Annotated in this window: 57 protein-coding genes and 1 tRNA gene; 26 read left to right on the top strand and 32 right to left on the bottom strand. The window is 67.3% G+C overall.

What is annotated here, in order from left to right; translation table 11 throughout:
• On the bottom strand, positions 1–151 hold a 151-nt coding region (locus tag FV230_RS04075), incomplete at its 3' end, for an FAD-dependent oxidoreductase (RefSeq protein ID WP_147841362.1).
• Positions 148–1,170 carry a quinolinate synthase NadA gene (gene nadA, locus FV230_RS04070; protein ID WP_147841361.1) on the bottom strand — a complete coding sequence of 341 codons (1,023 nt, stop codon included), beginning with the start codon at positions 1,168–1,170 and terminating at the stop codon, positions 148–150. The genes nadA and FV230_RS04075, both read right to left, overlap by 4 nt.
• A gap of 396 nt (positions 1,171–1,566) precedes the next feature.
• Here nadA and FV230_RS04065 point away from each other — a divergent pair, with 396 nt between their 5' ends.
• The 8 genes from FV230_RS04065 (at position 1,567) to FV230_RS29370 (ending at position 9,588) form a co-directional block, all read left to right on the top strand.
• Positions 1,567–2,319, top strand: a complete 753-nt coding sequence (locus FV230_RS04065; protein ID WP_147724908.1) for a sigma-70 family RNA polymerase sigma factor — start codon at positions 1,567–1,569, stop codon at positions 2,317–2,319.
• 309 nt (positions 2,320–2,628) lie between these two features.
• Positions 2,629–3,282, top strand: a complete 654-nt coding sequence (gene paoA / locus FV230_RS04060; protein ID WP_147724904.1) for an aldehyde dehydrogenase iron-sulfur subunit PaoA — start codon at positions 2,629–2,631, stop codon at positions 3,280–3,282.
• Between the two features lie 11 nt (positions 3,283–3,293).
• Complete coding sequence (locus FV230_RS04055; RefSeq protein ID WP_147841360.1) at positions 3,294–4,265, top strand: xanthine dehydrogenase family protein subunit M; 972 nt, start codon at positions 3,294–3,296, stop codon at positions 4,263–4,265.
• 26 nt (positions 4,266–4,291) lie between these two features.
• Positions 4,292–6,517, top strand: coding sequence for a xanthine dehydrogenase family protein molybdopterin-binding subunit (locus FV230_RS04050; RefSeq protein ID WP_147841359.1), 2,226 nt, complete (start codon positions 4,292–4,294; stop codon positions 6,515–6,517).
• 71 nt (positions 6,518–6,588) lie between these two features.
• Entirely contained in the window at positions 6,589–8,124 is a 1,536-nt protein-coding gene (locus FV230_RS04045; RefSeq protein WP_147841358.1) for an AMP-binding protein, read from the top strand.
• Positions 8,121–8,969: a glycosyltransferase family 2 protein gene (locus tag FV230_RS04040; RefSeq protein WP_246694724.1), complete on the top strand. Its 849-nt coding sequence runs from the start codon at positions 8,121–8,123 to the stop codon at positions 8,967–8,969. Before FV230_RS04045 ends, FV230_RS04040 begins: the two co-directional genes overlap by 4 nt.
• 13 nt (positions 8,970–8,982) lie before the next feature.
• Positions 8,983–9,074 (top strand) — tRNA-Ser (locus tag FV230_RS04035).
• Positions 9,075–9,414: 340 nt separating this feature from the next.
• The gene (locus FV230_RS29370) at positions 9,415–9,588 is read left to right on the top strand and encodes a hypothetical protein (protein WP_187275377.1); all 174 of its coding nucleotides are present in this window, start codon (positions 9,415–9,417) and stop codon (positions 9,586–9,588) included.
• 28 nt (positions 9,589–9,616) lie between these two features.
• Here FV230_RS29370 and FV230_RS04030 read toward each other — a convergent pair whose 3' ends face one another.
• From FV230_RS04030 to FV230_RS30295, 4 genes are read right to left on the bottom strand one after another with little or no spacing between them, the layout of a single operon-like run.
• Positions 9,617–9,802, bottom strand: a complete 186-nt coding sequence (locus FV230_RS04030; protein ID WP_147841357.1) for a hypothetical protein — start codon at positions 9,800–9,802, stop codon at positions 9,617–9,619.
• Positions 9,799–10,017, bottom strand: coding sequence for a hypothetical protein (locus FV230_RS04025; RefSeq protein WP_147841356.1), 219 nt, complete (start codon positions 10,015–10,017; stop codon positions 9,799–9,801). The genes FV230_RS04030 and FV230_RS04025 overlap by 4 nt, the downstream gene beginning before the upstream one ends.
• The gene (locus FV230_RS04020; protein ID WP_147841355.1) at positions 10,014–10,370 is read right to left on the bottom strand and encodes a hypothetical protein; all 357 of its coding nucleotides are present in this window, start codon (positions 10,368–10,370) and stop codon (positions 10,014–10,016) included. The genes FV230_RS04025 and FV230_RS04020 overlap by 4 nt, the downstream gene beginning before the upstream one ends.
• On the bottom strand, positions 10,367–10,732 hold the full coding sequence (locus tag FV230_RS30295; RefSeq protein ID WP_147841354.1) for a hypothetical protein: 366 nt from the start codon (positions 10,730–10,732) through the stop codon (positions 10,367–10,369). The genes FV230_RS04020 and FV230_RS30295 overlap by 4 nt, the downstream gene beginning before the upstream one ends.
• Before the next feature lie 110 nt (positions 10,733–10,842).
• Between FV230_RS30295 and FV230_RS04010 the strand changes: the two genes are divergently transcribed.
• From FV230_RS04010 to FV230_RS03985, 6 genes are all read left to right on the top strand, one after another.
• Complete coding sequence (locus tag FV230_RS04010) at positions 10,843–11,022, top strand: hypothetical protein (RefSeq protein WP_147841353.1); 180 nt, start codon at positions 10,843–10,845, stop codon at positions 11,020–11,022.
• Between the two features lie 312 nt (positions 11,023–11,334).
• Positions 11,335–12,093 (top strand): hypothetical protein, encoded by a 759-nt coding sequence (locus FV230_RS04005; protein WP_147841352.1) that lies wholly within the window; start codon positions 11,335–11,337, stop codon positions 12,091–12,093.
• 7 nt (positions 12,094–12,100) lie between these two features.
• Complete coding sequence (locus FV230_RS04000) at positions 12,101–12,937, top strand: hypothetical protein (protein ID WP_147841351.1); 837 nt, start codon at positions 12,101–12,103, stop codon at positions 12,935–12,937.
• A complete protein-coding gene (locus FV230_RS03995) occupies positions 12,937–13,929 on the top strand; it encodes a metallophosphoesterase (RefSeq protein WP_187275374.1) in 993 nt (330 codons plus the stop codon). The genes FV230_RS04000 and FV230_RS03995 overlap by 1 nt, the downstream gene beginning before the upstream one ends.
• A 105-nt stretch (positions 13,930–14,034) precedes the next feature.
• Positions 14,035–14,385, top strand: a complete 351-nt coding sequence (locus tag FV230_RS03990) for an SPOR domain-containing protein (protein WP_147841349.1) — start codon at positions 14,035–14,037, stop codon at positions 14,383–14,385.
• A 122-nt stretch (positions 14,386–14,507) separates the two neighbouring features.
• Positions 14,508–14,915, top strand: a complete 408-nt coding sequence (locus tag FV230_RS03985; RefSeq protein ID WP_147841348.1) for a hypothetical protein — start codon at positions 14,508–14,510, stop codon at positions 14,913–14,915.
• A gap of 28 nt (positions 14,916–14,943) precedes the next feature.
• Here the strand turns inward: FV230_RS03985 and FV230_RS03980 are convergent, their stop codons facing one another.
• The 7 genes from FV230_RS03980 to FV230_RS03950 form a co-directional block, all read right to left on the bottom strand.
• Positions 14,944–16,059, bottom strand: coding sequence for a phage baseplate assembly protein (locus tag FV230_RS03980; RefSeq protein ID WP_147841347.1), 1,116 nt, complete (start codon positions 16,057–16,059; stop codon positions 14,944–14,946).
• Entirely contained in the window at positions 16,059–18,167 is a 2,109-nt protein-coding gene (locus FV230_RS03975; RefSeq protein ID WP_147841346.1) for a hypothetical protein, read from the bottom strand. The genes FV230_RS03980 and FV230_RS03975 overlap by 1 nt, the downstream gene beginning before the upstream one ends.
• Positions 18,157–18,714, bottom strand: a complete 558-nt coding sequence (locus FV230_RS03970; protein ID WP_147841345.1) for a hypothetical protein — start codon at positions 18,712–18,714, stop codon at positions 18,157–18,159. The genes FV230_RS03975 and FV230_RS03970 overlap by 11 nt, the downstream gene beginning before the upstream one ends.
• Positions 18,715–19,258: 544 nt before the next feature.
• Positions 19,259–19,609, bottom strand: a complete 351-nt coding sequence (locus FV230_RS03965; RefSeq protein ID WP_147841344.1) for a hypothetical protein — start codon at positions 19,607–19,609, stop codon at positions 19,259–19,261.
• Between the two features lie 235 nt (positions 19,610–19,844).
• On the bottom strand, positions 19,845–20,120 hold the full coding sequence (locus FV230_RS03960) for a hypothetical protein (protein WP_147841343.1): 276 nt from the start codon (positions 20,118–20,120) through the stop codon (positions 19,845–19,847).
• A complete protein-coding gene (locus FV230_RS03955; protein WP_147841342.1) occupies positions 20,117–20,878 on the bottom strand; it encodes a hypothetical protein in 762 nt (253 codons plus the stop codon). Before FV230_RS03955 ends, FV230_RS03960 begins: the two co-directional genes overlap by 4 nt.
• A 14-nt stretch (positions 20,879–20,892) precedes the next feature.
• The gene (locus tag FV230_RS03950) at positions 20,893–21,120 is read right to left on the bottom strand and encodes a CopG family transcriptional regulator (RefSeq protein WP_147841341.1); all 228 of its coding nucleotides are present in this window, start codon (positions 21,118–21,120) and stop codon (positions 20,893–20,895) included.
• A 297-nt stretch (positions 21,121–21,417) separates the two neighbouring features.
• Between FV230_RS03950 and FV230_RS03945 the strand changes: the two genes are divergently transcribed.
• Together FV230_RS03945 and FV230_RS03935 are read left to right on the top strand one after the other, a co-directional pair.
• Positions 21,418–21,864, top strand: a complete 447-nt coding sequence (locus tag FV230_RS03945) for an anaerobic typically selenocysteine-containing protein (protein ID WP_147841340.1) — start codon at positions 21,418–21,420, stop codon at positions 21,862–21,864.
• A 437-nt stretch (positions 21,865–22,301) separates the two neighbouring features.
• Entirely contained in the window at positions 22,302–22,616 is a 315-nt protein-coding gene (locus FV230_RS03935) for a hypothetical protein (protein WP_147841338.1), read from the top strand.
• Here FV230_RS03935 and FV230_RS03930 read toward each other — a convergent pair.
• From FV230_RS03930 to FV230_RS03905, 6 genes are all read right to left on the bottom strand, one after another.
• Positions 22,585–24,360 (bottom strand): DUF3987 domain-containing protein, encoded by a 1,776-nt coding sequence (locus FV230_RS03930; protein ID WP_147841337.1) that lies wholly within the window; start codon positions 24,358–24,360, stop codon positions 22,585–22,587. The genes FV230_RS03935 and FV230_RS03930 overlap by 32 nt on opposite strands.
• Positions 24,357–24,653 carry a hypothetical protein gene (locus FV230_RS03925; RefSeq protein WP_147841336.1) on the bottom strand — a complete coding sequence of 99 codons (297 nt, stop codon included), beginning with the start codon at positions 24,651–24,653 and terminating at the stop codon, positions 24,357–24,359. Before FV230_RS03925 ends, FV230_RS03930 begins: the two co-directional genes overlap by 4 nt.
• Entirely contained in the window at positions 24,650–24,853 is a 204-nt protein-coding gene (locus tag FV230_RS03920; RefSeq protein ID WP_147841335.1) for a hypothetical protein, read from the bottom strand. The genes FV230_RS03925 and FV230_RS03920 overlap by 4 nt, the downstream gene beginning before the upstream one ends.
• Positions 24,854–24,856: 3 nt before the next feature.
• A complete protein-coding gene (locus FV230_RS03915; RefSeq protein WP_147841334.1) occupies positions 24,857–25,084 on the bottom strand; it encodes an excisionase family DNA-binding protein in 228 nt (75 codons plus the stop codon).
• 123 nt (positions 25,085–25,207) lie between these two features.
• Positions 25,208–25,735, bottom strand: a complete 528-nt coding sequence (locus FV230_RS03910; protein ID WP_147841333.1) for a hypothetical protein — start codon at positions 25,733–25,735, stop codon at positions 25,208–25,210.
• Positions 25,735–26,934: an integrase arm-type DNA-binding domain-containing protein gene (locus FV230_RS03905; protein WP_147841365.1), complete on the bottom strand. Its 1,200-nt coding sequence runs from the start codon at positions 26,932–26,934 to the stop codon at positions 25,735–25,737. The genes FV230_RS03910 and FV230_RS03905 overlap by 1 nt, the downstream gene beginning before the upstream one ends.
• Positions 26,935–27,072: 138 nt before the next feature.
• On the opposite strand from FV230_RS03905, the gene FV230_RS03900 reads away from it, so the two are divergent.
• The 3 genes from FV230_RS03900 to FV230_RS03890 all read left to right on the top strand — a co-directional run bounded on the left by FV230_RS03900 (position 27,073) and on the right by FV230_RS03890 (position 29,461).
• On the top strand, positions 27,073–27,249 hold the full coding sequence (locus FV230_RS03900) for a flagellar basal body rod C-terminal domain-containing protein (protein ID WP_147841332.1): 177 nt from the start codon (positions 27,073–27,075) through the stop codon (positions 27,247–27,249).
• A gap of 147 nt (positions 27,250–27,396) precedes the next feature.
• Complete coding sequence (gene fliI / locus FV230_RS03895; RefSeq protein ID WP_147841331.1) at positions 27,397–28,722, top strand: flagellar protein export ATPase FliI; 1,326 nt, start codon at positions 27,397–27,399, stop codon at positions 28,720–28,722.
• Positions 28,723–29,017: 295 nt separating this feature from the next.
• Positions 29,018–29,461, top strand: coding sequence for a DMT family transporter (locus FV230_RS03890; RefSeq protein WP_147841330.1), 444 nt, complete (start codon positions 29,018–29,020; stop codon positions 29,459–29,461).
• 69 nt (positions 29,462–29,530) lie between these two features.
• On the opposite strand, the gene FV230_RS03885 is transcribed toward FV230_RS03890, so the two are convergent.
• The 3 genes from FV230_RS03885 to wrbA form a co-directional block, all read right to left on the bottom strand.
• Positions 29,531–29,713, bottom strand: coding sequence for a hypothetical protein (locus tag FV230_RS03885; RefSeq protein ID WP_147726123.1), 183 nt, complete (start codon positions 29,711–29,713; stop codon positions 29,531–29,533).
• Positions 29,714–29,791: 78 nt separating this feature from the next.
• Positions 29,792–29,986 carry a hypothetical protein gene (locus FV230_RS03880; RefSeq protein ID WP_147841329.1) on the bottom strand — a complete coding sequence of 65 codons (195 nt, stop codon included), beginning with the start codon at positions 29,984–29,986 and terminating at the stop codon, positions 29,792–29,794.
• A gap of 84 nt (positions 29,987–30,070) precedes the next feature.
• Entirely contained in the window at positions 30,071–30,718 is a 648-nt protein-coding gene (wrbA, locus tag FV230_RS03875) for an NAD(P)H:quinone oxidoreductase (RefSeq protein ID WP_246694723.1), read from the bottom strand.
• A gap of 244 nt (positions 30,719–30,962) precedes the next feature.
• On the opposite strand from wrbA, the gene FV230_RS03870 reads away from it, so the two are divergent.
• The 3 genes from FV230_RS03870 (at position 30,963) to FV230_RS03860 (ending at position 32,591) form a co-directional block, all read left to right on the top strand.
• Positions 30,963–31,253, top strand: coding sequence for a hypothetical protein (locus FV230_RS03870; protein WP_147727702.1), 291 nt, complete (start codon positions 30,963–30,965; stop codon positions 31,251–31,253).
• Positions 31,254–31,309: 56 nt separating this feature from the next.
• Positions 31,310–31,666 (top strand): hypothetical protein, encoded by a 357-nt coding sequence (locus FV230_RS03865; protein WP_147727701.1) that lies wholly within the window; start codon positions 31,310–31,312, stop codon positions 31,664–31,666.
• A 550-nt stretch (positions 31,667–32,216) separates the two neighbouring features.
• Entirely contained in the window at positions 32,217–32,591 is a 375-nt protein-coding gene (locus FV230_RS03860; RefSeq protein ID WP_147727700.1) for a response regulator, read from the top strand.
• Positions 32,592–32,723: 132 nt separating this feature from the next.
• Here FV230_RS03860 and FV230_RS03855 read toward each other — a convergent pair whose 3' ends face one another.
• On the bottom strand, positions 32,724–33,131 hold the full coding sequence (locus FV230_RS03855) for a DUF1236 domain-containing protein (RefSeq protein ID WP_147727699.1): 408 nt from the start codon (positions 33,129–33,131) through the stop codon (positions 32,724–32,726).
• 146 nt (positions 33,132–33,277) lie between these two features.
• A complete protein-coding gene (locus tag FV230_RS03850; protein ID WP_147841327.1) occupies positions 33,278–36,613 on the bottom strand; it encodes a helicase-related protein in 3,336 nt (1,111 codons plus the stop codon).
• Between the two features lie 499 nt (positions 36,614–37,112).
• Between FV230_RS03850 and FV230_RS03845 the strand changes: the two genes are divergently transcribed.
• Both FV230_RS03845 and FV230_RS03840 read left to right on the top strand, forming a co-directional pair.
• Positions 37,113–37,400, top strand: coding sequence for a hypothetical protein (locus FV230_RS03845; RefSeq protein WP_147727697.1), 288 nt, complete (start codon positions 37,113–37,115; stop codon positions 37,398–37,400).
• A 4-nt stretch (positions 37,401–37,404) separates the two neighbouring features.
• Entirely contained in the window at positions 37,405–37,587 is a 183-nt protein-coding gene (locus FV230_RS03840) for a DUF2934 domain-containing protein (RefSeq protein WP_147727696.1), read from the top strand.
• A gap of 55 nt (positions 37,588–37,642) precedes the next feature.
• Here the strand turns inward: FV230_RS03840 and FV230_RS03835 are convergent, their stop codons facing one another.
• The 8 genes from FV230_RS03835 to FV230_RS03800 form a co-directional block, all read right to left on the bottom strand.
• Positions 37,643–37,933: a hypothetical protein gene (locus FV230_RS03835; protein WP_147841326.1), complete on the bottom strand. Its 291-nt coding sequence runs from the start codon at positions 37,931–37,933 to the stop codon at positions 37,643–37,645.
• 51 nt (positions 37,934–37,984) lie between these two features.
• Entirely contained in the window at positions 37,985–39,040 is a 1,056-nt protein-coding gene (locus FV230_RS03830) for a serine endopeptidase (protein WP_147841325.1), read from the bottom strand.
• Positions 39,041–39,312: 272 nt separating this feature from the next.
• Entirely contained in the window at positions 39,313–39,597 is a 285-nt protein-coding gene (locus FV230_RS03825) for a hypothetical protein (RefSeq protein ID WP_147841324.1), read from the bottom strand.
• A gap of 200 nt (positions 39,598–39,797) precedes the next feature.
• The gene (locus FV230_RS03820; protein WP_147841323.1) at positions 39,798–40,868 is read right to left on the bottom strand and encodes a glycosyltransferase; all 1,071 of its coding nucleotides are present in this window, start codon (positions 40,866–40,868) and stop codon (positions 39,798–39,800) included.
• Positions 40,865–41,782 (bottom strand): galactosyltransferase-related protein, encoded by a 918-nt coding sequence (locus tag FV230_RS03815; RefSeq protein ID WP_147729707.1) that lies wholly within the window; start codon positions 41,780–41,782, stop codon positions 40,865–40,867. Before FV230_RS03815 ends, FV230_RS03820 begins: the two co-directional genes overlap by 4 nt.
• A 47-nt stretch (positions 41,783–41,829) precedes the next feature.
• Complete coding sequence (locus FV230_RS03810) at positions 41,830–42,963, bottom strand: glycosyltransferase (RefSeq protein ID WP_147841322.1); 1,134 nt, start codon at positions 42,961–42,963, stop codon at positions 41,830–41,832.
• Between the two features lie 21 nt (positions 42,964–42,984).
• Entirely contained in the window at positions 42,985–43,872 is an 888-nt protein-coding gene (locus tag FV230_RS03805; protein WP_187275373.1) for a galactosyltransferase-related protein, read from the bottom strand.
• Positions 43,862–45,916 carry an HAD-IIB family hydrolase gene (locus FV230_RS03800; RefSeq protein ID WP_147841321.1) on the bottom strand — a complete coding sequence of 685 codons (2,055 nt, stop codon included), beginning with the start codon at positions 45,914–45,916 and terminating at the stop codon, positions 43,862–43,864. Before FV230_RS03800 ends, FV230_RS03805 begins: the two co-directional genes overlap by 11 nt.
• 60 nt (positions 45,917–45,976) lie before the next feature.
• Between FV230_RS03800 and FV230_RS03795 the strand changes: the two genes are divergently transcribed.
• Complete coding sequence (locus FV230_RS03795) at positions 45,977–47,017, top strand: glycosyltransferase family 4 protein (RefSeq protein WP_147841363.1); 1,041 nt, start codon at positions 45,977–45,979, stop codon at positions 47,015–47,017.
• Positions 47,017–47,823: glycosyltransferase (locus tag FV230_RS03790; protein WP_147841320.1), on the top strand; the 807-nt coding region annotated here is incomplete at its 3' end. The genes FV230_RS03795 and FV230_RS03790, both read left to right, overlap by 1 nt.

Genomic DNA, 47,823 nt, shown 5'->3' with positions numbered 1-47,823 from the left:
GCGCCCAGCCGGTGGCGGTGCCGAGCCCGAGGGGCGCGGCGCTGACCAGCGTCACCGGCCGCGGCGCGAGACGCAGGGCGACGCTCAGGCCGGCGACGCCGGCACCGACGACGACGACGCGGTCGGCGGGGTTGCGCGAGAACGCGTTCATCGCGCACCCACCGCGAGCATGCGCTCCACCGCGGCGCGCGCCCGGTCGGCCAAAGCCGGGTCGACGACGACCTCGTGGGTCAGGGTCTCCAGGGCGTGCCGGATGTTCGACAGGCTCATCCGCTTCATGTGCGGGCACATGTTGCACGGCTTGATGAACTCGATGTCCGGGTTCGCGGCCGCGATGTTGTCAGCCATCGAGCACTCGGTCACGAGCACGACCTGCGCCGGGCGCTTCTCGGTGACGAAGTTCATCATCATCGCGGTCGAGCCCGAGAAGTCGGATTCGGCGACGACGTCCGGCGGGCATTCCGGGTGGGCGATGACGGTGACGCCGGGATAGCTCTCGCGCACCTCGCGGATGTCGGCGGGCGTGAAGCGCTCGTGCACCTCGCAATGCCCGGCCCAGGTGAGGATCTCGATCTCGGGCAGGACCGCCTGGACGTTCTGCGCCAGGAACTCGTCCGGGATCATCAGCACGCGCTTCACACCGAGCGAGCGGATCACCTCGACGGCGTTGCCGGAGGTGCAGCACAGGTCGGACTCGGCCTTCACCGCCGCGGAGGTGTTGACATAGGTCACGATCGGCACGCCGGGATACTTGGCGCGCAGGCCGCGCACGTCGGCGGCGGTGATCGAGTCGGCGAGCGAGCAGCCGGCGCCGAGGTCCGAGATCAGGACGGTCTTGCCCGGGTTCAGCAGCTTGGCCGTCTCGGCCATGAAGTGCACGCCGGCGAGCACGATCACGTCGGCCTTCACCGTCACCGCCTCGCGGGCGAGCGCCAGGCTGTCGCCGACGATGTCGGCCACCGTGTGGAAGATCTCCGGCGCCTGATAGTTGTGCGCCAGGATCACGGCGTTGCGCTCGCGCTTGAGGCGGAGGATCGCCTCGATGTCGGGGGCGAGCGCCGGCCATTCGATCGCCGGGATGTGGCGGCTGACCCGGGCGTAGATCTCGGGCAGCGGCATCCCTGCCGGAACGGCGCGGGGGGCGGAGACGGGAAACGCGGTCGACGCCATGGCGCCCTCCATTATGCTCAGTTTGAGCATTGTGCCGCCTAAGTTAGGCGCGCCGGATCGCCGTGTCTAGATATGCTGAGACTGAGCATAACGGTTTTGCGACGCACCCTGCCCGATGCGTCGCACAACGCCGTCGCCCCGGTCCGAGGCTCGCGCGCTTCCGGCGTGATGGGCTCGTTCAGGACAGGTTGGTCGTCCTGTCCGGGATGCGGAATTTTTGACCAGGACGCGGGCCGTGGGAGGACCGACGCCTCGCCGCGATGAGGCAGCAATGCCTAGATCGCCGCAGGCCGAAACCGCTCAAAGATAACCTATGTTGCTGCGGCACCCGATCGATTGCGCGACATCGCGAGCCGGTGCCGAGGCGCCATCGGAACTCCAGCTGCGCGGGGCACGATGCTCATCACCACGGAAGACAGCAATGGCTCCTCGGACTCCCTGTCCGTCGCGGCGCCGAAACTGTCCGATGCGATCCGCATCCATCTCGGTGAGCATCTTCGAACCACGTATGCCGCCTCGATGCAGGCCCCGCCGCCGTCCCATCTCGGCGATCTGCTGGCGCGCCTCGAAGTTGTTCTTGCCGACGCGCAGGGGCGCGACGACGCGGCGTTCAAGGCCGGCCTGCTCGAAGCCGCCACCAGCCTGCACAGCTTCGCCATCTCGCTGACCCGCAACCCCTCGGCGGCCGACGACCTCGTGCAGGACACGATGCTGCGCGCCTGGCGCAGCCGCGGCAGCTTCAAGGTCGGGACCAACCTCGGCGCCTGGCTGTTCACCATCATGCGCAACGCCTTCTACAGCGTCCACCGCAAGCACGCCCGCGAGGTCGCCGACAGCGACGGCGATCACGCCGCGCGCCTGACGAGCCTGCCCGAGCAGGGCGGCCACCTCGATCTTCAGGACGTGCAGGCCGCGCTCGGGCGCCTGTCGCCGCCGATGCGCGAGGCGCTGATCCTCGTCGCCGTCGAGAACGTGTCGTACGAAGAGGCGGCGACGATCCTCAAGTGCCGGATCGGCACCGTGAAGAGCCGCGTGTGGCGCGCCCGCGACCAACTCGCGCACATGCTCGGCTATACCGGCGCCGAGGTCGGCGCCGACCACCTCACGCTTTCGGCGATCGGCGAAGGCGGACTCGCCGCCGGCGCCTGAGCGGACCGTCCCTTCGCGGGCGCGACCTGCCCCTTCGCGGGCGCGACCTGCGTCGTCGAGCGCGAGCGGCAGCCCCAAGGTCGAGAGCGATCCCTGAAGCCGGCAGCGCGCTGCGTCCGGGTCGTCGAACCATGCCTCCGCACCGCGCGCCGATCGCGATCACATTCTTTATCCAACCGCGCCGATCCGGCGCAGTCTGGAACGGATCGAATCAATCCGTCTGGCGTTCCCGTTGCGATACCGCCCTGCGGGCACGCACTTCGCCCGCACCACAGCCGCCGGCACCACCGGTCGCACGGGACAGCGAGCATGACGGACAAGACACGAGACGGCGCCTTCGCGCTGACGCGGCGGACGCTGATGGAGAGCTGCGCCGTCGCGGCGGCCGCCACCGGCTTCGGCCTGCCGGCAAAGCCGGCCTTCGCGGACGCACCGGGCGATCCGGCGCCGCAGATGCTGTCGGTCCGCCTGACGGTGAACGGCACCGAGCACGACCTCACCCTCGACACGCGCACCACCCTGCTCGACGCGCTGCGCGAGCATCTCGACCTCAACGGCTCGAAGAAGGGCTGCGACCACGGCCAATGCGGCGCGTGCACGGTGCTGGTGGATGGGCGCCGGATCAATTCCTGCCTGACGCTCGCCGCGATGCACGATGGCGACGCGATCACCACGATCGAAGGCTTGGGCACCGAGGAGCAGCTCCACCCGATACAGGCGGCGTTCCTTCAGCATGACGGGTTCCAGTGCGGCTACTGCACGCCGGGCCAGATCTGCTCCAGCGTCGGCATGCTGGCGGAAGTCAAGGCGGGCTGGCCGAGCCACGTCACCGAAGACCTCGTCGGCAAGGCTGCGTTCACCGATGCCGAGATCCGCGAGCGGATGAGCGGCAACCTGTGCCGCTGCAGCGCCTACCCGAACATCGTCGCGGCGATCCGCGACGTCGCCGGCACCGAACTCTAGAGGCGCACGCGATGAAAGCCTTCACCTACGAGCGGCCTTCCACCGTCCGCGACGCGGCGCGGCTCGCGGCGGACCGGCCGAATGCCAAGTTCATCGCCGGCGGCACCAACCTGCTCGACCTGATGAAGCTCCAGGTCGAGACGCCGGCGACCCTGATCGACGTCAACCGGCTGCCCCTCGACAAGGTCGAGGCCACGCCGGAGGGCGGCCTGCGCATCGGCGCGCTCGTGCGCAACTCCGATCTCGCCGCCGACCCGCGGGTGCGGAAGGATTACGCGGTGCTGAGCAAGGCCCTGCTCGCGGGCGCTTCGGGGCAGCTGCGCAACAAGGCCACGACCGCCGGAAACCTGCTCCAGCGCACGCGGTGCTACTATTTCTACGACACGTCGAAACCCTGCAACAAGCGCGAGCCAGGCTCGGGCTGCTCGGCGATCGGCGGGTTCAACCGCATCATGGCGGTGCTCGGCACCAGCGATGCCTGCATCGCCACCAACCCCTCCGACATGAATGTCGCGATGCGGGTCCTCGATGCCAGCGTCGAGACGCTGTCGCCGAACGGCGCGACCCGCGCGATCCCGATGGCACAGTTCCACCGCCTGCCGGGCGACACCCCGCAGATCGAGACCGCCCTGCAGCCGGGCGAGATCATCACGGCCGTGACGCTGCCGAAGCCCGTCGAGGGCCTGCACGTGTATCGCAAGGTGCGCGACCGCGCCTCCTACGCCTTCGCCACGGTCTCGATCGCGGCCGTCATCGGCAAGGCGGACGGCAAGATTACGCAGGCGCGGATGGCCTTCGGCGGCCTCGCGCACAAGCCGTGGCGGGTCGAGGCGGCCGAGGCCGTGCTCGCCAGGGGCGGTAGCGCCGACGACGCTGCGGATGCGGTCCTGGACGGCGCCCGCGGCTACGGCACCAACGACTTCAAGATCCCGCTGACCCGGCGGACGCTCCGCGCGGTGGTGACTGACGCCACCCGGACCTGACCGTCCACGCTTTCAGGATGAATGCCATGGAGATGAATCAACCGGTCGGGAAGACGCCGCTCGACGACAGGCCCGACGGCCTCGTCGGACGGCCGATCGACCGCATCGACGGCCGCCTCAAGGTGATGGGCCGCGCGCCCTATGCCTACGAGACCCGAGAGGTGAAGAACCCGGCCTACGGCTTCATCGTCGGCGCGACGATCGCCGCCGGCACGATCCGCTCGATCGATACCGCCGCCGCCGCGAAGGCACCCGGCGTCATTCATGTGATGACCCACGAGAACGTGCCCGAGCAAGGGGAGAAGAAGGAGCAGGTCTGGCCGCAGCTCGCCGGGACGAACATCGGGTTCTTCGATCAGCCGGTGGCCTTCGTCGTGGCCGAGACCTTCGAGCAGGCGCGCGCCGCGGCCAAGCTGGTGAAGGTCGCCTACGACGTCCGGGCCCCGAAAGCCTCGCTGCGGGCGGCGCTGCCCCAGGCGGTCGAGCCGAAGAAGCAGCAGACCGACCCGGATTCGAAGCTCGGCGACTTCGACGGCGCCTTCGCCGCGGCCCCGATCAAGCTCGACGTCGAGTACACGACGCCGACGCAGATCCACGCGCAGATGGAGCCGCACGCGACGATCGCCTCGTGGGAGGGCGACAAGGTCGTGCTCTACACCGCCAACCAGATGCTGAACCGCGGGCAGAAGTCGCTCGCTTCGGTGCTGAAGCTGCCGGTCGAGAACGTGCGTCTGGTGAGCCATTACATCGGCGGCGGCTTCGGCTCGAAGCTGCAGCCGATGCCGGAGGCGACGCTCGCCGCGCTGGCTTCCAAGGCGATCCAGCGCCCCGTGAAGGTGGCCCTGACCCGGCAGCAGGAATTCCACGTCGCGACCCACCGCACCGACACGATCCAGCGCATCCGGCTGGCCTCCGACCGCGACGGAAGGCTGACGGCCCTGTCCCACGAATCCTGGTCCGACACGGCACAGGGCGACGAGTTCTACGAGACCTCGGCCAACGTCACGCGCTCGCTCTACGCCGCGCCGAACCGCATCACGCGCCATCGCCTGGCCAAGCTCGACCTGCCGATCGCGTCCTCGATGCGTGCGCCCGGCGAGGCCGTCGGCATGCTCGCCTTCGAATGCGCCATGGACGAGCTCGCCGAGCAGATCGGCCTCGACCCGATCGAGCTGCGAATCCGCAACGAGCCGACGCAGGACCCGGAGAAGCAGGTGCCGTTCACCGTGCGCCAGCTCGTGCCGTGCATGCGCGAGGGTGCCAAGCTGTTCGGATGGGACCGCCGCAAGGCGGCCGGCACGGTGCGTGACGGCAATTGGATGGTCGGCATGGGCATGTCGGCGGCGGCCCGCCTCAACCCGCTGATGCCGTCCTCGGCGTCGGTGAAGCTCGGCGCCGACGGATACCTGACCGTGCGGATGGCGATGACCGACATCGGCACCGGCACCTACACCATCCTCGCCCAGATCGCGGGCGAGATGATGGGGCTCCCAGTCGAGCGCATCCGCGTCGAGATCGGCGACACCGCCTATCCCGCGGCGGCCGGCTCCGGCGGATCGTTCGGCGCGGGCTCGGCCGGCTCGGCGCTCTACGTTGCCTGCGACAACCTGCGCAACAAGCTCGTGGCGGCGACCGACCTCAACCCGGACGGCGTCGTCTTCGCGGACGGGCGCGTCACCTCAGGCAACCGCTCCGAAGCCCTGATCGACCTCGCCGGGTCGGGCGGCGTCGCGGCGGAGGGCGAGATCAAGCCCGGCGCGCTGAAGGAGAAGTTCTCGCACTACTCGTTCGGTGCGCACTTCGCCGAGGTCGGCGTCGACCGCGACACCGGCGAGATCCGCCTGAGGCGCATGCTCGGCGTCTTCACCGGCGGCCGCATCCTCAACGCCAAGACCGCCCGCAGCCAGGCGATCGGCGGGATGACCTTCGGCGTCGGCGCGGCGCTGATGGAGGATGCGGTGATCGACCCGCGCACCGCCACCTACGTCAACCACGATCTCGCCGAGTATCACGTGCCGGTCCACGCCGACATTCCTGCGATGGACGCGGTGTTCCTGCCCGAGCGCGACGACAAGGCCAACCCGCTCAAGAGCAAAGGGCTGGGCGAGCTCGGCATCTGCGGCGCCGGCGCGGCTTTGGCCAACGCCGTCTACAACGCCACCGGCATCCGCATCCGCGACTATCCGCTGACGCTGGACAAGGTGCTGAAGGGCTTCGAGGAGCAGGAAGGCCGCGCGCCGCGCCGGGCATGACGCCAGGGAGTGGTTGACGGCGGCCTCGCCCATGGACATCCCGCGATGTGCCAACATCCGGGAGCCACGCCATGGTGTCCGCCGACCGCCATCCCCCGAGCCGCTTCAACGCGGCGCGCTACTGCCTCGGCAAGAACGTGCGGGCACGGCCGGACAAGACCGCGCTGATCCTCATCGGCGCGGGCGAGGCGGTCGAGACCCTCACCTTCGCCGAGGCCGACCGCGCCGTCCGCGGGATCGCGGCCGGCCTCTTGGCCCGCGGATTGCGCCGCGGCGACCGGGTGATGATCCGCATGGGCAACGAGGCCGACTACGTCCTCGTCTACTTCGCCGCGCTCGCCGCCGGCCTCGTCGCCCTCCCCTCGTCGCCGCAGCTGACGCCGGCCGAGGCAGCCTTCCTGATGGAGAACTCGGGTGCGGCGGCGGTCGCCGTCGGCGGCGGCTGCGTGGTCGATTCGGCGGCTCTCGGCGACTGCATCCTCCTCGATGCTGCGGCCATCGCCGCGATGAAGACCGAAGCGCCGCTCGCCGACTACGCGGACACCTCCGCCGACGACCCGGCGACCCTGGTCTACACCTCCGGCACCACCAGCCGACCGAAGGGCGTGCTGCACGCCCACCGCGCGGTCTACGGCCGCCGGCCGATGCTCGAGCACTGGCTCGGCCTTTCGGAATCCGACACGATGCTGCACGCCGGCACGATGAACTGGACCTACACGCTCGGCGTCGGCATCACCGATACGTGGTCCGTCGGCGCGACCGCCGTGCTGTACAACGGGCCGCGCGACCCGTCCGTCTGGCCCCGGCTGATCGCGCGTCATCGCGCCACGATCTTCGCCGCCGTGCCGAGCCTGTATCGCCAGATCCTCAAGTATGGCGACCCGGGCAGCCACGACCTGTCGAGCCTGCGCCACGGCTGCACCGCCGGCGAGGCGCTTCCCGCGGACGTGCTCGACGCCTGGACCGAGGCGACGGGAAAGCCGCTCTACGAGGCGCTCGGCATGAGCGAGATCTCGACCTACGTCTCGACCGGGCCGACGATCGCGCAGCGCCGCGGCTCGCCGGGCAAGCCCCAGCCGGGACGGCGCGTGGCGATCCTGCCGGTCGAGGGCGCACCCGAGCCGGTGCCGGGCGGCGAGACCGGCCTGCTCGCGGTCCACCGCTCCGAGCCCGGCCTGATGCTCGGCTACTGGAACAGGCCCGACGAGGAGGCGCAGGTGCTGCGCGGCGACTGGTTCGCCGGCGGCGACCTCGCCCGGCTCGATGCCGACGGCTATCTCTGGTTCGAGGGTCGCAACGACGACCTGATGAACGCGATGGGCTACCGCGTCTCCCCGAACGAGGTCGAGGGCGCGCTGATCGCGCATCCGTCCGTCGCCGAAGCCGGGGTCGCCGAGCTGGCCGTGCGCGCCGACGTCTCGGTGATCTGCGGCTTCGTCGTGCTGCAGCCCGGCGCCGAGCCCGACGCGGACGCGCTGATCGCGTGGTGCGGCGAGCGCCTCGCGGCCTACAAGCGCCCGCGGGAGATCCGCTTTCTCGACGCCCTCCCCCGCACCGCCAACGGCAAGGTCCAGCGCAAGCGGCTCGCCGCGGCGCCCGGGGCTTGAGCCGCGTGTCCGCGATCCCGCCGAACGGCACGAGCACCCTGCCGATCTCCGTCTTCATCATCGCCCGCAACGAGGCGGACCGCATCGGCGCGACGATCCGTGCGGTGCGCGACCTGACCGACGACCTGGTGGTGGTCGATTCCGGCTCGACCGACGGGACGCAGGCGCTGGCGGCCTCCCTCGGCGCGCGGGTGATCCACAACGACTGGCCGGGCTACGGCCCGCAGAAGCGCTTCGCCGAGGACCAGTGCCGCCACGCCTGGCTCCTGAACCTCGACGCCGACGAGGTGGTGCCGCCCGACCTCGCCGCCAACATCCGCGCCTTGTTCGCCGCCGGCGAGCCCGAAACGCCCGCCTGGCGCATCGCCATCGCCGAGATCTTCCCCGGCGAGAGCCGCCCGCATCGCTGGGCCTACGCCCTGACGCCGGTGCGGCTCTACCGCAAGGATCGCGGGCGCTACTCGCCCTCCCCGGTCCACGACCGCGTGGCGCTCGACCCCGGCGTCGAGCCCGGACGGCTCAAGGGGGTGATCCATCACTTCTCGGTGCGCTCGCTCGGCGACCAGCTCGACAAGCTCAACCGCTACTCCGACCAGCAGGCCGACGACCTCGAAGCCCGCGGCGTCGCGATCCCGAGCTGGCGCGTGTTCGTGGAGCTGCCCGGCAACTTCCTGAAGGCCTATTTCGGCCGCCGCCACTGCGTCCGCGGCGTCTACGGCTTCCTCACGGCGATGAACTACGCGATCTCGCGCCACCTGCGCATCGCCAAGCACTACGAACGCCGAAGGGCCTCCGCCACGCGCCAAGCCCGCGACCCGCTTGACCGCCCCGGCCCGACCTCTTAGAGCCGACGACGCTGGAGACGTGGCCGAGCGGCTGAAGGCACTCGTTTGCTAAATGAGCATACCCAGAAATGGGTATCGAGGGTTCGAATCCCTCCGTCTCCGCCATTTTGCTTTAATTCCCTATTGCTTCTCAACGACTTAGCTCCTGGGGCTATAGCTCTACCCACGCCTGCACCCGCGTGGGCAACGCAAATCGCGGCGGATGATGGCGAACGGTCGCGGTCGCCGCTGAAGTCGACAGAGGAGGTTGAGCCCACCTCCGGTTTCTCTGACCGCGGCATCTGATCACCGCCTCGAACAAAGGGCCTCAGGCCGGCTTACCCATGCGTCGGTCCGAGGATCGACCGTCCACGCCCCCATGCTCAGGTTCTCCCCCGTTTCTGGGCGGGCGTGGACGACAGGATCAGTGATCGCGACAGGCGATCGGCCTCCGAGGAGGTGCGCGATGACCTCGAAGACAGTCGCGATCGTCTGCGGTGCCGGCTGCGCCTTGATCGGTCCTGCGGTGGCCAGAGCCTTCACCGACGATCCGACGGATCAGCTCACGCTGTCCCTGATCATCGCAGGATCCGTGGTGGTAACGGTCCTGGTGTGCGGGCTTCGATCCTGGGAGGACTGAGGCCGCACGCGAGGCTTGACCGAGCAGGCTAGCGGAGGTCAGCGAACATCGGACCGAGACCTGCGCGGGTCGCCAAGGCATCGGCAACGCGCACGCGCTCCCGAGACTGTAGCAACGCCGCGTCAGCCTCGTCGGCGAGCCTTTCGGATCGTGCAAGGTCAGCGCAAGCCCACCGGATGTTTGCAACGGCGAGGTAGGCGAGGATCAGCCTCATCGCCCCTTCTCCTGCCGCACGGCATCAAAGGCCGCTTCCCACTGAGCTTCCAGCTTCGAGCCCAAGTCCATGATGACACAAGCGATTGTAACCAATGGCTCCGAGCCCTGGGATTGCGCTTCGGCCATGGTGCAGACGACTTGCCCCCAACGAGCCACGTCGCGCACGTCGCCCTCAAGCTTGGCGAGAAGCTCCCATACTGACGGATTGCTCATCGGCGAACCTCCCGCCAATCGCATCCGACCGTCGCCAGAACCACCGGGGCGCGCGCCATGGCCTCGGCGCCGACCCGCTGCCACCATCCCTCGTTCCCGAAGCGATCGTCAAAATGGAACGTCGCGCCGGAATTGGTCTGCGGGATGAAGTAGCCGTCGCCGATGCCCGGATAGAGCGTGTTCTGCAAGGCCCTCTGTTCGTAGTGGAGCCACGCCGCGTAGTTCTCGGCGCAGGGGATAGAGGTTGCTTCAGCCGCCTGTGTCGGCTTGCCAATGAGCGTGACGCCGCCGCCGATGAGCGGGAGCGAGACGAGGCCGCGGAGGAACCCGCGGCGGTCTGACGGGGCGCTCATGCGCAGAGCCCCGCGCGCACCTGATTGTACCACAGAAGGCCATCGGCATCAGCAAGGCCGTCCTCGGCAGGATCGTGCTCGTGGTCGTCTTCTTCGAGGTCCGCGTCGCCCGTCAGCATGTCGAGCAAGGCAAGGTCGGCTGCGATGCGGTCTGCGACGCTTCGGCGAAGCGTCTTGAGGCGCCGATGGTCAGCCTCAGAGAAGTGGCGATCCAGGCCTCGGTGGATCGCCTCGATGGCGTCGTGCGCAGCTTGGTCGGGATCGGCTGTCCGCATGGCACGAAGGGCCAGGGTGACGGGCCCAGGCTGCCTGCCGGCCTGGGGAAATAAGGGCGTGCGTGTGCTATGGGCGTGATTAGCCATGCCGCTCTCCTCAACAGAGTGGTGGGGTGAGGCTCGAGCCGAAGGTTGGCGCTTTCGCTCGGGCCGCCTTTGTGATTAAATGTAGTCAGACCTACTGTCAACTACATTTAATGGACGCCATGGGCCGCCCGCCTCTCGACACTCCTAAATCCCTCCCGGTGTCGTTCCGCCTGCCGCCTGAGGTGAAGGCGGCGGCCGAGCAAGCTGCGAAGGATGACACTCGGTCGATGTCAAGCTTCATGGAGAAGCTCCTCACCGAGCATCTGAAGGCGAAGGGCTACCTGAAATGACCCTCACGCCTGGATCGCAGACCAGCCCGAGGCGACGCCCTCCCGGCCGGAAGTGATCCGGCTCGTCCTGACAGATTGGCTGCCGGGCCAAGGCTATGTGCGCCGTCACGTCGGTTTGGAGGATATGGATTAACCGACGCGGCGCTCAGCAATCGCTGACGGGAAGACCGAAGCGTCGTCACGCGGGGCTTAACGATACCAACCGGTATGCGCCGTGCGGCCAGCCGCGGAATGGACAATCGCCCCATAGTTTGAGTACGCAGATCCCACGCCCCTGTGGATATCTCCGTGACGCGGAATTTACATCTTGACGTGCAAAATAGCCCCGTTGGGGTCGATGCCCTCTCTCGTACCCACCCGTGCCACGAAAAACAACCCGGAAGGTCGATTGTTATGACGACATATGACCCGCTCGGCGGTCCGCAAAGTGTAGGCGAGGCAATATATCCACTTTGCTTAATGGAAGAGGCAAATTTTATTTACCTGCATGACCTTGTTCAGGGAAAGAGATCTTTTTCGCCTGAGAACTCTGAAATCGACCGCGTGACCGAGATGACCGGGTTCGGCCGAGATAGTGTAGAATATCTCCTCGCATCGCTATCTATACTGTATATCCATGTATCAAAACTATTAAAGCGCGGAATGATTTACAATGATGCAGTCCTTAAGACTGTGGAAGATATTATTAGCGATGTTGATTGGGGCGAAGAGCTCAAAGATAAACTAGAAGCGCGGCTCAGCATGATGCTGGCTCCGACAAAGAACCACCATGATTTCATTAAGATCGAACGCCTAAAGGCCGGATTTCAAGATCACGCCATCGCGTTTTCCAGCATAGTAGAATTACGCCCAAAGTATAGCGATGATGAAGATGATAAGTTGGCAATAGAAGGCTATCTACCTTCTATACAGTTTAGGATCACAACAGACTCTGAGGATGGAAGATATCTAATCTTTCAGTTAAGTGAGGATGCGCTGAAGGAACTGAAGAAGTCAGTCGATAGACTATCAAAGAAGATTGAGGTACTAAAAACCTCAGAGTCTTTGTATCAGCGCATTATTGAGGTTTAAAAATTCAATGGAACAGCAGAACCAAAAAATTGAAGAGTCATTTGCCCTCCCAAGTGGCGAATTTATTTCTCTAAATAGTTACGCGCGCGCAATCGAAGATTTTGGTGTTCCCCAAAAACATGAGATTTCACCAGTAAATATCAGGGGCAGAACTTATATTTCAGGAAAAAGATTTCCATCTAAAATAAATAACATGATACGTCCATCGCGAGGAGCGCCTTATATGCGCGCAGTTCTTGCTGCGCATTTACGAGCTTACGGCGGATCTAAGCCGACTGTGATGAGAGGGGCACAACCCCAGGTCGCGACAAACGAAAAGGTTGTTTCTCTTAGTCCCGCCTCCACATCGGCAGACACGAAGCTCCATCAAAAAGAATTTAATCTATTTGGAGAGTTTAGCCCAAGTCAGGCGCTTGCTGCTTACTGGGTTAGGGGAGTCGAGTCGCACCGACCCAAGAACATTAATAGATCGCCACAAATCTCAGTAAATATAAACTCGCAATTTCAGTCTGAATTCGCCAAGGAGTTTAAAGAATACATCTCAATGATTGGGCAGCAAAGAAGATATTCTAAGCTTCGCCAGACCGAAATAACCGTTGCTGGACGAATGATTACGGTTCTTCAGGACGATTTATGTGATAAATTCCAGATTATCCAAGATGAAGCTTCGGAATTTATAAAACTACTAATACAAGAACTATCGCAATCCATAAAAAAGGGGGACTCTTTGATGGGGGCATGGGGAATGCTGTGTGTCGATGAGGCGGACAATATGCACTTCGCGCTCGCTGAGCCCGAGTTCACGCCATCAACGGGGTTCACCAAGTCGAAAAAGCTACGATAGTGAGTGCGCTCTTTCGTTTCGTCCACACGTCGGATTTTCACTTCTGCGTCGAGCCCAGACGTGTAAATATTCTGTCGTTGTACGAGCGGCGAACAATAATGATGATGGATACCGCCATCAAACAAGGTTGGAATTCTGGATTTATTTCTTTAGCAAAACCAGCTAGTTTTTCCGAAGCTATAGTTTCGGCTACGGCGCTTTTTTGTTATAAAAATAAAGATGAGATTGATGGAATAATTATAACAGGCGACCTAGCTACAACGGGATATCAAAGCGATATTAAGGTTGCTCATGATTTCGTCAAAAGTGCTCCAGCTGACGGGTATGTCAATAGCATTAGGCGGCCTACTCTGCAGGCTGCAGATGCAGACATACTCGTCTTACCTGGCAACCATGATAAATATTCAAATCTTTACGCAGCTCCAAGCTCTCGATTTTTCGAATTAAATTTCCATTTAGAAATGCCAAATCTAAAAAACCGGATCTCACATGAGGTTCGCGAAAAAAATGGAAAAGTTATAGCTCTAGTATTTGCCGATTTCTCTTTAAAGCAGAGAAAAGACGCAACCAGTGTTGCGAAGGGCCCATATGGGCAAGGCTGCGTCTATGAAGACGTTTTGAAGGAGCTGGTCGAAGTAACGAGGTCATTGAAACAAGAATTCTCAGGGTGTGTCATAATATGGGGAATACATTTTGCACCTTTTAACTGCGGATCGACACTACAGTTGATTGATTTCGAGGCTGTAAATCGAGAGGCCAAAGACGAAAATGTAAGCTTGATTTTATGCGGGCATACGCACACTCCAGCTGTACTCAAACAAGATGGCCCGACTATATTTTGTGCCGGATCGGCAGGCGCTATAGACAAGGAAGATAGAAGTTATATTCATTTAGTCGAGATAGATATTGGCGTAGAGACTAAAATTTCTAGGAAAAATTTTAAGATTTCGAAGAGCAGGGATGATTTCATATTTTCTGGTGTTGATTTGTAAGGATCATAGCACTGCTATTTGCGTAATTTTGAAAACGATAGTTTTATGATGAATGTGGTTGCGGCTGATATCGACAGCCGTTAACCCGGCGGCTATCTTGCCGAGATGCGGTTTGCAGTTTTCGCTCTCGTTGTCCTATCGGTTAGTCGCGCCTTCGCCCGGGGGCCTCATACGTCCGTTGAGGGGCCGTGGTGGGTCGTCGCCGGCTCGTTCGCCAACGCCGACAACTCAAATTTTCAGGCTACCGCCGTTAGCAAAGCATCGGCCGCAGTGCGCCGTTGCGGCCTTGAACCGTTCAACGACTTCTCGATGAAGTTTTATGGCTTCAGGCCCGGCTACGATGTCGTGGTGGTGGGTGGCTATAATAGCCGTGACGATGCGAACGCAGCCCTAGCGATACTCCGGCCGTGCGTTCCCAGCGCGTTCATAAAAGCAGGACGACACCTCGGCGAGTGACCTGTACTCGACTCCGCGTTGTCTGCTGCTATCCTGCTACGATGCGCATAGCCCTAGCCGCCCTTGCTCTCATCGTTGCTGCTGATGTGGCGCGAGCGGATCCGAAGCCGTCAGATGCTGCGATGATGCAGCGCCTCCTTAGGAGGATCGAGCAGGACAACCGCGAGTGCAACGTTGGGATGTCCTACGCAGGCAGGATCGCAGCGAACGGAGGCGCATCTTCAGCTCGGTTTGATGGAGCGCTCGTCCTTATCTACAGCGTCGATGGCTGCGGCGGTGGTAATAACTGGGGCTCGACGGCTCAAGTTTACGGCGTGAAAGACGACTTGGCGGTTGAGATTGGAAAGCCGCAAAGTTGGTCAATTGTCAAAGGCGCGGACTTCAACGACAAGCGGGCCGTCATCTATGCGGTTTCGCAAGGGCCCAACGACGGCCATTGCTGCCCCACGGAAGGTAAGACGATTGAGGTAACCGTCAGCGACGGGCAAGTGGTGTTTCGCCAAATTAAAGCTTGGCATAACAGCAACTGATTACGCATTGGCTACTTCCCCAGGCCAGTCACGTCGCCGCCTCCGGCTGCGCAGGCGCGTTGCCGAGGTCGTAGAAGCCGTCGTTCTTCGTCGCGTCGCCCTTGCGCTGCTCCCAGGCCAGCGTGTTGATCAGGTCGAGCGTCGTCGTCGTGCCGGCGTTCGCATCCTGGGTGTAGGCGTAGCCAGCGACCTTCAGCGTCTCGGTCGCACTCTCGGTCGGGAACAGCATGGGCGACTTCACCGTCACCCCGTCCGACGGGTCCCAGAGGCCGCCCACGCCCGGCTTTAGCCAACCCTGGTAGGTGAGCTGTAGCTGCAGGGCCATGCTCTGTAGGACGGCCGCTTCCCAATTCGTCCGCAGCTGCGTGCCCTTCTGGTCGAGCGGCATCTCAGCCAGCACCTTGCGCATCGCCCCCGGGGTGCCGCCCTTCACCGTGGCCTTCGCCTGGATCTCGGAGGCCGACCGGCCAAACAGGCTGTCGGAGCCAGGCTGCTGCGAGTTCGAGACCAGCGACTCTACCGCCAGGTGGCGCAGCTGGCAGTTCGCCGAAAGGATGTTCTGCCCTTCGACGAAGGCGACCATGCTGCTGCCGGACTTTGGACCGGCCACCACGTTGCCGGCCGCATCGGCGTAGAAGAACAGGTTGCGCTGCCGGCACAGCCTCGAGATCAGGTCGAAGGGTGTCTCGCCATAGCGGACCACGACGTTCGGGAAGGGCGTGTCCCAACCGTCCGATCCGTTCTGGATGCGGAACTTGATCCCGTAAGGAGCGAGCACGCTGTTCGCGATGGCATCCAGGCGATAGCCACGGAACTGCCCCGTCCCGCCATTGATGCTGGCCTCCGTGATCAGCCCGGCCTTGCCGTAGCCAGTGACCTGCACCGCATGGCGGTTGGCGTCGAACACGGCCTGCCGGTCACGGATGTAGCCTTGCTGGATCACCACCTGACCGGCTAAGGCGATGTCGACCCGGTCGCCTGGCTTCAGCTTCATGCTGGCGACTGCGCTCGGCTCGGCACAGACGAGGCGGAAGGATCGGATCCAGCCCTCGTTCATGAAGTTCTGCTCGACCTGGACCTGCATCCAGTCGCGGTAGGTGCCGCCCTCGGTGCGCACCTCGCAGATAAGATCGGGATCCGGCATCAGATCGCCTCCACCTGGCGGCTCTTCGAGACGGTCGTCTCCTTGAACAGGTCGCCCATCGAGGTCCGGGCCCGGGTGCCGGGCGGGAAGCCGTTGAGGTCGATCGTCATGCGGTGGTCCTGAGGCGGCGCCTTCGCCACCGGAGCCTCGTCGCCGTAGAACCGGCGCATCATGCTGTCGCCAGTGCGCTCGCCCGAGCCGTCCGCTGAGGCCGTTGCCCCGCCGTCGGAGCCATCGGCTCGAAGAAGCGCGACGCCCTTCCGTCGATGCGGCCCCATCTGGTTGTCGACCTTCTCGCGAACCGTGCCAGGCGCTCCACCGGCCGCGGCATCACGCATCTGCAGGTGCGCCTCCGACACGCCGCCGGCATTGATGGCGCCGTAAACCTGGTGGATGCCCATGCCGGGGCGGACGCCGCGGTCGCGTAGGTAGCGCGTGACCGCCTTCATCTGCTCGCCGGGCGACATGTCCTGCGTGACGCCGTACTTTTCGCGCTGCGGCTGGCCCCACTGGATCAGGCCACGGTGCTGGCCCCACTTCGTCGTTGGACCGCGCTTCCACGGATCGAAGGTGCCGGCGGTCTCATAGGAGATGACGGTCGCCAGATCCTCGGCGCTGATGCCGAGATCCTTGGCCGACTGCTTGATCCCGGCAGCGAGTCCATCCGGGTATTTGGCTGCGATGGGGCCTTCCACCGATCGGCCTGCTCCGCCCCGATCCAGCGTCCCGCGATACGGCATCGGGGCACGGGGCGAGATCGCCGCTCCACCGCCACCGCCGGCCAATGGCTGGGGTAGCCCAAGCGGGGGGATGGTGCCGACGCCGCCGTAACCGCCCGGGCTTCCACTGCCGCTCATGCCGCCGTAGCTGGCGCGATGGATGATGGGGTTGCCGCCGCCCGTGACGCCAGAGAAGCCCGAGGGCTGAGCGGTAGCTCCGCCGGAGGTCCGCAGCTTCTCAAGCTCGTCGCCGACCCGACGAAGCTCCTCCGTCATCCGATCGCGCTTGCGGGCGTAGTCTGGCGCGTTCGGGTTGGCGTCGAGAAGCTTGCGCTGCTGCTCGATGGAGTCGCGCTTACCCTCTAGTTCGCCACGGGTCAGCGGCTTGCTGCTGCCGCCGCCTAAGAGCGGCTTGAACTCGACGTTCTTTGACGGGTCGCCGAGCCCGATGAACTCCTTGAACTTCTCGTAGGTGCGGACGATCGCCTCAAACTCCTGCACCGTGGTGCGGGCGAACTTGCCGATCTCCTCAAGCTGCTTGGCAAAGGCCGCCATCGACTCGGCGGAGCCGAACTTCTCGACGAGAGCCGACAGCTGTTCGAGCAGCGGGGCCAGGGCCTCGGTGCGCAGGCCATCCATGTTCTCGCGGACCCGGCTGAGCGCCGTCTCGAACCGCTGGGCAGCCTTCACCTGGGCGTCCGTGGTCTGGCCCTGGGCCTTCAGGATCTCGTCCATCACCGCCCGGTAGCGGCCGGTTAGCTGGCCGGCGACGGCAGCGATCTGGTCAGAGCCAAGCATCATCTCGACGACCTTCCGGCGCTTCACCGGGTCGCCGATCTGGGAGACCGAGTCCATGAAGGTGTCGAGCGCCGCCTTCATGTTCGGCGAGCTGACCATCTTCTCGACCAGCTCGCCGAGGTTCATCTGCTGGAGGTCGGCATAGGTCTGGCCATAGCGCTTCCGCATCTGGCTCATCTCATCGGCGAACTTGCGAACCCCGCCCTGCATGGTCTCAGCAGACACACCGAACCGCTCGCCCAAGGCGCTGAAGGCACGAAGCTGGTCGACGGCAAGGCCCGTCTCCTTCGACATGATGGCAAGCTGCTGCGTGCCTTTCGAGAAGCCGCTGAGTGCTGCCGTGACGGCCCCGAGCGACACACCGGCGCTGAGCCCGACGAGGCCGAGCCCGGAGAGCACCGGCGTCATTCCCTGCAGAGCGGCAGTGGTCTTGCCAAGTGCGCCGTTGAAGCCTTCGAAGTCGCGCTTCAGGTCCTTGCCGGCTTGGGTGCCTGTCTTGGCCGCTCTGCCGAGCGCCGTCTCCAGCTTCGCCAGAGGGCCGGTGAAGCCATCCTGGACTTCTGCGACGAGGCGCAGGCGTTCATCGGCCATGGGAAGCATCCTTGGGCGGGTCGAAGCTCGGGAGGGCGAAGAACCAGGCTTCCAGCGCCTGTAGATCGAGGGGCGCGCCGGCCGCCTGTGCTAGGGCAGGCCAATCGGCCTCGACGATCCCACCGTGTTGCGAGTCTGCGATTTCGACGAGGCTGTAGCCGTTGCTCGCCGGGGCGCCGATGCTGGCGAGGAAGCGCTCACCGATCTCACTGGCATCGAGGCAGGTCGCGACATCGAGAGCGAAGGCCGTCTGAAGCGAGGCGCCGAACTCGACAGCGCGTCGAGCGGCACAAGCCCCGATCTCGCGGACGATGGTGCTGAGCGCAGCGATCACCACGTCGGCGGCATCGGACTGCGGCTGTGCCCCCAAATTTGGGGAGACCTGGCGCACGACCTCAGCAGCAACTGGCCCCTTCGCCGTCCCGCCGCGATAGGCCACCGGCCGCTTGGTCAGCAGGTCGTCGGACGCCTCGACGTTGATCAGGCCATCGACGGTCATCACGAGATGGCCCCGCGCCTCCCACTTGTTCACCGTCGAGCGGTTCACCTTGTGACGCCGTGCGAACGCTGCCTTGGTTGCCGTTGTTGCCACTGCTGCCGTTGCCTGTTGCCGCTGTTGTCGTTGCCGGGTTTTGGAAGCTCAGACCTACGGAGAGCTTGGACTCGCGCGGACCCCCGACCCTCCGCGCCCTGGGGAAGGACCCAGAGAACGCGCATGCTGTCGTGCACACACTAGAAAGCATCTCGAGCGCTGCATTGGCTGTGTTGTTCCGTCGTTAAGGAGCAAGATCCAGTGTGATCTGATGTGAGACGAGAGGGCGTCGGGATGTCTGGCGAACAGCGATCAAGCGTCAGGAAGACGCTGTTCCGTATTGGCGAGATGCAGCTGGATGACTGCTCATATGTGATCGACTGCTTGGTGCGAGATAGCTCTGAGATTGGAGCGCTTATCGAGGTCGGCCATACGAACGGTCTTCCAGATCAGTTCAGGCTGACCATACCGAGTAATGGATTGAACAAGCGATGCCGTGTTGTTCGCCGCACGGCACACATGCTCGGCGTTGCTTTCACAGGGTGATGGACGAAGCACCTCACGCAACTGCTGCGAAGACGATGCGGTCGGTGGCGCCGATCTCGATGGTGAAGGGCTGGATCAGGCCGATGTTAGAGAAGGTGAGCAGGTGGCGCGGTTCCTTGGACGGGTCCGGCGCCTTGCCCACCGAGCACCACAACGCGGGCTCGGAAAACGATGGCGTGACGAACGCTACGCAGGGGCCGCTTAGGCCGCCTGGCACCAAGGACTGCACCGTGGGCAGTGCGTTCGGATCGGTCAGCGTAGTGCCGGAGATGGGCAGCGTGGCGCTGGCGATCGGCGCGGGGCCTCGATGCTGAGGCGTAATGCCAGGCGGATGGAGTTCAACGCGAATGGTACCGGTGGCCATAAGGCTCTCCTGAAGCTCTGAGGGAGGAGACCGCGGCGGGGTGACCCTTCCGCCGCGATCTCCGATAGTCCCGCCGGCTTGGAGAGCGGGGGGGCGGTCTTGCCGGCCTTGGTATCCCTCGCCCCCATGGCTTTGGATCAGGCGGAGGACAGGCTGGCTTGTCGCTATTGGGCTGACCGGATCACCCTCAATGGCGCGGCTGGAGGCCCTCGCGGGTCGGCCGCGCAATCTCGTGTCAGCCGGTGCGGCGCCAGAGCGTGCCGTCGGCCGCGTAGCGCTCAGAGCCGAGCTGATAGGCGGAGCCGGGCGTGTGCAGGTCGCGCTTCGTATAGGCCGGCGCGGAACGTGCCGGGGCTGCTGTCGCCGCTGCCTGCCGCTCGGCCTCGCGTGCCTTGGACCATTCGGCCATGCGCTCGGCCTGCGTCTTCGGGGTCGTGCCAGGCTCGGGCTTGCCGAGGGCGCGACGTGCCATGGCAGCGCCGGCCTCGACCTCTCGCTGATCGAAGTTCATCGGGGTTCTCCGTTGACGTAATACCGGACGCCCCAGAGCGGCGCGGCATCGCGACCGAGACCAGGGAGGTAGACGCGAGCCGAAAGCGGCTTGTGCGGCTCTTCGGGTACGCTGGGGGTGAAAGTCGTGGTCGGGTGCTTCCGGTAGGTCGGCCTCCGGTCGTCACCCATGCCGCTGTAGATCTGCTCCACCGTCGTTTCGTGACGCGACGGCGTGCCGGCCTTGCCATTGAATGGCTCACCGGGCGGCACCGCCTCGGCATCGTGGGGCAGATTGCCGTTGGCCTCAGCGATCAGCCGCTCGCGCTCGCGGATCTGACCGAGCAGCGTCACCAGCTTTCCGGCAGCCGCAAGGTAGTCATTAGCCATCCGGCCGACCTCAGCGCTGGCCTTCATAGCCTGCTTGCGCAGAGCCCTGCGGCGGGTCTGCTCAGCCTCGTGGTCGGCCTTGGCCTTGGCCTCAGCGATCACCGCCGCGGCGTGCTGCATCTCGGCCTGATCGATGCGAACCTTGGCGACAGCGATGCGGTGTTCGAGGTCGGCCACATCGTCGACGGTGCCAGTCAGCATCAGGTCGGTGCGGCCGGCCTCCAGGGCGCTCCGTTCCGCGACGGCGGCATCACGGTCTGCCGCGATCTCAGTTGAGGCGCGAAGCGCGAGACCAGCGCTCCAATCCGGACGCGAAAATTCACGGGGCGACCGCATCGTCACGTGCGACTCGACGTAGTCGCGGGGACGGATGGTGAAGGTCGGGATCATGCTGAGAACCCCCATCAGGCGGCCTGCCGCATCGCGGGGGCAGACGGAGCCGGGCCGGGGCCGTCGTCGGTGCTGGAGGGGCTGAGGCGGACACCGTGCGCGGTGAGCTGGGCCCGGACGGACTGACGGACGAACTCCGACATGGTCTGGCCGCGCTGGCGCGCAGCGGTATCGACGGCATCGGCGAGTTCGGTCTCGACCTTGAGACGAAGCGTGCTGGGACGAGGGATTGCGGTAGGCATCGGGGGCACCACGGCATCTAGGTTGCGTGGTAATGACAATGTTTGTTCAAACCCTACTAAGCAAGACCAGTCGGATACCTGGTTTCGACCGCCGGCACCAATCAGTCGTCCGCCGTTATTCGCTGTTATCTATTGTTGTACAAAGCGGAAGAATTCCGCGTCAACTTGCCACATGACCGTGAATTCTGGCTGCTGGGTCTCTTTCAGTGGGTCCACATGTACGGAACATACTGAACCCGCGCCTCTTCCATCTACGCTCGGCACGTCATCCTGTTGTCGGCATTGGAAATCACCGCCATGCGCATCAGCCTGACCACCTTCGCCGCCTTCAGCACGCTACTGATTGCCGGGCCAGCCTTCGCGCAGACCAAGCCGCTTCCCGCGAGTGACGTGGTGCCGCCCGTCGAGCTGGCCATCTCGATGGAGAATGGGAAGCCAGTGTGCGCGCCTGCCGAGTTGCTGCTGCCGGCCGACACGAACGTCTCGATCAGCATCGTCAGTACGGCAGATACGCCGGTCACGATCACGGCTGCAGGCCAGTTTGAGAACGGCCATGTGCTGCATGCCGACGGCGATCTGACTCATGACGCCAGTGAGAAGGGCTACACGATCAAGCGGAACGGCAAAGGCGTCCTGAAGGTCCGAACCATGAAGGCGGGCGAGTCGGCTTATGGCTGCACCAGCAACCGCAACGTGGACGCGCCCTTCGTTGGCAAGCTGATCTTGTCGCCGCCGGCCGGCTAAGAAGGCGGCCGTTCCTATGTGGGCTGCTGCCTCGCCTCAGCCCATTCTCGATCGCGTTGAGCTTGCGCCTCTCGGATCGTAGTGTGCTCTCGGTCCTGTTCCGCATAGAGCTTGCGCATCCGCTTCTCCTCGCGCGCGGCTGCCTTCCTCTTCCACGCAAGGTCGGCTGCCTTCTGAGCCAAGATCTCCTCAATGGTGATCGGCTTCACCGGCTCTTTCTTGCGAGCCCATGGGAACGGCTGCCGAGGGTATGGTGAGGAGGGGGGCGGTGGTGCCGAACGATCCCTGGCCGGCGCAACGCCCTCGACGAGGGTAGTAGCCTCGACCAGCGTCATGCCGGCAGAGGCAGCCACGCGGGTTGCCGCAGCAAGGCCAGCCGATCTCTCGCCTTCAGTTGCTCCCCGGCGGGAAAGAGCAAGGCACTTCTCGAACCGGTCGTGATCCAGCATCGGCAGCATCGTCCTGATCACGCAGCGGAGTCGCAGGGAAACCACGTCATCTCGGCAGCCTCCAGCGCATTTTCGATGATCTCCCCAAGCGATATCGCCCGCGCCTTCGAGCCAGGATCGCTGCCGTCGATCCTCACCACGTCGGACCAACCGTTGTCGGTACCCATACTCGAAAGTGGCTACGGTCTTGGGCCGCTCGGTCGTTTCCGGCAGTACAACTTGGATGCCGCGGACCTGTGGCCATTCGTGAAGCAGGGCTACGCGCTCGATTTCACCGCCTGCCATTGCTGCGCCTCTCTGTAAAAATCTGAGACGCGGTGGCCCCGTCTGAAAATATCTTACCCCCCTGTGCCGTTTGTGCCTTTGGCGCCAATAGCTCTGTTTTTGGCGCTATTGGCGCCAATGACACTACCGGCACAGGGGTCCCCATCTTTCTACGGATGGGGGTTTCGGCAAAAGGGCGGTCGGCGATTACCTCCGGGTGGACCTCGTAGTTCTGCGCCTTGCGCCCCTTGCGCTCGCCGGCACGGGCGAAGCGCTGCCGGATGAGGTTGGCCTCCAGAAGCTGCTTGCAGGCCGCCTCCATGTCGGCGGCGTCCCGCAACATGCCGCCAACCTGACGCCGGACATCCCGCGCGTTAAACTCGCCGATCCGGTTCTGCCGCAGGTGCCGAGCCAGCAGCATGCCGCGCCGCTCGACGACCGGGATCGACGCGTCGCCGAACACACGCTCGGCCATCGGCAGGAAATAGGCGTTCAAGAGATCTGCAGCTGCCGTGACGGCATCCGGGGAGATCTCCTTCGGCTCCGCCACGCTCGGTGCCCCGCCGCACCACCATAAGTGCTCCAGGACAGCCGAGAGTCGGAGCGCGTGTCCGCGTGCCTTGCCGAGGGTACCGGCGAGCAACCCGCTGGCCTCATGGCAGCGCTCGACCATGTCGCGGGCGAACGCCTCCAGGCGATCCTCCGCTTCCGGCGTCAGGCGCAGCTTCACCGGCTCCAGTTGACCAAACTCGTCGATGCCTTGGGCAAGCTCGGTGAGCCGCGCGAAGGCTGACTGCATTGGCCCGTCGTCCTGAACGCCGCGTGCGAGCGTGAACTCGGGCTTGGTGTCCGGCCATGCCCAGAGCAGGCGCGAGGCCAGGCCGTCGTCGGGGCCGTTAAGGATCATCTCCAGCTTGTCGGGCTGGACGCCGCCGAGCACGCCGATGCTGAGGTGCCGAATATGAAGCGGCTCCGGGTTCTTCATCCGGTCGACGACGTAGGAACGGCCGCCGTACATCTCGATCGCGAAGGCCCGATCCGACCCGCCGCCACCGTACTTGTCGAAGGCACCGAGCCAGCCCGCCAACTCGTCGCGCACGAGCAGCAGGCCACGCGGCAGGCCCGCCGCCAATGCGCCAAGCGCCTCGACGGTGGCATCGGCGACGCGGATGCGAGGTCGAACCGGAGCCGGCGGCTCGCGGGCATTGTCCGGCATCGGGGGCACGTCCGCATCACCGTTCTTTACGGCGGTCTTGACCTCGACTTTCCAGGCCTCGACCCGCGCGTCGCAGGCCTGCTTCAGCGTGGCGTGCTCCTGCTGCACCTCGTCGAAGCCGTAGGCCATGCGATCCTCTGCGAAGCGCACCAGCGTGAAGGCTGCATCCATGCTGGGAGACTTCGACGAGGAAGGCGGCCCAACCTCGCCGCACCACAAGACGGGCGGCTCGGCCCACGCGGCGCCGGCCTGGGGCCAGCGCACGTTGACGATCGTCGCGCCGACGCTTGCGAGCAGCGCCACCGCGACGTAGTCGGGCGGCGCCGAAGCGCTTCGAGCCTTGCGCTCGCACCAGCCGGCCCAGGGGCCAAGCAGATGAAGCGGAAAGGCCGGAGCGGGGCGGCGTCCGGTCCCGAGTAGGCTGAGATCCGGCTCGCCCCAAGAAGCATGCCCCCCTGTGCCGGTAGTGCCGTTGGCGCCAATAGGTTCGTGACTCGGATGATGCCAGTCGTCGGCCGTCGGCGGGCCGAGGCGTTCCAGCTCGTCAGCGAATGGGTCGGACTTCATGCCCGCACCTCCAGATTGTCGGTTGCGGCATGGTGGTCGGGGGCAGGCGTCCGTCGATCAGCCCGCTCGGCCTTGGACTTCTTCAGCTCAGCGAGGATGCTGGCCGCAGCGCGCACGTTCGCGATCATGCACCGGACTGAATATTCGAGCCCGGCATCGTTGCCAGCCTCGACGTAGCTCTGACCGATCCGAGCATGGATCTCGGCGCCAGCGAGCGTCTCCGCGATGAAATCGCGGTAGGCGTCGAGCGAGCCGTACGCGATGTGATCGACCGGCGAGTGGGGGGCGCTCATGCGCGCCTCCCGTCGGCCTGCCCAAAGGCAAGGTCGGCCACAGCCGCCGCGAGTGCGGGGCTGAAAGCGAAGCGCGAGAGGATGCGCGAAGTCTGGATTTTGCGGGGATCGAGTGCTATCTGGAAGTCGTCAGCCGCCAAGCAGACATTTTCCAGAGCCCTCGCCGTGCCCGCGGCGGGGGTTCTGTCGTTGTGATCCATGCCTTAAGCGGCCTCCTGCTCAAGAGAGGCGAGATAGCCGCGCAGGCTGTCGGCCGGGATGAGGGTGCGAGTGCCCACCTTGATCGTGCGGAGTTTCCTGTCGGCGATCAGCGCATAGATGGTCGTCCGACCCAAACCAGTGACGTAGAGGGCCTGGGGCACCGTGTAGGCAAGCTTCTCCGGCGAGGCGCGCAGTTCTCCCTGCGGCGCCTGAACTGTGTGAAGGTTCATGGCTACTGTCCTTTAGCGTCCGCCGGAACGTCAGCGGATGCTCAATACATGGCCGCTGCGATCAATGTTGTCACGCCTGGACATCTTGCGCTCTTGAAGAGCGCGCAAATAAAACTGCGTTCTTCAAGAGCGCAAATTTTTCAACCGGCGCCCGACAACATGTACCGAGACCTCGTCTCTGCCCGCGGCCGTCAAAGCCTTATTGACGGAGTTCCGGATTTTGCTGGCCAATCCCCTTTCATTTGGATCCTTGCCTACCAAGGCTTTCTCGATTGCCTCATTCAACGCCATCTCTTGCTTGCTGTTCTTTCTCGCTATGCGAGCTCCCTCCGCTTGTTTAAAAGCAGCAGCATTCATGGCACTCTCTGATAAAGTCGCTCTGCTGGTGGCCAGTAAAGTACCTGATATAAGGTGATCTACTGCCCAAGCGATATCTCTTACTAGTGCAGGATCACTTCTTAGCAGCTTATCAAAAGAGACAAGCAAAGCTCGCTCGCCATACTCAATAGAGTCGACGGCCTCCTTGGCACACGTTAGATCACCCGGAGTCATGTGAGGCATGGCTGACGCTCGACTGACAAATTCGCCTATCAATTGTACTCTGCCGCGGATGCGCAGCATGATTTCTTCATAACTGGCGCCATTTTTCATTAGTCAACGCCATTTATTTGGGTAGCAGCAGTGTATGTGGCCCAAGCGCTCATCAGCTCGCGCCGCTTTTCAAATAGGTCGCCGCGCCGATAGGCGGCTTCAACTTTGTTGTCGATCACATGAGCGAGGGCCATCTCGACGACATCCGACGGGAACGCGGTGGTCTCAGCGGCCCAGTCACGGAAGCTCGATCGGAAGCCATGGGTTGTGATGTCCCCTCTGCCCAAGCGCCGCAGAAGCATCAGCATCGCCATATGAGAGAGAGGTTTGCCGCTCCGGCTGCCGGGGAAAACGACCGTGTCGTCGAGGTTCTGCATTTCTTCCAATATGGCCAGGGTTGGCCGCGACAGCGGCACTCGGTGCTCCCGACCACCTTTCATTCGCTCACCGGGCACGGTCCAGACCCCGGCATTCATGTCGATCTCAGACCAAAGGGCGTCCCTTGCTTCACCTGACCGGGCTGCGGTCAAGATGGTGAAAGCCAGCAGTCGCGCCGCAGTGCCGCCTCGTTCGTCGAGTGTCTTCAGGAAGCTTGGGACCTCATTGAAGGGCAGCGCGGGGTGGTGCTTGACCTTGCTGACCTTGGAGCGCTTCGGCAGCAGATTGGCGAGGTGCCCCTTCCACCGCGCCGGGTTCTCTCCGTCTCGATAGGATCTTGTCTTCGCCCAATCGAGGATAGACTCGATCCGTCCGCGTACCCGCGCCGCGGTCTCTGACCGGGTCGTCCAGATCGGGTCAAGAACCCGCATCACCAGTGCGGTATCGATCGCCTGGACCGGATGGTCTCCGATGATCGGGTAGGCGTAGCTCTCCAAGGTGGCCGACCACTGTCCGACGTGCCTGCCGTTCCGCCAGCCCGCCTTGTGAGCTTCGATGTATGCTTCGGCACAGGTGCGGAAGGTGACGGTCCGTGCCGCCTCTAGAGCCTCTTTCTGAAGCCGCTCGCGTCTTACCTCAATCGGATCGACGCCCTCGTAGGTAAGTTTCCGGCACGCCAGCGCCTTGTCACGCGCCTCGGCCAGGGAGAAGGTGCTGACAGGGCCAAGCCCCATCTCTCTCGCTTTGCCCTGAAGGGTGTATCGGAAGATCCAGCTCTTCCCGCCCTTGCCGGTGACTTGAAGCCACAAGCCGCCGCCGTCCCCGTACATACCGGGGGTTTTTAGCCTCGTGACGCCAAGTGCTGTCAATTTGCCCGGCATTTCCTCACCCACGGCGCTACCCACATCGTAGCCCTGGATTTGGGAGAACGCCAGCGGACCGTGGCGAACGCCGTCTCGGCGAACCTGCTGTGAAATCAACTCGTTAGTGGATAGCAGCGAACGGCTAGGGATGGGAGTTTGTGGGACTCCGTCTCCGTCCAGCAGGGCTTCCAGGAGGGCGCGAACGTCAATCCGGTGATGGAGATGTCCCGGCTCATCATGATCACGCGGAACTTCGAGAGCGCGGCCACCGCGGTCGCCGAGACCGAATCCTCGATGCAGAACGCGATCCGCACCCTCGGCCCGGCCTCCTGAGGCCGGCGCCGGCCGCCGCGCCTCCCGCCCGGGGAGTCCCGCCGGGAGCAGGCTCGACCCGGCTCCGCCGATGGCCTCCTCGCGCGGGATGCGAGCGCAGGCCGCTCGAAGCGATCACCGCCAGACACGGCCCGGAGAGGTACGGAATTGTCCATCAACGCGCTCGACAGGTTGGCGCAGGCGCTGGCCGAACGGCAGCAGCAGCCCCTGGTCCGCATCGGCGGCCCGGTGCGCGAGGTCGGCGCCGCGCATTGCCGGATCGGCATCAGCTCTCCCCTGCTGAAGCTCGGGGATCGCATGCAGGTCTCGGCGGGCGATCGGCCCCAGCAGGGCGAGGTGATCCGCATCGACCGCGACGGCGTGCTGCTCAAGCTCTTCGACGCGAAGGTGGAGGTCGGCCTGGACATGCTGGCCTACCGTGTCGGCGCCCGCGACCCTCGCCCCTGCGAGGCGTGGAAGGGCCGGGTCGTCGACGCCCTCGGGCAGCCCGTCGACGGGCTGGGCGACCTGCCCGCCGGCGGGCATCCGATGCCGCTCGACGCCGACCCGCCGCCCGCGATGCAGCGGTCGCGGGTCGAGCGCCTGCTCAGGACCGGGGTACGGGCCGTCGACCTGTTCACGCCGCTCTGCGCGGCGCAGCGCATCGGCATCTTCGCCGGATCGGGCGTGGGGAAATCGACCCTGCTCGCGATGCTTGCCCGGTGCGAGGGGTTCGACACCGTCGTGGTCGCCCTGGTCGGCGAGCGCGGACGCGAGGTGCGCGAGTTTCTCGAAGGCCCGATCCAGGCGAGCCGCGCGCGATCCGTCGTCGTCGTCGCGACCGGGGACGAGAGCCCGATGATGCGTCGTCAGGCGCCGAAGACGGCCATGGCGGTCGCGGAATACTTTCGCGACCGCGGGCAATCGGTCCTGCTGATCGTGGATTCCGTCACCCGCTTCGCCCATGCCGCGCGGGACGTGGCCTTGGCGGCGGGCGAGCCCCCCGTGGCGCGCGGCTATCCGCCCAGCGTGTTCGGCGATCTGCCGCGGCTCCTCGAACGGGCCGGGCCGGGCATCGAGGGCGGCGGGACGATCTCGGGCATCTTCTCGGTCCTGGTCGATGGCGACGACCACAACGACCCGGTGGCCGACAGCATCCGCGGCACGCTCGACGGCCACATCGTGCTCGACCGGGCGATCGCCGACCAGGGCCGCTATCCGGCGATCAGCCTGCTCGGCTCGATCTCCCGGCTCGCCGACCTGGTCTGGACACGGGAGCAGAGGGACCTCGTCCGCGCCCTGAAGAACCTGATCATGCGCTACGAGGACACCCGCGACCTGCGCGTGATGGGCGGCTATCACGCCGGCTCGGACCCAGAGCTCGACCAGGCCATGATCGTCATTCCGAGGATCTACGCGGCCTTGCGGCAAGACCCCTGGCAACCCGCGAGCACCGACGCCTTCGCCGAGCTCGCAGCGGCACTTCGCGATTAGCGCCGTTCCCGTTCGATCCGCTTCCGAACCTGCGACGGCGAAGGCCTCCGCGCACGCGTCGGCGGCGACGTTGACGACGAGGCGGCCTTTCGAAGCGGCGAATCCTCGTCGGCCGGTGCCGTTGATGCGTGGCGTCGCAGGCCTATGAAGCTCGCGCTTCTGAAATATCTTCGGCGTTTCCCGCCCGTCGAATTGTGCACGAGAGGCACGAAGGACGAGATGTCGCCGGTCCCATCGATCCGCATCTGAGCTCGGCGCCCTATGTCGACAGATCTCATCATGCGAGATCGCGACCATGTGGTATCTCTACGGCTTCGTGCTTCTCGCCGGCGTCGCCAACGCCGTCCAGGCCGGGCAGAACGGCGCGCTGTCGAAGGGCTTGGACGAATCGTTGACGGCGGGCCTGATCGTCGTCGCCGGCACGGCCACCTGCATCCTCGTGGTCGGCCTGCTCGCGGGCAAGCTCGCGTGGCCGACGGTGGCGCAGGCCGCGGCGATGCCGTGGTGGGCGTGGCTCGGCGGCATCCTCGGCGGATGCATCATCCTCGCGCAGTTCGTCGTCGCGCGTCAGATCGGTGCGGCTCCGTTCCTCAGCCTGCTGGTGACGGCGGGCGTGACCACCTCGATCGTCCTGGACAATTTCGGCTGGGTCGGGTTCGAGCGCCATCCCGCGAGCCTTTGGCGCATCCTCGGCGGGGTGCTGATGGTCCTCGGCGTCGGTCTCGTCGCCCTCTTCTAGATGCGAAACGACGGATGCGCGCGAGCTCGTACCCGCGCGCATCCGTTCGATCGGTTTGCGCAAGGAGTCTCAGGTCGGCTGAACCTCGGTGTCCTTGACCTCGGGATCGTCTTCCGTCGGGACGTTGGGCTGGGGCTGCGGATCGGCCTCGATGTCCTCCTCGGTCGCCGGGACGACCTCGTCGAGGCGGGCGGGATCTTCGATCAGGGCGCCGGGATCCTCTCCCGGCATCGGCGTATCGGCGTGGATCATGGCAGGGCTCGTTCTTAGAGGGACGTTCTCTGGGGGAACGTTGGGGAAGCGTTCGGGGGTGAAGCCGTTCCGGGGATGCTAGGCGGCGTCGGCGTCGTCGGCATCGAGGATGCCGTCGAGGTCGCCCACCAGCGCGTCGAGCTGCTCGGACGACGAGCGGATCTTGAACCGCGTCCCGTCCTCAGCCTCAACCGCGATCTCGACGTGGTCGCCGACCTTGGCCGCCAGCGCCTGCTTCAGGATGTACGTCGTCACGTCTGCCTTGTCGGCCATGCCAGCTCCTTCACGTTCGCCGCGGGCAACGCCGCACCGCTCGCTTCGTCGGTGCGGCAGAACCTCGCGGCACCGTGCCGGGGATCACTTTCGGCGGCACGGCATCTCGTCGGCGGCGATCAGGGCCTGGGCGATCGCCACCGTACGGCGGCTCTGATGGCGGATGGCATCGAGATCCTCCGGCCGCGGATCGGCGTTCTCGGCTCCGACGATGGCCGACGCGCCGTAAGGGGAACCGGCCTCGAGCATCGCCTCGTCGGTGTAGCCCGGCGGGAGGATGACCATGCCGAGATGGGCCATCGGCGCGTAGAGCGACAACGTCACCACCTCGGATCCGCCATGCGGCCACGAGGCGACGGCGAAGGCGCCACCGACCTTGCCCGACAGCGCGCCGCGCTTCCATTGCGGGCCGAGCCGATCGAGAAAGGCCTTCAGCTCCGTGGCCATCGCGCCGAAGTAGCACGGCGTGCCGAACAGGATCGCGTCCGCCCACTCCGCATCCTCATGGGTCGGCTCCGGATAGAGCGCGTTCTGTCGCGCGGCGTTCTCGGCCCAGCCGTCGACCTTCGCCATCGCATTGGCGTCGACGACCTCGCGGGCCCGGCGCAGCCGCACCTCGGCGCCGGCCGCACGCGCCGCGTCGGCTGCGGCCAGGGCCAGCGCTTCGACCGAACCGGAGCGGGAATAGAAGGCGATCAGCACGCGGGCCGGATCGAGATCGGATTGGGACACGATGATTTCCTCTTCGAGATCACTCGAAGTAGGGCCGGAAACATCCATGGAACCGAGAGCTGCCAAAGGGCCGCGCCACGATGACGTCGATCCGAACCGTCGCGGCGAATGTTGCAGAGACCCGGCGCGAGGTTTGCCCGTCGTGCCGGATCGACGGTCGATAGCGCCACAGGGGCGGACCTATCGCGCGAGCCGCAAGTTACTTGCTCGATGTCCGGCAAGATCGGACGAGCGAGGTTTCACGGTGGCCGAACAACTCTCCGGGCAGTCCGGTCGACAGGGCAAGCGCGGCAAGCCCGCACTCTACGTGCTGGTGGCCAGCGTCGGGCTGATGATCGCGGCCCTGGTCGGCCTCATGGTGTGGCAGGGAGCCAGCGCGCCGCCCGATTATGCCAGCCAGAGCCAGGCGGCCTCGCGGGCGGAGGTCACGGGATCGACGACCGGCAAGGACGGCGGCACGTCGTCCGCGAACACCGGCGCCGTGCCGGCCGGAAATCCGGCCTACCCGCAGCCCGCGAAGCGAAACGCCAACTGAACCGCACTCGGATCCGGGCGTTCCCGGTGCCGACGTCCAGCTTGGGAAAACCCGCAATGACCCTTCGTTCCGAAACGCCACCCGCCCCGGGCAACCTCGATTTCGGCGAGGCGCCGGACAGCGAGAATCCGACCTCGGCGCAGCTGAAGGCCGACATCGACAGCGGCCGGACGGGCGACAAGGCGAGCCATGGCGATGTCGGGGCGGCACCGCTCGGAACCTGCGACGAGGCCGGGGATACGCCCCCGACCCCGCAGCGGATCAAGCTGGCCCGCGAGACCGAGGCGGCATCCGAGCAGGTTCGGGCGGCGGCCGATGTGCACGGCGAACGATCCTGGGTCATGCCGGTGTTCTACAGCGCGATCGTCGCCATCCCCGTGGTGATCGGCGGCGCACTCCTGTTGCTGCGCTGACCGATGGGATGTGTGTCGGCGCGCTTGGTGCCGAGCCCGTCTCGACCGACGATCGGCTCGGCAGGACGGACGGTGCTGGATACGCTTGGTCGGGGAAGATTTTCGGTCGGCCAAGGACCTCGCGACCGGGAACATACGAACGTGATGCCGGAGCCTTTGTAGATGAGGTGCACCCGCCGAAACGGCGTGATCCGGTCGCCCGACGCAGCCGCCGGTGTTTCGCATCACCGACCGTTGCCGCTCTCATGTGGCGGGTACCAGCCTTCGGGTCGGTCGGCAGGCTTCGCGTGCCGCTTGCTCGACCGCTAGCGAATTCTAGGACATCGGCCGTCATCGGTATCGCAGCCGGTGCATCGCCCTTTCCCTGTTGGGTGAGATCGACGAACCACAGGGATTGAGCTTTTCCGATTGGTGATGCCGAAAGCAGGCTTCGAATTTCAAGTGCAGCGACGATATCCATGCTTCGCGAAGCTGCTTCTGCCTTCACGCGACCATGCGGCCAATGCGAGCGAAGCCGGCAACCAAAGACGTCGACTTCTGTTGGACAACCATGCCGGTGAAGCGCGACCTCGACCACTCCTTCGTTCTCGTCGTCGAGGACGACGACCTCGTGCGCATGTACGCCGTCGAGATGCTGGAGGATGCCGGCTTCGCGGTGATCGAGGCCCGTCAAGCGGACGAGGCCTGGTTCATCCTGCACGAGCGCTCGGATATCGCGGCGATCTTCACCGACGTCGACATGCCGGGGACGATGTGCGGCGTCACACTGGCCGGACGCGTGTCCGCGGCTTGGCCGGACATCCGGCTTGTCCTGACCTCGGGGCGGCACCGGCTCGCCGACACGGAGGTGCCGGACCACGGCCTGTTCGTGCCGAAACCCTATAAGGCAGCCCAGGTCGTCGACGCGCTGCACCACGCGGCCTGAGATCGACCGGCCGCTCGGCCACCTGCATGGCTCGCATCTGATTCTGCGCGGGAACAGCGCCCGCGATCGTCGCATCACGCGATCCGTCGCGGCGCGCCATCCCCGGGATTCGCCCCGATCGCGGAGCGGTTTTCAATCGATCACCTCGACGATGCGACGGGTTCCCGGCTCGACCAGCACCGGATGGTCGTTGACGATGGTGTAGTTGAAGCCCACGAGCTCGAACTCGCGAGGAACGTCGTAGTAGACGATGCCATCCTCCGGCAGCACGGTCCCGACCCGAACCGGGCCGCCGTAAGCGAACGACGGCCGTCGCTCGGCGTGGGCGTAGATCCGGAAGCGTTCGCGGCGGTCGATCCCGAGGATGCCGTTGGCGGTGCCGACGGCCGCACCGATCGCGCCGCCGACGACGGCTCCGAGTGGGCCGGCCATCTCCTCGCCGCGCCGCGAGCCCTCCCTTGCCCCCTGTTGCAGACCCTGCGCCTGCGCGGCCGTGCCGAGGAGGACGAGGAGTGCGGCCGAGGCCAGGGGGTGACGCATCGAATCGATCCTTAGGGGAGTGGCTTCCGACGGCGAGAGTCCGCGAACGCCGGCACGGTAGCACCGATCGCGCCGGAGCCGGTGGCGAACGTCATCGACCCGCGAGACGAAGTCGGCGTCCCGCGATCCGATCCAGCCCGGCGATGTCAACGCTGGCCGTTTCGCTCCTGGGCCGCCCGCAGCCGGTCGAGGAGGTCCATGGCCAGGGCGGCGCGTTCCGTCGGCTCGGTGACGGAGCGGCGCAGGACGACGCGTCCCTCTCGGACGAAGAGGTCGTCCTCGGCCGGCATCGGCCCGGCCTTGATGCCGGGCCTGAGGTCGGCTGCGATACCCTGCGGGCCACCGCTCAACCGGGCGACGCCGAACGCACGGCAGGCCGCACGCAGGCGCCCGAGGGCGAACAGCGCCGAGACGGGTTCCGGCGGAGCGCCGAAGCGATCCTCGACCTCGCTCGAAAGCGCCTCGATCGCTTCGATGTCCCGGAGGCGCAGCAGGCGGGTGTAGAGGCTGAGCCTGATCTCGGGCTCGGGCACGTAGTCGCCCGGGATGCCGCCGGGAAGCCCGATCTCGATCTCGGGGCACCAATCCTCGGCCTCCTCGCCCTTGGCGAGGCGGAGCGCGAGCTCGAGAAGATGCCGGTAGAGACCGAGGCCGACGAGCTTGGCGTGGCCGGCCTGATCCTCGCCCACGAGATCGCCCGCGCCGCGCAGGTCGAGGTCGCGGGCGCTGATCGCGAAGCCTGCGCCGAGACGGTCCATCGCCTCGAGCGCCCGCATGCGCTGCTCGGCGGCCGGGCTCGGGGGGGCATCGGGATCGAAGAGCAGGTGGACGACGCCGCGGCGCTGGCCGCGCCCGACCCGGCCGCGCAGCTGGTGGAGCTGCGCCAGCCCGAACTTGGCCGCCTCCCAGACCAGCATCGTGTTAGCGCGCGGCACGTCGAGCCCGCTCTCGATGATCGCGGTGGCGAGGAGCACGTCCCCGTCGCCGTCGGCGAAGCGCACCATCGCCTCGTCCATCTCCGACGGTTTCAGGCCGCCATGCGCGACGACGACCTCGAGGTCGGGAACGAGGGCGCGCAGGCGCTCGGCCATCGGCCCGATATCCTCGACGCGAGGACAGACCACGAAGCTCTGTCCGCCGCGCCGGTGCTCGCGAACGAGCGCGTCCTGCAGGGTATCGGGATTGAACGCGGCGACGATCGTGCGGACCGGCTGACGCAGCGCCGGCGGCGTCGCCAGGATGCTGAGGCTCTGAAGGCCGACGAGGGCGGATTGGAGCGTACGCGGGATCGGCGTCGCGGTGAGCGTCAGCACGTGGCCGCCGCCTGCGAGACGACGCAGGTCCGCCTTGGTCTTCACGCCGAAGCGCTGTTCCTCGTCGATCACCATGAGGCCGAGATCGGCGAAGGCGACGCCGCGCCCGGCCAGGGCGTGGGTTCCGACGGCCAGCCGCACTGTGCCGTCGGCGAGGCCCGCCTTCACGCGCCTGGCCTCGGCCGGGGATACCAGGCGGGAGAGTTGCGCCACCGCGATGCCGAAGCGGCCGAAGCGTCGGCGCAGCGTCTCGGCGTGCTGGCGCGCGAGCACCGTGGTCGGCGCGATGAGCACCGCCTGCCGCCCGGCGAACACCGCTGCCGCCAGCGCGCGCAGGGCCACCTCGGTCTTGCCGAAGCCGACGTCGCCGCAGACGAGCCGGTCCATCGGCACTCCGGAAGCGAGATCCGTCGACACGGCCTCGAAGGCCGCGGCCTGGTCGTGCGTCGGCGGAAAGCCGAAACCGGCCGCGAAGCGCTCCATCTCCCGAGCCGGAGGCCGGATCGCCGGGACGCCCGCCTCGCGACGTTCGCGGGCCGTCTCCAGCATGTGGCGGGCGGTCCGCGCCATCGTCGCCTCGGCCTCCAGGCGGCGGCGGGCCCACGTGCCGCCGTCGAGCTTGTCCAGGGTGACGGCGCTCGGCTCGGAGCCGTAGCGCCAGATCCGGTCGGCCTGGGCGACGGGCACCATCAGGACGGCGTCGTCGGCGAACCGCAGGCGCAGGGCTTCCGTCGCCGGCCTGTCGCCGACCGCAGCGACCTGCTCCAAGCCCTCGAAGACGCACAGGCCGCGGTCGCGGTCGACCGCGACGTCGCCGGGGCGCAGATCGACCTCGCACAGCGGCAGGACGTGGCCTGCGGGACCGACCGGCGCGGCGTCCGGGCCGTAGAGGTCGGCCGCCGCGATCACGATGGCGCCGTCGGCGTGGAAACCCGCCCCGAGGGGCGCCTGCAGGGCGAGGACCTCCCCCGGTTTGGCCGAGGCCACCTCCGCCCAACCGTCGATCAGGCGAACCGCGCGGTCAGCCACCGCGGATGCTTCGCGCACGAGCCGGCGCAGCGGAAGCGTCGGGCCGGCCAGGACGATCCGCCGCCCGGCCTTCAACTCCGCGCGGAGAACCTTGGCGAAGGCAGCCGTCGGACGCGTGGCCCCCGCCAGGCTCGGCAGGGCGATGTCCTTGGCCGCGTCCCGGGTCGCCGCGGAGAGCGTCCGCGCCTCGACCGCCTTCGTCCAGTCCGAGAGCGACAGATACAGGTCGTCTCCGCGCCCCACGTCGCTCCGGCCGTTCCGCCCGGCGCGCTTCATCGCGCGCGCCTCGTCGATCTGTTCGAAGAAGGCGGCCATCCGCGCGGACGCTCCCTCCTCGACCACGAGGCCGGCATCGGGAAGATAGTCGAGGGGCGTCACCAGGCGTGGGTAGAATCGGGCGAGGGCGTGCTCCTGGCCGGTGAAGGGACGCAGCCGCTCTTCCGAACCCGCGGCGAGAACGATTTCGGTGGCCGGATCGATCACGAGGCGGTCGACATCTCCGACCGATCGCTGGGTGATCGGATCGTAGACCCGGATCGCCGTGACGCGGCCGTCCGCGTGCTCGATGCGGGACGGCCTGGCCGCGTCGGCCGGGAACACCTCGATGGTGCGGCCGCGCACGGCGACCTCGCCCGGCTCGTCGACGCGCTCGTCCACGACGTAGCCGAGACGGACCAGGGCGGCGGTGATCCGCTCCGGATCGATCCGGTCGCCGATCGCGAGGGGCACGTGCGCGTCGTCCCAGGTCGCTCGTGGCGGGACGCGCTGGGCGAGCGCCGGCCCCGTGGTCATGACGAAGTCCGGCGGCGCTCCCTTACCGCTCAGCCGGCGGAGCACCGCGGCGCGCACTCCCATCGTCGCCCGGGACGGCGACGCGTGGTCGAACGGCAGGCAGTCCCATTCGGGGTAGACGAGGATCTCGGCGTTCGGAGCGAGCGCGCGCAGGACGCGGGCGAGGTCGTCGAGACGACGCGCGTCGCGCGCGACGTGCACGACCGGCTTCGACGCGTTCGACCGGCTCGATCCGGCCTGCGCAGCAATGTCCAGGAGCGAAACCGCGAGCGCCCCGATCGGAACGAGGGGGGCGTCGTCCAGCTGCGCAGGTGCCGGCTCTGCCACCTTCCGTCGACGCTCGGCCATTCCGCACTCCGTCCGCAAACCTTGGGACTCCGGCAACGCGGTTCGGTCCGGCCCGGTCCCATCCGAAAGGCGGCTATTCACAGCTCAAGCGTGCGGCGTGCCGCCGCTCGCACCGCCCGCCGTCGAGCCCGCGCCACGGTGGCGCGGCAGGGCGTCGAACTAGCCGCAGCGTTAGGGCATCTCGGCCTCGACGTGGGCACGGAGAGGAAAGCCGCCAGAAGATCGGCACCGCTCTTGGGGGAACGCACCGCACCGATCCACAAGCTATCCTATGTTAGTGCGAATCCCCTCCGAAGGTGCAGTTCTAGACCATCGCTGACCAGAATCCCGGCCGTCAGCGCCTGCGAGACGCTCGTGCTCCCGCCGTTTCCAGCCCGGCAAATCCCATGGCGGGCCCCGACAACGACGTTCGTGCGGATGGCGCGGGTCGGCGCCTCGACGGCGGACGCGCCCCGATCGCCCGGGCGCGCCCATCGATCACGGGACCGGGGCCCGGCCGATGAGCGGGCCGCCGTCGGCAGAACCGGAGGGCGTGCCGTGTTACCGGGCGATGATGTTCGGCGCGGACGGCCGGATGGTCCTGCAGGCCGTGATCGCCGCGGCGGGCGACGACGACGCCAAGGCGCAGGTGCAGGCCCTGGTGGATGGTCACGGTATCGATCTATGGGATCAGCTACGCTTCATCGCTCGGTTCGAGCCGGACCCGGCGCCACCGCAAGTCCGAGACGCCGCGGCGCGATCCTCCGATCGCGCAGGGATGCAGATCAGGCCCAACGAAGATCAGTGAACGCATGGACGACGACGACGCACCGATCCCGATCGAGCAGATCCGGCAGCGGGCCTACGACCTCTGGGACCGCAATCACCGCCCGGAAGGCCAGGAGATGCGATTCTGGGTTCTGGCCGAGCGGGAGTTGAAGGCGGAACGGAAGAACCGAGGCGAAAACCGGAACGCCGATCCGCATCATACGTGAGGCTCCGGCGGCCCAAGGTCCCCGGACCGACCAGATCGTCCCGAGGGACGACCCGCTAGCCCCCTGCGACGGTTTCCTTGAGGCGCTCGGCCGCGTACCGGGCGCGTGCCGCGCCGTCGCTCGCCGACCCCGTGCGCATGCACCAGTGGATGAACGCGCCCAGCTCGATCGGTACGCGAACGACGTCGACGCCGCTGCGCTGCACCTCACGCTCGACCTGCTCGGCGGACATGCGCCACGCCTCGTACGACGCCGGCAGCTTGGCGCCGTCGACGAGGCCGTGACGGAGCGCGTCGTAGTGCTCGGGGCCGTACCAAGGCAGACCGACGCGGCGCGGGCGACTCATCGGGTACCCTGTGTGTGAAGCGGTCGACATGCGGCGTTCTCTGCGCGTCAGCTACCCGGTCACGGCCGCGGTGACCATCCGGCGCTCGCCGCATCCGCGGCAGAACTGCTCGAACGTGCTCTTGCGCTGGGAACACGCCGAGCAGCGCTCGAACACCCCAAGCCCGCAATGCGGGCAGAAGTTCGTGGCGGGATCGTCGAGGGCGATCCCGCGCTCGCAGCCGGGACAGACTTTCCGGGCGAGGCGCGCGAGCGCTTCGTCGGTGGCGATCTCGGTGCGGCGCTCGGCATCCGGCCGCGCTTCCACCAGGGCTTGCCGCTCGCGGTAGGCGTGCAGCGCGTTGATCGCGGCGCGGCCGCCCACGAGCGTCAGGACCGCGCCGACGCCGTACTGCACGTAGCCGCCGTAGCTCGGCAGGTAGGGCACCAGCTCGACAAAGAACGCGAAGGCCGCGGCGAAGGCGAATCCCCAGACGCACGGCCAGTTGCGCGTGCGCCGGCGCTTCAACAAAAGCCAACCGGCGATGATCAGGAGAGGCAGCGTGAGGGCGAGCCGATAGCCGAACACGCGGAGTTCCTGACCGCGCTCGGCCGAATCGAGCCGGGCCTGCGCCTCGGCTTGCAGGGCGCCGTCGGCGGCCGAGAGCGCCGCCTCCCGCTCGCCGAGCTCGAAGGCCGTGCGGTTCAGGCCTTCGAGCCGCTCCTCGACGGCGCGCTCGGCCGCCTTGAGCTGATCCAGCCCCTCGGTGCGGGCGACGAGACCCGGATCCTGGTCGACGCGCTGGGTGGCGTTGCGGGTCTTCAGCCAGTTCGCGAAGGTCTCGCGCGCCGACTCGGTCGCCGAGCGGGCGGCGTCGAGGGCCAGTTGCGCCGCCTCCGCCTGCCGCCGCGCGTCGTCCTGCTCGCGCCGGATCTGCTTGAGGGCGGCGGCCGAGGCGCGCGCCGGCTCCGGGTCGAGAAACTGATCCACGGTGTAGCGGTGCTCGACCTGCGGCAGGTCGCCGACCACGAGCGAGCCCAGGCCGATCAGGAAGCCCGCAAACAGCAGGGCGACGAGCCACAGGGCGGCGTTGAACCAACGCTCGGATACGCGGGTGCCGTTGGCCACGCTGATCTGTCCTTATCTCTGGAGGAGCTTTGGGCATTCCGGCACGCCGGGGCTCGCCGCCCCCCGCGCGCAGGCCCCGAGGAACGCGTCGAAGCCGTCGATCCCGACGGAGGCGACCGGCATCTCGGCCGCCGGCGTTCCCATCGCGACGGCAAGCCGAGCCGCGACGCGCCGAACGGCGTCCAGTCCGCCGGCGACGCGCGTCGTCGGCCGGCTCACAGGTTGCGCAGGGCCAGGAGCGGCACCAGGGCGGCGAGCGCCACGGGGACGGATTAGTATTCCATCCGGATCCAGAACAGCTTGTGGACCCTGTGCAGCAGCACGCGCTGGTTGGTGGCCGGATCGAGGAGTTTGCGGGGCGACGTGCCGTTGAGGTTTCGGCCGACCAACCAGTTGGCTGCCGCGGCGGCGAGCAGGCCGAGGCTGACGGCGAGGAACGTCAGCTCCGGATGGCCGAGCGCGCGCAGCGCCAGCCCGCCCGAGGCGCCGACGAGAAGGGCGGTGCCGAAAACCACGGGCAGGACCAAAATGCCCCAGCCGGACCAGATGAGCAGCATCACCACCGCCTGAGATTCAATCCAGGTCGCCGCCGAACAGACGACCGCCCAGGTCGCCGCCGAACAGACGACCGCGCCGGCATGATCCGGTCGATCGGTGGCCGCCCGCGCAGGACCATCGAAGTCTCTTGGGCTTGGGATTGAGGCGATGCTGTGTTCACGGTCGCGTGAGCATCGGAGCCGGACGGCAGTGGACGAGGTCAGTTCCGGGCGGCATGCTCCGTCCGCGCCAGCGCGTACACGGCTTCGCAGCGTTCCAGCCAGAGATCGCGGGTGAACAGTCGCGAGACCCGTCCATGCGGGACGGTGCGGGGAATGGCGCGTGCCTCGCCGATCGCGCGGGCGAGCGCGGCCACGTCGTTCACGGGGGCGAGGCGGCCGGCCTCGCCGACGACCTCCTCGGCCGCGCCCATGGCGAAGCCCGCGACCGGCACGCCGCAGGCCATGGCCTCCACCGCCACGAGGCCGAAGGGTTCGTCCCAGCAGGGCGTGAACAGGAAGACCGAGGCGCGGCCGATCTCGCGCGCCAGCGCGGCGCCGGAGAGGTGGCCGCCGTATCGGATCGAACCGCCGATCTGGGGCGCGACCTCCGCCTCCCAGTACGCCCGATCCTCGATCGGGCCGAACACGGTCAGCGGCATGCCGGCACGCCGTGCCGCCGCGACCGCGAGATGCGTGCCCTTGATCGGCGCGATGCGCCCGGACCAGACGGCGGTCCCGTCGCCGCGCTCACGATACGGCCAAGCGCCAGGATCGACGCCGTTGTGGAGGACGGACACGCCCGCCGGCACCGCGTCCGGCCACCACAGCGTGCGCTGCGCCTCCGACGTGACGGTGATCCGATGACCGGGCCCGAGGCTTTCGTCCACGAACCAGCGCAGCGCTTCGTAGGGCGGGACATGGAGCGACGTCACGGTCGGCACCATCGCGATGCGCCGGCGTTCCAGGGGCAGCCGGCTCAGGCTGTTGTTGTGGAGCACGTCGAACCCGCCGGCCGCGATCCGGTCGCAGGCGGCGGCGTAGCCGGCGTCGACATGAGCGACGAGGCCGGCGTCGCCGCGATGCTCCAGCCCGGGAAAGCTGCGTTCATGATGCACCGGGATCACGGGATCGACGGCGAAGCGCGGATCGCTGTCGCCGGCGGCGAACAGCACCACTTCGTGCCCGCGTGCCACCAACCCGTCGGCGAGGGCCCAGCTCTGGGCTTCCATCCCGCCCGCGAAGGGGCGCGCTACCGGATGCCGGAGATGGGCGAGGAGCGCGATCCTCACGCAGTCGCCGCCGGGGCGGCCTGGGCTTCGAGGAAGCGGATGACGGACGCCGAGTTGCTGTAGGGCTGGTGGCTCTGCTGGCCGGTGAGCGCAAGATCGCCGGCCTCGGGGTGGCGCAGGATGCGGATCGGCCGATCGGGGGCGTCGTCGATCAGCCCCATCACCTTGAACGCGTAGAGCCAGTGCCCCATGGTGCGGTAGCCCCACTTGGCCTCGAACAGCTCGGCATTGCGCACCACGCTGGCGAGGTGGTGGACCGGCGGCATGTGGTGCGGGTGGTACTGGTGGTAGGCCAGCCCGCCCTTCATCCAGGCGATGGGGATGCCGGCCTGATCGAGGATCTTGCCGAAATCGGTGTCCTCGCCGCCGTAGCCGACGTAGCGCTCGTCGAAGCCGCCGGTGGCGAGGAAGGTGGCGCGCCGGATGGCGAAGTTCAGCGACCAGAAGCAGCGGTAGTCGCGGCAGATCTCGATGCCGGAAGCCGGGGGGCCGCGACGGTCCGAGTGGCGCTCGGCGACCGCGGCGAAGGCCTCGCAGGTCCAGGCGCCCGCCGTGGCCTTCTCGGGCAGGTGCAGGACCTCGCCCATCAGCAGGCCGTCGAGCTCGGCGAGCCCGCGCGCGTAGTCGGCCACGAGGTCGGGGGCCGGGATGCAGTCGACGTCGAGGAAGACGACGGCGTCGCCGCTCGCGGCCGCGACGCCGCGGTTGCGCGCGGCCGCGAGCGGCAGCTCGGTGCCGGGGACCAGGATCTGACGGACCGGGAAGGCCACCTCGGGGAGGTCGTAGGGCGCGTCCTGCATCACCGCGACGATGAACTCGACGGGGGCCTGCGTCTGGCGCTCGAGGCCGAGGAGCACGTTGCGCAGGTGCGCGGGCCGCCCCTTGGCGAGGGTCACGACGGAAACGGTGGACATCGGGCGGTCTGGCTCCTGGACGATCGAGCGCGGGATTGAGCGGGCGGTCAGCGGGCGACGACGGCGAGCGCCGGTCGCTCGGCCGCGCCGCTCCAGAGTTCGTCGGCGAGCCCTTCGAGCCAGCCGGCGGCGCGGGCGGCGGCGTCCGGCGCGTAGAGGCTGCGCAGCGGGGCGGGATCGAGGGTGCGGGCCCGGGCGAGGAGATCGCGCCAGCCCTGCAGATCGCCGGGCCAGACGGGGGCCTGGACCGCGGCGCCCAGGCGGACCAGGGCCTCGGCCTTGCGGGTCTGCTCCCCGAAGTAGCGCCATTCCGGCATCACGATCAGCCGGCCGCCCACGCGGGCGACCTCGTGGACCGTGTTGTCGCCGGCCGAGGCCAGCACGATGTCCGCGGCGGCGAGGTAGTCGGTCACCGAAGGCACCCAGCCGAGCTCGCGCAGGTTGGAGAAGTCGGTCTCGTGGCCCTCGCGATGGGTCGGCCCGAGGGTGAGCCACAGGGCCTCGGGGGCGGCGCGCGCGGCCACCGTCAGCGGCGCGTAGGGCGTGCCGCTGCCCCCGCCGCCCGTCACGGCCACGACGATCTCGCGCGCCGGATCGAGGCCGAGCCGTGCGCGCGCCTCGGCGCGACCGGGCACGCCGTCGACGCTGGTGCAGAGGCCGCCGCTGTAGAAGGTCTTGGCTCGCAGGTACGCCGGATAGTCGTCCTGCTCCATCCGCTCGTCGAAGGGGGCGAGCATCCCGACGCAGGCCTCGTAGGCGCCGACATGGCCGATGTCGGAGCGGTCACCGTGCATGCGGATCTGCACCGCCGGCACGCTGGCGATGCGCGCGAGCAGCGCGATCTCCGCCGAGACGTCGACCACGAACAGGCCGACCTCGCGCTCGTCGAGGTGGTCAAGGATCCGCCGCATGGTCCGCCGCATCTCGGCAAGGCCGAGGGGCACGCAGTGCATCACCTGCGGCGTCGGCTCCGCGTAGAGCCGCGGCGTCGGCACGGACGCGCCGATCATGTTCGGCAGCGGCACGATCTCGATGTCGCGGGAGAAGCCGTCGAACAGCTGGGGGCCGGCCGTGAGCACGGAGACGGGCCGGTCGCGGGCGAATTCGGCGGCGATCGCCATGGTGCGGTTGGCATGGCCCCGTCCCTGATGATGGACGAAGAACGCGATGGGCTTCTTCATGGCTGGAGTGTTCGCAAACCGTCAGGAGAACAGGGCGTCGGGCCGCAGGGCGGCGGCGACCTCGTCGGCGCGCGGCCGGCGGACGAGCCGGATCGCCGGGGCGTCCGCATCCCAGGCGATCAGCCCGGCGGCCCGGAACTGGTCGAGCCAGTAGGTCATGCACCAGCGTCCGTGCCTTCGGTGGAAGCGGGCGGCGTTGGCGAGGATCGCCTCGAAGTGCTGCAGCGGCGGCACGTGGACCGGGTGGTGCTGATGGTAGGCGCAAGCCCCCGCCACCCAGAAGGTCGGCAACCCGCCGGCCGCGAGGCGGACGGCGAGGTCGGTCTCCTCCCCGCCATAGCCGGCGTAAGCCTCGTCCATGCCCCCGACGGCGTGCCAGGCGCGGGCCGGCAGAGCGAAGGACAGACCCCAGAGCTGGCCGGGATCCGGCTCCGGGCGCAGGCCCGTTCGCGGCACCACCGGCCGCGCCGGATGCCTCTGCCCGGCCCGCGCGAGCGCCGCATCGTCGGCGGCATTCCCCGCCTCGGACCCGGGCGGCAGATACAGCACCTCGCCGAGGAACAGGCCCTCGGCCTGCGCCGCCGCTCGGCGATAGGCCGCGACGAGGCCGGGAGACGGGATGCAGTCGACGTCGAGGAAGATCAGCAGCTCGCCGCCGGCGGCCTCGGCCGCGCGGTTGCGGGCGGCGGCGAGCGGCATCGGCTCGCCCGCCACGTGGAGGTGACGGACGGGACAGCCCGGGTCCGGCAGGTCCGGCGCGGGTTCCGGTTGCATCCAGGCGATCACCAGCTCCCGCGGGGACGCGGACTGGCGCGCCAACCCATGCATGAGGTTGCGCAGACGGTCGGCCCGGCCGCGGACCAGCGTCAGCACGCTCGCGGAGGGCACATGCGAAGGCTCAGCCGGCATCGGCCAGCATCCGGCGGAAATGGCCGACGCCCTCGATGATGCCGCGGGCGTGCGAGGTGCGGGCGACGTAGGAATGCTTCAGCGCGGCATGGCTCGCCAGATCGTCGGAGTAGTTGGCCACGATGATCGCCTGCGCCTGGGCGCGCAGCATCTCGACGTCGTTCCCGGAATCGCCGGCGACGAACACGGCCCGCTCCGGCAGGCCGTAGAGCGCCCGGACGTGGGCGACCGCCGTCCCCTTCGAGGCCGCTGCGGGCAGCACGTCGAGGTAGCGTCCGTGGCTGTGGATCACGCTGGCGCGGTGCCCCGCCTGCGCGAGACGGGCGCGCACCGCCCGTGCCGTCGTCGCGTCCCCGAAATAGCTGAGCTTGTGCCCGCGCTGCTCCAGCGGGCCTTGCGGCACGAGCCCGTCGAGATCGGCGAGCGCCGCGCGGACGCCGGAGCGGTCCCACCCGGTCGAGACGACCGCGCGCCAGGCCAGGTCTGCCGTGTAGGTCACGCCGTTGGGATCGAGATGGTAGATCTCCGAGCCGACCGAGGTGATCATCACCTGCGGGCGCGGGCTGGCCTGCTGCTCGAGGATCGCCATCGCGGAGTGGAAGGAACGGCCGGTGGCGACGCCGAAGGCCAGTCCCGCCTGGCGGCTGCGCCAGCGCCGAAAGATGCCGAGCGACGCCGCGCAGCCGACGAGGGTGTTGTCGATGTCGCAGACCAGCAGCTGACGCGGCACGGCCAGCGGCGGCTCGGGCGCCAGCAGCGCCCGCAGCAGATCGTGGTAGCGGGCGGCGTGCTGGTCCCAGTCGTAGGCGGCGGCCGCGCGGGCGCCGCCCGCAACGCAGGCCGCATATAGATCGGGCTCGTCGAGGATCCGCAGGCACGCGGCGGCGATCGCATCCGGCGTGCGCGGGTCGACGAGGAGGCCGTTGCCGCAGGTCTCGACGATGTCGTTGGGGCCGCCGCTGTCCGTCGCCACCAGCGGCAGGCCGGCGGCGGAGGCTTCGAGGAGCGTCAACCCGAACGGCTCGTTGAGGGCGGGGTTCACGAACACGCCGCCGCGGGTGCGGGCATAGGCGTAGATTGCCGGCACGTCCTCCGGGTCGTGGGTCTTCGGATAGGCGACGCGGCCGTAGAGATCGTAGCGGTCGATCAGCACCAGGATCTCGCGCAGGGTCGCGGGCATGTCGCCGTCGAGCGCATCGATATCCTCGCGCATGCCGGCCATCAGGACGAGGTTGGCGCGAACCTGAAGCTCCGGGCTCTCCCCATAGGCCCGCACCAGCGCCGCGAGGTTCTTGCGCGCCACCGGCCGGGCGAGGGCCAGCAGCGCAGGCTTGCTCGGATCGTGCAGGAAACGGTCGATGGTGGCGTCGACCCGTGGAAGGGGCTCGGCCGCAGTGAATCGCGCCAGATCGCTGCCCGGCGGCAGGACACGGATGCGGCCGGGATCGTAGGCCGCGTAGCCGGCATACTGCACTTCCGCCTCGTCGCGGGACGAGGCGATGATCAGGCTGGCGCGGGCCAGGGCCCCTTCCTCGGCGGCGATGCGAGGCGCGAGATCGGGCCCGTTCTCGGCGCCTGCGCCGAGGATCGACGCCTTGACCCGTCCGAGCGAGTGGGCGGTGAACACGAAGGGGATCCCGAGCGCGTCCTCGACCAGCCGCGCGACCGAGGCCGCTTCGGCGTAGTGGGCGTGGATCAGGTCGGGCACCCGCGCCTGCCGGCCGATCCAGGTTGTGAGGTTCCGGGCGAAGCTCGAGACCTCCGCGTGCATCTCCTCCTTCGACCGGTAGGCCGGCGACGCGCTCGCGAGCCGCACGAGCTCGACCTTGTCGGAGATCCGCTCTTCGGGCACGGCGTAGTCCGGCCCATGGATGCCGTCGAACAGCCGCGTCGCCATCACGATCCGCTCGATGCCGGCATCCTGAGACGAGGCCGCGACGAGGTCGAGCAGATAGCGGATGTGGCCGCCGGTGTCGGCGGTCAGCCCGAACGCGACGCTGCCGCCGCGAAGGCAGCCCTGCAAGGCGACATGCAGGACGAACATCAATCCGCCGGCGTCTCGGGCGTGCCGGGACGAGAGAACGCTGCAGGTGAGGTACCCATCGTGATCCGCGTCGCCCAAGTCGCCCCGAACATCTTCCCCGTTCCCCCTGAGCATCACGGCGGCACGGAGCGGGTCATCCACGACCTCGGCACGGCGCTCAGTGGCTTGGGGGTGGAGGTAACACTGTTCGCCCCCTCCGACAGTGCGACAGACTTGCCGCACGTGGGCGATCACCCGAGTCTTTCGGCCCTCGAACGCCGCCATGGACGCGTCGCGCCCGGCGTCCCGGCGGCGCTGGACGCTCTGCAGCTCGAGGCGCTGCGGCTGCGTCTCGACCGGTTCGACATCGTGCATTGCCATGGCGAGTTCGCGCATGCGGCGCTTCTCGGCGCGCGACGGCGCCACAGCCTTACGACGGTGCACTGGCGCGTGGACGAGCTCGACCGGGCATTGTTCTTCGCGGGCTTCCCCGACCTGCCGGTCGCGGCGATCTCGGCGGCGCAGGAGGCCGGCATCCCGGCCGCGAACCGGGCGGGGATCGTGCATCACGGCATCGCGCGGGACCGCTACGCCCTGCAGACGCAGCCCGGCGCGCACGTCGCCTTCGTCGGCCGGATGACCGACCAGAAGCGGCCGGACACCGCGATCCGCGTCGCGCGCGCCGCCGGCGTCCCGATCCGGCTCGGCGGCACGGTCGACGTCGGCAACCCGGACTACTTCGAGCACAGGGTCCGCCCGTTGCTGGGTGAAGACGCGACCTATCTCGGACCCGTCGACGATCGCCGGAAGGGGGAACTGCTGGGCGGCGCGCGGGCGCTGCTGTTCCCGATCGACTGGCCGGAGCCCTTCGGCCTCGTGATGATCGAGGCGATGGCCTGCGGCACGCCGGTGGTGGCCTGGAACCGCGGCTCCGTGCCGGAGATCGTCGAGGACGGCGTGACGGGCTTCATCGTGTCTTCCGAAGCGGAGGCGCTCGCCGCGCTCGGGCGGATCGAGCAGATCGACCGCGCCCAGGTCCGCGCGCGCTTCGAGGCACGCTTCACCGCCGACCGCATGGCGGCCGACTACCTCGCCCTGTATCGCCGCCTGCTCGCCGCCTGATGCGGGTCGCCTACCTCGCCTGGGACTACCCGCCGGCCCCGAGCGGCCTCTCGACCGCGGCGCGCGAGATCGCGGAGAGCCTCGCCATGGCCGGCGCCGACGTGACGGTCTTCGCCCTCGACCGCACCGGCCGCGAGCGCATGGGCGGCGTGACCGTTGTCGGGATCGCCCTGCCGCCGGGCGGCGCGCTGGCGCGCCTTCGCCGCTGGGGCTCGGCCGGCCACCTCGCGGCCCCCCTCGCCTTCCGCCGCGCGGTGCGCGCAGTCCACGCGCACGCACCGTTCGACGTGGCGGAGGCGACGAACTGGTACGCCCCCGCCGTGCTGCTGGCCCGGCGCCGGGACCTGCCGCTGGTGACGCGAAGCTCGACGCCGGCGGCCTTCACGCGCGACGCCCCCGCCTCGCTGCGCGACGGGTTCGACGGCCGCACCGCCGACGCACTGGAGCGTGCCCAGGCGCGCGGCAGCGCCGGCTTGATCGCCAACACGGCCGAGCACGGGGCGGTGATCGCCCGGGCCTACGCTCTGTCCGGCCGGCAGCCGGAAGCGGTGATCGGCCTCAGCCTGCCGCCGGAGATCACGGCGGCCGCGCGGGGCGCGGCCTATCCGGACCATTCCGAGCCGGTGCGCCTACTCTTCGTGGGACGGGCGGAGGCGCGAAAGGGCTTCGACGCCCTGCTCGGAGCGATCGCGATCCTCGCCGACGAGGCCGCGTTTGGATCGGTTCCGCCCTTCGTGCTCGATCTCGTCGGCGTGCCGCCGTCGGACCTGCCGGGCGATCTGCCCGGCGCGGCGCGGGCCCGCATC

Origin of the sequence: Methylobacterium sp. WL6 (assembly GCF_008040095.1) — a bacterium.
In the GTDB taxonomy this organism is placed as follows: Bacteria; Pseudomonadota; Alphaproteobacteria; order Rhizobiales; family Beijerinckiaceae; genus Methylobacterium.
Note: the sequence above shows the minus strand (reverse complement) of the source record. Positions and strands in the feature narration are given on the sequence as shown.

Coding starts and splice junctions, on each gene's coding strand:
- nadA (WP_147841361.1), bottom strand. CDS start 1,170: ATGGCGTCGACCGCGTTTCCCGTCTCCGCCCCCCGCGCCGTTCCGGCA.
- FV230_RS04065 (WP_147724908.1), top strand. CDS start 1,567: ATGCTCATCACCACGGAAGACAGCAATGGCTCCTCGGACTCCCTGTCC.
- paoA (WP_147724904.1), top strand. CDS start 2,629: ATGACGGACAAGACACGAGACGGCGCCTTCGCGCTGACGCGGCGGACG.
- FV230_RS04055 (WP_147841360.1), top strand. CDS start 3,294: ATGAAAGCCTTCACCTACGAGCGGCCTTCCACCGTCCGCGACGCGGCG.
- FV230_RS04050 (WP_147841359.1), top strand. CDS start 4,292: ATGGAGATGAATCAACCGGTCGGGAAGACGCCGCTCGACGACAGGCCC.
- FV230_RS04045 (WP_147841358.1), top strand. CDS start 6,589: ATGGTGTCCGCCGACCGCCATCCCCCGAGCCGCTTCAACGCGGCGCGC.
- FV230_RS29370 (WP_187275377.1), top strand. CDS start 9,415: ATGACCTCGAAGACAGTCGCGATCGTCTGCGGTGCCGGCTGCGCCTTG.
- FV230_RS04030 (WP_147841357.1), bottom strand. CDS start 9,802: ATGAGGCTGATCCTCGCCTACCTCGCCGTTGCAAACATCCGGTGGGCT.
- FV230_RS04025 (WP_147841356.1), bottom strand. CDS start 10,017: ATGAGCAATCCGTCAGTATGGGAGCTTCTCGCCAAGCTTGAGGGCGAC.
- FV230_RS04020 (WP_147841355.1), bottom strand. CDS start 10,370: ATGAGCGCCCCGTCAGACCGCCGCGGGTTCCTCCGCGGCCTCGTCTCG.
- FV230_RS30295 (WP_147841354.1), bottom strand. CDS start 10,732: ATGGCTAATCACGCCCATAGCACACGCACGCCCTTATTTCCCCAGGCC.
- FV230_RS04010 (WP_147841353.1), top strand. CDS start 10,843: ATGGACGCCATGGGCCGCCCGCCTCTCGACACTCCTAAATCCCTCCCG.
- FV230_RS04000 (WP_147841351.1), top strand. CDS start 12,101: ATGGAACAGCAGAACCAAAAAATTGAAGAGTCATTTGCCCTCCCAAGT.
- FV230_RS03990 (WP_147841349.1), top strand. CDS start 14,035: ATGCGGTTTGCAGTTTTCGCTCTCGTTGTCCTATCGGTTAGTCGCGCC.
- FV230_RS03985 (WP_147841348.1), top strand. CDS start 14,508: ATGATGCAGCGCCTCCTTAGGAGGATCGAGCAGGACAACCGCGAGTGC.
- FV230_RS03980 (WP_147841347.1), bottom strand. CDS start 16,059: ATGCCGGATCCCGATCTTATCTGCGAGGTGCGCACCGAGGGCGGCACC.
- FV230_RS03975 (WP_147841346.1), bottom strand. CDS start 18,167: ATGGCCGATGAACGCCTGCGCCTCGTCGCAGAAGTCCAGGATGGCTTC.
- FV230_RS03965 (WP_147841344.1), bottom strand. CDS start 19,609: ATGGCCACCGGTACCATTCGCGTTGAACTCCATCCGCCTGGCATTACG.
- FV230_RS03960 (WP_147841343.1), bottom strand. CDS start 20,120: ATGAACTTCGATCAGCGAGAGGTCGAGGCCGGCGCTGCCATGGCACGT.
- FV230_RS03955 (WP_147841342.1), bottom strand. CDS start 20,878: ATGATCCCGACCTTCACCATCCGTCCCCGCGACTACGTCGAGTCGCAC.
- FV230_RS03950 (WP_147841341.1), bottom strand. CDS start 21,120: ATGCCTACCGCAATCCCTCGTCCCAGCACGCTTCGTCTCAAGGTCGAG.
- FV230_RS03945 (WP_147841340.1), top strand. CDS start 21,418: ATGCGCATCAGCCTGACCACCTTCGCCGCCTTCAGCACGCTACTGATT.
- FV230_RS03930 (WP_147841337.1), bottom strand. CDS start 24,360: ATGAAGTCCGACCCATTCGCTGACGAGCTGGAACGCCTCGGCCCGCCG.
- FV230_RS03925 (WP_147841336.1), bottom strand. CDS start 24,653: ATGAGCGCCCCCCACTCGCCGGTCGATCACATCGCGTACGGCTCGCTC.
- FV230_RS03920 (WP_147841335.1), bottom strand. CDS start 24,853: ATGGATCACAACGACAGAACCCCCGCCGCGGGCACGGCGAGGGCTCTG.
- FV230_RS03915 (WP_147841334.1), bottom strand. CDS start 25,084: ATGAACCTTCACACAGTTCAGGCGCCGCAGGGAGAACTGCGCGCCTCG.
- FV230_RS03910 (WP_147841333.1), bottom strand. CDS start 25,735: ATGAAAAATGGCGCCAGTTATGAAGAAATCATGCTGCGCATCCGCGGC.
- FV230_RS03905 (WP_147841365.1), bottom strand. CDS start 26,934: ATGCCGGGCAAATTGACAGCACTTGGCGTCACGAGGCTAAAAACCCCC.
- FV230_RS03890 (WP_147841330.1), top strand. CDS start 29,018: ATGTGGTATCTCTACGGCTTCGTGCTTCTCGCCGGCGTCGCCAACGCC.
- FV230_RS03885 (WP_147726123.1), bottom strand. CDS start 29,713: ATGATCCACGCCGATACGCCGATGCCGGGAGAGGATCCCGGCGCCCTG.
- FV230_RS03880 (WP_147841329.1), bottom strand. CDS start 29,986: ATGGCCGACAAGGCAGACGTGACGACGTACATCCTGAAGCAGGCGCTG.
- FV230_RS03865 (WP_147727701.1), top strand. CDS start 31,310: ATGACCCTTCGTTCCGAAACGCCACCCGCCCCGGGCAACCTCGATTTC.
- FV230_RS03860 (WP_147727700.1), top strand. CDS start 32,217: ATGCCGGTGAAGCGCGACCTCGACCACTCCTTCGTTCTCGTCGTCGAG.
- FV230_RS03855 (WP_147727699.1), bottom strand. CDS start 33,131: ATGCGTCACCCCCTGGCCTCGGCCGCACTCCTCGTCCTCCTCGGCACG.
- FV230_RS03850 (WP_147841327.1), bottom strand. CDS start 36,613: ATGGCCGAGCGTCGACGGAAGGTGGCAGAGCCGGCACCTGCGCAGCTG.
- FV230_RS03845 (WP_147727697.1), top strand. CDS start 37,113: ATGAGCGGGCCGCCGTCGGCAGAACCGGAGGGCGTGCCGTGTTACCGG.
- FV230_RS03840 (WP_147727696.1), top strand. CDS start 37,405: ATGGACGACGACGACGCACCGATCCCGATCGAGCAGATCCGGCAGCGG.
- FV230_RS03835 (WP_147841326.1), bottom strand. CDS start 37,933: ATGAGTCGCCCGCGCCGCGTCGGTCTGCCTTGGTACGGCCCCGAGCAC.
- FV230_RS03825 (WP_147841324.1), bottom strand. CDS start 39,597: ATGCTGCTCATCTGGTCCGGCTGGGGCATTTTGGTCCTGCCCGTGGTT.
- FV230_RS03815 (WP_147729707.1), bottom strand. CDS start 41,782: ATGTCCACCGTTTCCGTCGTGACCCTCGCCAAGGGGCGGCCCGCGCAC.
- FV230_RS03810 (WP_147841322.1), bottom strand. CDS start 42,963: ATGAAGAAGCCCATCGCGTTCTTCGTCCATCATCAGGGACGGGGCCAT.
- FV230_RS03805 (WP_187275373.1), bottom strand. CDS start 43,872: ATGCCGGCTGAGCCTTCGCATGTGCCCTCCGCGAGCGTGCTGACGCTG.
- FV230_RS03800 (WP_147841321.1), bottom strand. CDS start 45,916: ATGTTCGTCCTGCATGTCGCCTTGCAGGGCTGCCTTCGCGGCGGCAGC.